The organism is Gluconobacter sp. GP1, from assembly GCF_032913585.1.
GTDB classification, from domain to species: domain Bacteria; phylum Pseudomonadota; class Alphaproteobacteria; order Acetobacterales; family Acetobacteraceae; genus Gluconobacter; species Gluconobacter cerinus.
The window spans coordinates 57,672-115,342 of the sequence record NZ_JASGXC010000002.1 but is presented as its reverse complement, the minus strand read 5'-3'; the positions used below and the strand labels follow the sequence as shown (position 1 = coordinate 115,342).

Annotated in this window: 47 protein-coding genes, 1 tRNA gene and 1 riboswitch (2 of these 49 cut by a window edge); of the genes, 22 read left to right on the top strand and 26 right to left on the bottom strand. The window is 56.6% G+C overall.

All coding sequences use genetic code 11. The features are described from left to right. Together R5H23_RS05060 and R5H23_RS05055 are read right to left on the bottom strand one after the other, a co-directional pair. Nucleotides 1–116, bottom strand: the 5' portion of a protein-coding gene (locus R5H23_RS05060) for a ferritin-like domain-containing protein (RefSeq protein ID WP_317214696.1). Its footprint begins 874 nt before the window's first position; 116 of the gene's 990 nt are visible here — the first part of the coding sequence; it begins with the start codon at nucleotides 114–116; its stop codon lies off the left edge, out of view. 54 nt (nucleotides 117–170) lie between these two features. Further along, entirely contained in the window at nucleotides 171–812 is a 642-nt protein-coding gene (locus tag R5H23_RS05055; protein ID WP_046900896.1) for an ATP-dependent Clp protease proteolytic subunit, read from the bottom strand. Between the two features lie 153 nt (nucleotides 813–965). Here R5H23_RS05055 and R5H23_RS05050 point away from each other — a divergent pair, with 153 nt between their 5' ends. The 7 genes from R5H23_RS05050 (at nucleotide 966) to R5H23_RS05020 (ending at nucleotide 9,756) form a co-directional block, all read left to right on the top strand. Continuing rightward, entirely contained in the window at nucleotides 966–1,988 is a 1,023-nt protein-coding gene (locus tag R5H23_RS05050; protein ID WP_317214695.1) for a hypothetical protein, read from the top strand. Between the two features lie 98 nt (nucleotides 1,989–2,086). Further along, on the top strand, nucleotides 2,087–3,313 hold the full coding sequence (locus tag R5H23_RS05045; RefSeq protein ID WP_046900077.1) for an LL-diaminopimelate aminotransferase: 1,227 nt from the start codon (nucleotides 2,087–2,089) through the stop codon (nucleotides 3,311–3,313). Continuing rightward, nucleotides 3,310–4,599: a homoserine dehydrogenase gene (locus tag R5H23_RS05040; RefSeq protein ID WP_317214694.1), complete on the top strand. Its 1,290-nt coding sequence runs from the start codon at nucleotides 3,310–3,312 to the stop codon at nucleotides 4,597–4,599. Before R5H23_RS05045 ends, R5H23_RS05040 begins: the two co-directional genes overlap by 4 nt. Beyond that, nucleotides 4,596–5,597 (top strand): class II fructose-bisphosphatase, encoded by a 1,002-nt coding sequence (gene glpX, locus R5H23_RS05035; RefSeq protein ID WP_317214693.1) that lies wholly within the window; start codon nucleotides 4,596–4,598, stop codon nucleotides 5,595–5,597. The genes R5H23_RS05040 and glpX overlap by 4 nt, the downstream gene beginning before the upstream one ends. A 10-nt stretch (nucleotides 5,598–5,607) precedes the next feature. Continuing rightward, complete coding sequence (recJ, locus tag R5H23_RS05030; protein ID WP_317214692.1) at nucleotides 5,608–7,407, top strand: single-stranded-DNA-specific exonuclease RecJ; 1,800 nt, start codon at nucleotides 5,608–5,610, stop codon at nucleotides 7,405–7,407. 41 nt (nucleotides 7,408–7,448) lie between these two features. Then, nucleotides 7,449–7,524: transfer RNA gene (locus R5H23_RS05025), tRNA-Glu, on the top strand. A gap of 327 nt (nucleotides 7,525–7,851) precedes the next feature. Then, on the top strand, nucleotides 7,852–9,756 hold the full coding sequence (locus tag R5H23_RS05020) for a hypothetical protein (RefSeq protein ID WP_317215073.1): 1,905 nt from the start codon (nucleotides 7,852–7,854) through the stop codon (nucleotides 9,754–9,756). A gap of 52 nt (nucleotides 9,757–9,808) precedes the next feature. Here R5H23_RS05020 and R5H23_RS05015 read toward each other — a convergent pair whose 3' ends face one another. The 4 genes from R5H23_RS05015 to exbB form a co-directional block, all read right to left on the bottom strand. Next, on the bottom strand, nucleotides 9,809–10,549 hold the full coding sequence (locus R5H23_RS05015; RefSeq protein WP_317214690.1) for a siderophore-interacting protein: 741 nt from the start codon (nucleotides 10,547–10,549) through the stop codon (nucleotides 9,809–9,811). A 194-nt stretch (nucleotides 10,550–10,743) separates the two neighbouring features. After that, a complete protein-coding gene (locus R5H23_RS05010; RefSeq protein ID WP_317214689.1) occupies nucleotides 10,744–11,580 on the bottom strand; it encodes a TonB family protein in 837 nt (278 codons plus the stop codon). Next, the gene (gene exbD, locus R5H23_RS05005; protein ID WP_317214688.1) at nucleotides 11,577–12,011 is read right to left on the bottom strand and encodes a TonB system transport protein ExbD; all 435 of its coding nucleotides are present in this window, start codon (nucleotides 12,009–12,011) and stop codon (nucleotides 11,577–11,579) included. The genes R5H23_RS05010 and exbD overlap by 4 nt, the downstream gene beginning before the upstream one ends. 8 nt (nucleotides 12,012–12,019) lie before the next feature. Next, nucleotides 12,020–12,733: a tonB-system energizer ExbB gene (gene exbB, locus R5H23_RS05000; protein WP_046900085.1), complete on the bottom strand. Its 714-nt coding sequence runs from the start codon at nucleotides 12,731–12,733 to the stop codon at nucleotides 12,020–12,022. 232 nt (nucleotides 12,734–12,965) lie between these two features. Between exbB and R5H23_RS04995 the strand changes: the two genes are divergently transcribed. After that, on the top strand, nucleotides 12,966–13,649 hold the full coding sequence (locus tag R5H23_RS04995) for a Fe2+-dependent dioxygenase (protein ID WP_317214687.1): 684 nt from the start codon (nucleotides 12,966–12,968) through the stop codon (nucleotides 13,647–13,649). Nucleotides 13,650–13,691: 42 nt separating this feature from the next. Here R5H23_RS04995 and R5H23_RS04990 read toward each other — a convergent pair whose 3' ends face one another. The 6 genes from R5H23_RS04990 to R5H23_RS04965 form a co-directional block, all read right to left on the bottom strand. Beyond that, entirely contained in the window at nucleotides 13,692–14,249 is a 558-nt protein-coding gene (locus tag R5H23_RS04990; RefSeq protein WP_317214685.1) for a hypothetical protein, read from the bottom strand. 48 nt (nucleotides 14,250–14,297) lie between these two features. Beyond that, nucleotides 14,298–14,903 carry a class I SAM-dependent methyltransferase gene (locus R5H23_RS04985; protein WP_317214683.1) on the bottom strand — a complete coding sequence of 202 codons (606 nt, stop codon included), beginning with the start codon at nucleotides 14,901–14,903 and terminating at the stop codon, nucleotides 14,298–14,300. Beyond that, nucleotides 14,896–16,707 (bottom strand): tannase/feruloyl esterase family alpha/beta hydrolase, encoded by a 1,812-nt coding sequence (locus R5H23_RS04980; protein ID WP_317214682.1) that lies wholly within the window; start codon nucleotides 16,705–16,707, stop codon nucleotides 14,896–14,898. The genes R5H23_RS04985 and R5H23_RS04980 overlap by 8 nt, the downstream gene beginning before the upstream one ends. 109 nt (nucleotides 16,708–16,816) lie before the next feature. Further along, complete coding sequence (locus R5H23_RS04975) at nucleotides 16,817–17,572, bottom strand: tetratricopeptide repeat protein (RefSeq protein WP_317214681.1); 756 nt, start codon at nucleotides 17,570–17,572, stop codon at nucleotides 16,817–16,819. Between the two features lie 81 nt (nucleotides 17,573–17,653). Continuing rightward, nucleotides 17,654–19,981, bottom strand: a complete 2,328-nt coding sequence (locus R5H23_RS04970; RefSeq protein ID WP_317214680.1) for a TonB-dependent receptor domain-containing protein — start codon at nucleotides 19,979–19,981, stop codon at nucleotides 17,654–17,656. 235 nt (nucleotides 19,982–20,216) lie between these two features. Beyond that, nucleotides 20,217–21,164, bottom strand: coding sequence for a LysR substrate-binding domain-containing protein (locus R5H23_RS04965; protein WP_317214679.1), 948 nt, complete (start codon nucleotides 21,162–21,164; stop codon nucleotides 20,217–20,219). Between the two features lie 190 nt (nucleotides 21,165–21,354). Here R5H23_RS04965 and R5H23_RS04960 point away from each other — a divergent pair, with 190 nt between their 5' ends. The 4 genes from R5H23_RS04960 to R5H23_RS04945 all read left to right on the top strand — a co-directional run bounded on the left by R5H23_RS04960 (nucleotide 21,355) and on the right by R5H23_RS04945 (nucleotide 27,743). After that, nucleotides 21,355–23,013, top strand: coding sequence for an MFS transporter (locus R5H23_RS04960; protein WP_317214678.1), 1,659 nt, complete (start codon nucleotides 21,355–21,357; stop codon nucleotides 23,011–23,013). A gap of 18 nt (nucleotides 23,014–23,031) precedes the next feature. After that, entirely contained in the window at nucleotides 23,032–24,108 is a 1,077-nt protein-coding gene (locus R5H23_RS04955; protein WP_317214677.1) for an HlyD family secretion protein, read from the top strand. Nucleotides 24,109–24,116: 8 nt separating this feature from the next. Next, entirely contained in the window at nucleotides 24,117–25,622 is a 1,506-nt protein-coding gene (locus R5H23_RS04950) for an efflux transporter outer membrane subunit (protein WP_317214676.1), read from the top strand. Between the two features lie 318 nt (nucleotides 25,623–25,940). Then, a complete protein-coding gene (locus tag R5H23_RS04945; RefSeq protein ID WP_211495879.1) occupies nucleotides 25,941–27,743 on the top strand; it encodes a GGDEF domain-containing phosphodiesterase in 1,803 nt (600 codons plus the stop codon). Nucleotides 27,744–27,828: 85 nt separating this feature from the next. Here R5H23_RS04945 and R5H23_RS04940 read toward each other — a convergent pair whose 3' ends face one another. Beyond that, entirely contained in the window at nucleotides 27,829–30,093 is a 2,265-nt protein-coding gene (locus R5H23_RS04940) for a TonB-dependent receptor domain-containing protein (RefSeq protein WP_317214675.1), read from the bottom strand. 169 nt (nucleotides 30,094–30,262) lie between these two features. Here R5H23_RS04940 and R5H23_RS04935 point away from each other — a divergent pair, with 169 nt between their 5' ends. Continuing rightward, nucleotides 30,263–32,530: a TonB-dependent receptor gene (locus R5H23_RS04935; protein ID WP_317214673.1), complete on the top strand. Its 2,268-nt coding sequence runs from the start codon at nucleotides 30,263–30,265 to the stop codon at nucleotides 32,528–32,530. A gap of 9 nt (nucleotides 32,531–32,539) precedes the next feature. Here the strand turns inward: R5H23_RS04935 and R5H23_RS04930 are convergent, their stop codons facing one another. After that, nucleotides 32,540–33,193 carry a TetR/AcrR family transcriptional regulator gene (locus tag R5H23_RS04930; protein ID WP_167386102.1) on the bottom strand — a complete coding sequence of 218 codons (654 nt, stop codon included), beginning with the start codon at nucleotides 33,191–33,193 and terminating at the stop codon, nucleotides 32,540–32,542. A 468-nt stretch (nucleotides 33,194–33,661) separates the two neighbouring features. Between R5H23_RS04930 and R5H23_RS04925 the strand changes: the two genes are divergently transcribed. After that, nucleotides 33,662–33,985 (top strand): hypothetical protein, encoded by a 324-nt coding sequence (locus R5H23_RS04925; protein ID WP_317214672.1) that lies wholly within the window; start codon nucleotides 33,662–33,664, stop codon nucleotides 33,983–33,985. A gap of 24 nt (nucleotides 33,986–34,009) precedes the next feature. Here the strand turns inward: R5H23_RS04925 and R5H23_RS04920 are convergent, their stop codons facing one another. The 4 genes from R5H23_RS04920 to R5H23_RS04905 form a co-directional block, all read right to left on the bottom strand. Beyond that, the gene (locus R5H23_RS04920; protein WP_064273653.1) at nucleotides 34,010–34,555 is read right to left on the bottom strand and encodes a cupin domain-containing protein; all 546 of its coding nucleotides are present in this window, start codon (nucleotides 34,553–34,555) and stop codon (nucleotides 34,010–34,012) included. Nucleotides 34,556–34,829: 274 nt separating this feature from the next. Next, nucleotides 34,830–35,597, bottom strand: coding sequence for a sulfite exporter TauE/SafE family protein (locus R5H23_RS04915; RefSeq protein WP_317214671.1), 768 nt, complete (start codon nucleotides 35,595–35,597; stop codon nucleotides 34,830–34,832). 15 nt (nucleotides 35,598–35,612) lie between these two features. Continuing rightward, the gene (locus R5H23_RS04910; protein ID WP_317214670.1) at nucleotides 35,613–37,298 is read right to left on the bottom strand and encodes a TIGR01244 family sulfur transferase; all 1,686 of its coding nucleotides are present in this window, start codon (nucleotides 37,296–37,298) and stop codon (nucleotides 35,613–35,615) included. Between the two features lie 41 nt (nucleotides 37,299–37,339). Beyond that, nucleotides 37,340–38,266 (bottom strand): MBL fold metallo-hydrolase, encoded by a 927-nt coding sequence (locus tag R5H23_RS04905; protein WP_317214669.1) that lies wholly within the window; start codon nucleotides 38,264–38,266, stop codon nucleotides 37,340–37,342. Nucleotides 38,267–38,371: 105 nt separating this feature from the next. On the opposite strand from R5H23_RS04905, the gene R5H23_RS04900 reads away from it, so the two are divergent. From R5H23_RS04900 to R5H23_RS04885, 4 genes are all read left to right on the top strand, one after another. Next, nucleotides 38,372–39,016: a peroxiredoxin gene (locus tag R5H23_RS04900; RefSeq protein WP_211510031.1), complete on the top strand. Its 645-nt coding sequence runs from the start codon at nucleotides 38,372–38,374 to the stop codon at nucleotides 39,014–39,016. Next, nucleotides 39,013–39,414, top strand: coding sequence for a helix-turn-helix transcriptional regulator (locus R5H23_RS04895; protein WP_046900104.1), 402 nt, complete (start codon nucleotides 39,013–39,015; stop codon nucleotides 39,412–39,414). The genes R5H23_RS04900 and R5H23_RS04895 overlap by 4 nt, the downstream gene beginning before the upstream one ends. A gap of 96 nt (nucleotides 39,415–39,510) precedes the next feature. Next, a complete protein-coding gene (locus R5H23_RS04890; RefSeq protein WP_408874334.1) occupies nucleotides 39,511–39,768 on the top strand; it encodes a hypothetical protein in 258 nt (85 codons plus the stop codon). 142 nt (nucleotides 39,769–39,910) lie between these two features. Next, complete coding sequence (locus R5H23_RS04885) at nucleotides 39,911–40,999, top strand: LacI family DNA-binding transcriptional regulator (RefSeq protein ID WP_046900105.1); 1,089 nt, start codon at nucleotides 39,911–39,913, stop codon at nucleotides 40,997–40,999. Between the two features lie 11 nt (nucleotides 41,000–41,010). Here R5H23_RS04885 and R5H23_RS04880 read toward each other — a convergent pair whose 3' ends face one another. Genes R5H23_RS04880 through R5H23_RS04870 form a run of 3 tightly spaced genes read right to left on the bottom strand, consistent with a single transcriptional unit; the run spans nucleotide 41,011 to nucleotide 43,542 of the window. Further along, nucleotides 41,011–41,673 (bottom strand): HAD family hydrolase, encoded by a 663-nt coding sequence (locus R5H23_RS04880; RefSeq protein WP_317214667.1) that lies wholly within the window; start codon nucleotides 41,671–41,673, stop codon nucleotides 41,011–41,013. Nucleotides 41,674–41,719: 46 nt separating this feature from the next. Further along, nucleotides 41,720–42,586, bottom strand: coding sequence for a methylenetetrahydrofolate reductase [NAD(P)H] (gene metF, locus R5H23_RS04875; RefSeq protein ID WP_317214665.1), 867 nt, complete (start codon nucleotides 42,584–42,586; stop codon nucleotides 41,720–41,722). 29 nt (nucleotides 42,587–42,615) lie between these two features. Further along, entirely contained in the window at nucleotides 42,616–43,542 is a 927-nt protein-coding gene (locus R5H23_RS04870) for a metalloregulator ArsR/SmtB family transcription factor (RefSeq protein WP_317214664.1), read from the bottom strand. A 67-nt stretch (nucleotides 43,543–43,609) separates the two neighbouring features. Continuing rightward, nucleotides 43,610–43,814: riboswitch (cobalamin riboswitch) on the top strand. Nucleotides 43,815–43,929: 115 nt separating this feature from the next. Here R5H23_RS04870 and metE point away from each other — a divergent pair. Continuing rightward, nucleotides 43,930–46,242 carry a 5-methyltetrahydropteroyltriglutamate--homocysteine S-methyltransferase gene (metE, locus tag R5H23_RS04865; protein ID WP_317214663.1) on the top strand — a complete coding sequence of 771 codons (2,313 nt, stop codon included), beginning with the start codon at nucleotides 43,930–43,932 and terminating at the stop codon, nucleotides 46,240–46,242. Nucleotides 46,243–46,285: 43 nt separating this feature from the next. Here metE and R5H23_RS04860 read toward each other — a convergent pair whose 3' ends face one another. From R5H23_RS04860 to R5H23_RS04840, 5 genes are all read right to left on the bottom strand, one after another. Then, the gene (locus R5H23_RS04860) at nucleotides 46,286–48,355 is read right to left on the bottom strand and encodes a M13 family metallopeptidase (protein ID WP_317214662.1); all 2,070 of its coding nucleotides are present in this window, start codon (nucleotides 48,353–48,355) and stop codon (nucleotides 46,286–46,288) included. Nucleotides 48,356–48,489: 134 nt separating this feature from the next. Further along, nucleotides 48,490–50,640: a family 20 glycosylhydrolase gene (locus R5H23_RS04855; protein WP_317214661.1), complete on the bottom strand. Its 2,151-nt coding sequence runs from the start codon at nucleotides 50,638–50,640 to the stop codon at nucleotides 48,490–48,492. A gap of 69 nt (nucleotides 50,641–50,709) precedes the next feature. Beyond that, on the bottom strand, nucleotides 50,710–51,666 hold the full coding sequence (locus R5H23_RS04850) for an ABC transporter substrate-binding protein (protein WP_317214659.1): 957 nt from the start codon (nucleotides 51,664–51,666) through the stop codon (nucleotides 50,710–50,712). After that, the gene (locus tag R5H23_RS04845; protein ID WP_317214658.1) at nucleotides 51,663–52,445 is read right to left on the bottom strand and encodes an ABC transporter ATP-binding protein; all 783 of its coding nucleotides are present in this window, start codon (nucleotides 52,443–52,445) and stop codon (nucleotides 51,663–51,665) included. The genes R5H23_RS04850 and R5H23_RS04845 overlap by 4 nt, the downstream gene beginning before the upstream one ends. After that, nucleotides 52,442–53,464, bottom strand: a complete 1,023-nt coding sequence (locus R5H23_RS04840; RefSeq protein ID WP_099210907.1) for an iron ABC transporter permease — start codon at nucleotides 53,462–53,464, stop codon at nucleotides 52,442–52,444. The genes R5H23_RS04845 and R5H23_RS04840 overlap by 4 nt, the downstream gene beginning before the upstream one ends. 430 nt (nucleotides 53,465–53,894) lie before the next feature. Between R5H23_RS04840 and R5H23_RS04835 the strand changes: the two genes are divergently transcribed. The 3 genes in view from R5H23_RS04835 to R5H23_RS04825 are tightly spaced (at most 26 nt apart) and all read left to right on the top strand, a layout consistent with a single transcriptional unit that may run on beyond the window. Further along, on the top strand, nucleotides 53,895–55,229 hold the full coding sequence (locus R5H23_RS04835) for a c-type cytochrome (protein WP_099210909.1): 1,335 nt from the start codon (nucleotides 53,895–53,897) through the stop codon (nucleotides 55,227–55,229). A 26-nt stretch (nucleotides 55,230–55,255) separates the two neighbouring features. Further along, nucleotides 55,256–55,732, top strand: a complete 477-nt coding sequence (locus R5H23_RS04830; protein WP_046900117.1) for a (2Fe-2S)-binding protein — start codon at nucleotides 55,256–55,258, stop codon at nucleotides 55,730–55,732. Next, nucleotides 55,725–57,671: the 5' portion of a molybdopterin cofactor-binding domain-containing protein gene (locus tag R5H23_RS04825; RefSeq protein WP_317214653.1), read on the top strand. The gene runs 366 nt beyond the window's last position; only the first 1,947 of its 2,313 coding nucleotides appear in the window; it begins with the start codon at nucleotides 55,725–55,727; its stop codon lies beyond the right edge, outside the window. Before R5H23_RS04830 ends, R5H23_RS04825 begins: the two co-directional genes overlap by 8 nt.

Genomic DNA, 57,671 nt, shown 5'->3' with positions numbered 1-57,671 from the left:
TTGAGAGGCCCCTTGATTGGGCTGCTCCAATGGCGCGCTTCATAATCGACGCGCTCAAGCGTCTTCTCCGACGGTGCGTCGGGAAGGTGGGAATAGATTTCGGCCAGGCTTTTCATGATAGTCTTCGCGGCGTGCCCTGCGGCACGCCGTGCCCCTTGGAGCTTGTAGTTTTACTTCAGGTCGGTCGCGGAGTGGATGATACGGTGAACAAGCCCGTAGTCGATCGCTTCCTTCGCGGACATCCAGTAGTTGCGGTCCGTATCCTTGGCGACCTTCTCGTAGGTCTGTCCCGTTTCCTTGGCGAAAATCCGGTTCAGACGCTCACGCATCTTGATGATCTCACGGGCTTCAATGTCGATATCCGTTGCCGGACCGCGCACACCGCCCATCGGCTGATGAAGCAGAAACCGCGTATTCGGCAGGCAAACGCGACGCTCCGGGCGGCCCGCTGCATAGATCAACGCACCTGCGGAGGCGACCCAGCCAGTACCAATCATATTGATGGGCGCAATCGAATCCACAAAGCGGATCATGTCATGGATGGTGTCACCACTCTCCACATGTCCACCCGGGGAATTCACATAGACGTCGATCGGCTTGTCGGACGAACCGGCCAGCGCCAGCAGGCGCCCCGTCACATCACGGGCGATCTTGTCGTTGATCCCACCAAAGATCAGAACCTTGCGCTGGTCGAACAGGCGGCTTTCGAGTTCGCTGATCGGGCTGTTCAGCGTCTTGTTGTCGTCTTCCGGGGCCTCAGGGGCATCGGGCTCGTCGTCCAGACGGGTAAGGGTCATTCTGGTGATGTCCATGTCGTTTCCAGATCCATCGTGCGTCTTCATCCCCCTATCCTGCTCTTCGTTTGCCTTCATGCCAAGTCCGGGAAAGACGAAGTCTCGCCATCCCGATCACGAACGGCTAGTCTCCGCCCTGTTCAGAGATTTGGCGAAGGCAGGAACGGCACAGTGGGTTCAGGGAACATGACGCATCCCGGGAAAGCGGTAACGCGCAGAAATGCGGGAAAGATCCCGTTCATGCTGCTGCTGGCCACTCCCCTCTTTGCCGGCTGCCAGCATCAGGACCCTGTCGATACGACCGCCGGGTGGTGGCATAGCTTCGAAGGCGGAGAAATTGCCAAGCTGCGTCCGCCTCCGCCAGGCCAGAACGAGCCCTACCCGCATGTAGGGCGCACCCCCACGAAACTCCCGGAAATGCCGTCCCCGGAAGCCCGCATTAACCTCACGATGCAGCTTGAGGCTCAGCGCAATCTTGCCCAGCGTGAAACCGCAGCACGCGGCACGTTGCCGGTAGCGCCACCACCACCTCCCCGGACAGCCGCTTCCGCCGTTAATCCAACGGGCACGGACTCAGACGAACAAAACAGCCTGACCATGGCCTCTGCCGGGCAGCCAGCTCAGGATGCTGCCGCAACAGATACAGCGACAAGCGCGCCCGTAATGCCCGCCAAGGCGCCCGCACCGGCGAAAACTGTAAAGTCTGACCAGCAGAAGCAGCCAGAAGCAGAGCTTCCTCCCGTCATCGCCAAATCGATCCCGCCAACACCTCCGGGAGAATATCCGCAGATTGGCGCATTACCGCCACCGCCACCCCAGTTCCCTGGCTTTGATATTCCAATGGACGCCAATCTGAGCGGCCCGCTTCGCCCGGATATTGATAGCTCCACGCCCGAAGGAACGCTGATCCGCTTTCAGCCTTCCACAGATCATGTGGTGGGCGACCCGTCTGGAGATTACCAGCGCCTGCTATCCCATCGCGGCAAGCAGAAGGTGACGATTCTGGGCTTTGGGGCAGCCATGAGTGCGGATGCGGGGCTCTCCGCCGCAGATCAGGCGAGAGAAATCTCTCTGGGCCTCCTGCGCGCCCGGACCGTAGCTGATGCTCTTGTCAAAAGAGGTGTTCCGGCATCTGACATCAGCATTCATGCGGAAGCCATTGGGGACGGTGTCCGCGTACGGATTGGGGGCTGACCCCTTCCCTGCGCCATGCCCCCGTAAAGGACTGTTCCTCTTACGGAAAAACCTGTCTATCGTGCCTCCTCCCTTAATCTTCTCACCCTGAGCTGGTCATGACCGAAGAGTTCCACCGCATCCGCCGCCTGCCGCCCTACGTGTTCGCTGAAGTGAACAAGGCCAAGGCTGCCGCGCGAGCGGCCGGTGAGGACATTATTGATCTTGGCATGGGCAATCCGGACAGTGCTCCGCCGGCTCATGTCGTGCAGAAACTGGTCGAAACCGTGGGTGATCCGCGCGCGCATGGCTATTCCGTGAGCCGCGGCATTCCCGGTCTGCGCCGCGCCATGGCGAACTATTATGAACGCCGCTTCAACGTCTCAGTTGATCCGGAAACGGAAGTCATCGCGACGCTGGGATCCAAGGAAGGTCTGGCCAATCTGGCCGCCGCCATCACCAGCCCCGGTGACACGATCCTTGTGCCGAACCCGTCCTACCCTATCCATCAGTTCGGGTTCATCATCGCAGGCGCGTCCGTCCGCTCCATTCCGGCCACACCGGATGAGGACATGCTGCGCGCACTGGACCGCGCCGTGCGTCACTCCGTTCCGAAGCCGACCGCGCTGATTGTCAACTTCCCGTCCAACCCAACGGCCTTTGTCGCCAATCTCGATTTCTACAAGGAAATCGTGGCCTTCGCGCGCCGGGAAAACATCTGGATACTGTCGGACCTCGCCTATAGCGAGATCTATTTCAACGCAGATGAGCCACCACCATCCCTGCTGGCCGTGCCAGGCGCAAAGGACGTGGCCGTGGAGTTCACCTCCATGTCCAAGACGTATTCCATGGCGGGCTGGCGCATGGGCTTTGCCGTTGGCAACCCAAAGCTGATTCAGGCCCTTACGCGTATCAAGTCCTATCTGGACTACGGTGCTTTCACGCCGATTCAGGTGGCCTCGGTTGCGGCTCTAAATGGCCCACAGGATTACGTATCGGACATCCGCGCCATGTATAAAGATCGCCGGGATGTTCTGCTGCGTGGCCTGAGCGCTGCGGGCTGGGACGTTCCTGCCCCCGCCGGATCCATGTTCGCATGGGCCCCTATTCCCCCCGCTTTCGCCGACATGGGAAGCGTGGAATTTTCCAAGCTCCTGTTGAAAGAAGCTGGCGTGGCCGTCGCACCCGGCCTGGGCTTTGGCGAATATGGCGAAGGGTTCGTCCGGATCGGACTTGTCGAAAATACTCAGCGGCTGCGTCAGGCGACGCGGGCCATCAAGAGCTTCATGAGCCGGCACGGTGCCGGCGCATCGACCGCTGACCTTCTTGGAGCTGCATCATCGTGAAACCACTGCGGATCGGACTGGCCGGACTTGGGACTGTCGGTGTCGGCGTCATTCGTCTCCTGCGGGAGAACGCTGAAACGATTACCGCCCGCGCTGGCCGCCCGATCGAAGTTGTGGCGGTGACAGCGCGCAGCAAGAACAAGGATCGCGGCGTCGATCTGTCTACCACCCGCTGGCATGACGACGCCGTATCCGTTGCTCAGGACCCGGAGATCGACGTTGTTGTTGAACTGATCGGCGGATCTGAAGGCGCGGCGCGTGACATGGTGGAAACGGCACTCACGCGTGGTTTGCCTGTTGTGACCGCCAACAAGGCTCTCGTCGCCCTGCATGGTTCCGCACTGACACGCCTTTCAGCCGAAAATAATGCGCCTCTCCTGTTCGAAGCCGCTGTTGCTGGAGGCATTCCCGCCATCAAACTTGTGCGTGAAGGTCTGGCTGCAGATCGTCTCCATAGCGTGGGTGGCATCCTGAACGGCACCTGCAACTATATCCTCACGGAAATGCGCACGACTGGCCGGGATTTCGGAGATGTTCTGACCGAAGCTCAGGCCAAAGGCTATGCAGAGGCTGAGCCTTCCACGGATGTGGACGGATGGGACACGGCTCACAAGCTGGCCATCCTCGCCGGCATCGCGTTTCAGCCCATCGCATTTGACACTCTTCCTGTCCACGGTATCCGAGATGTGACAGCGGCGGATCTGACGTTCGCCAACGAACTGGGATACCGTATCAAACTGCTCGGCATGGCTCGTGCCAGCAAAGACAGCGGGATCGAGGCGTGGGTTCGCCCATGTCTGGTCCCCGCCAAGGCAGCCATCGCCGCCGTGGAAGGGGTATTCAATGCCGTCACCACACAAGGCCCGTTCAGTGGTCCTATCACCATTTCCGGCCGGGGAGCGGGCGAAGGCCCGACAGCCAGCGCCGTGGTGGCAGACCTGATCGATCTGGCCCGTGGTGCAGACCTTCCGGTCTGGGGCGTCAGGAACACACCAGCCCCCGTTGCCTGCACCAGCCTCGGGGAACTGAAGAGCGCCTTCTATATTCGTCTGGATGTGGAAGATCGCTCGGGTGTCATGGCTGATCTGACATCGGTTCTCCGGGACCATGATGTTTCCGTGCACTTTGTCTCGCAACATGATGCTGCAGCGGGACGTGCATATCTGGCCCTGGTGACTCATCAGGCCCCAGAAAAGGCTATTTCTGCAGCTATCACAGCACTTTCCGCGCTCCCTGTTGTTAAGGGAGCTCCCCTGGTGCTCAAGATCGAGGATTCTCTCCAGTGATCGATCCTACAAATGTTCTTCCCTACCGCGTAACTGACCGCAACCTGGCGCTGGAGCTTGTCCGCGTCACGGAAGCGGCCGCTATTGCCTCTGACCGCTGGACAGGCCGCGGCCTGAAGAACGACGCCGATGGTGCGGCTGTTCAGGCCATGCGCGCCGCCTTTGATACGGTCGCCATTGATGGCGTCGTCACCATTGGCGAAGGCGAGATGGACGAAGCACCGATGCTTTACATCGGTGAGAAGGTCGGCTCCGGCGGCCCAGCCATGGACATCGCGGTCGATCCGCTTGAGGGCACGAACCTGTGCGCCAAGAGCCTGCCGAATGCCATTACGGTGGTCGCCCTCGCCGAGCGCGGCAAGTTCCTGCACGCCCCGGACATCTACATGGAAAAGATTGTCGTCGGCCCGGACCTGCCGGAAGATGTCGTCAATCTGGACTCTTCCATCGAAGAAAACCTGCGCAACCTTGCGAAGGCCAAAAACCGCGACGTGTCAGACCTCGTGCTCTGTACGCTGGACCGTGAACGCCACGAAGAACTGATTGCCCGTGCCCGTCAGGCTGGTGCCCGCGTTCAGCTTCTCAGCGATGGTGACGTTGCTGCGGCTATCGCAACCTGCATCGATGGCGGCGGCGTAGATCTTTACGCAGGTTCCGGCGGTGCTCCCGAGGGTGTTCTGGCAGCAGCCGCAATCCGCTGCATGAATGGTCAGATGCAGGGCCGCCTCCTGTTTGAAGACGATGCACAGCGTGAACGCGCCCGCGAAATGGCTGACGGAAAAGACCCAACGCGCCTTCTTGGTCTGCACGACATGGCCGCCGGTCACGTTTTGTTTAGCGCTACAGGCGTCACCACCGGCTCTCTGCTGAAGGGTGTGGAACGGATCAGCCCAACCCGCGCCAAGACGCATTCGATCGTTATGCGTTCAAAATCTGGCACAGTTCGCTATATTGAGAGCCATCACGACTTCAGCCTGAAGACAAATCGACCATCCTGAATGGAGTAGCATGTTAGAAGACGATACGGGCCTGGTACTCGGCGTATCCCGCAGCGCAGGCAACCGTCGGTGGATCTGGCGCGATCCACGTCTGGCAGAGGCGGATAACCGCCTTGCCCTTGGAATGGCTCAAAGAGCAGCCATTCCGGAACTTCTGGCCCGTATCCTGACTGCCCGTGGTGTCACAGCCACGGAAGCAGCCTCCTTTCTGGACCCGCGTCTGCGGGATCTCATGCCTGACCCTTCCTGCCTGCAGGATATGGACAAAGCTGCTGACAGACTTGCTCAAGCCGTCCGCACCCATGAACATATCGGCCTCTTTGGCGACTACGATGTGGATGGCGCCTGCGGCACAGCGCTCATCTGTGACACCCTCCGGGAATTTGGCTGTACCGTCAGCACACACATCCCAGACCGCATGACCGAGGGCTACGGCCCCAACACACCAGCACTCGAAAAACTGGTTTCCGAAGGTGCAACCCTGCTCGTCTGCATCGATTGCGGCACTGCTGCGATCGACATTCTGAACGGCTTTCACGGCCAAACGGACGTCATTGTCCTTGATCATCACAAGCCGGATGGCTCGATCCTGCCCAATGGCATTGTCGTTAACCCGAACCGCCTCGACTGCACCTCTGGTCTTGGCGCAATCTGCGCAACGGCCGTCGCTTTCCTGACCATGGTCGCCACCGTACGTCTTCTTCGGCGAGACGGCTGGTTTACGGATGGACGCGTTGCCCCTGACCTTCTTAAGCGTCTGGATCTCGCGGCTCTTGCCACGATCTGTGACGTCATGCCTCTTACCGGGCTGAACCGTGCACTCGTCATGCAGGGTTTGCGCGTCATGGCGCGCGGAGAGCGCCTGGGATTAGCCACACTGTCTTCTGTGGCAGGCGTGAAGGAAGAAGCCAGTGCGATGGCTTGTGGCTTCGCTCTGGGGCCACGCATTAACGCAGGAGGCCGTATTGCCAAGGCCAATCTTGGTTTGCGACTTCTGCTCTCCGAAGACGTCGTGGAAGCTCGTGCTCTTGCGGATGAGCTGGATAATGTGAACCGGCAACGTCAGAGCGTCGAAGCTGGCATTCTTGCTCAGGCTATGGAGCAGGCTGAACAGCAGATCGAAGCCAATCATGCGGTGATCTTTCTGCATGGTGAAACCTGGCACCCAGGTGTTGTGGGCATTGTTGCGGGGAGACTGAAGGAGCGATTCAATCGTCCGGCTTTGGTGGGCGCTCTCGCGGACGGAATTATCAAAGGATCTGCCCGCTCTGTTCCTGGACTGGATATCGGTGCTGCAATCATCGCGGCCAGACAGTCCGGGCTTCTTCTGACCGGTGGTGGCCATGCCATGGCTGCCGGCTTCTCGCTGGAAGCCGGCAATGCTGCCACATTCCATGAACTACTGGACAACACGCTTTCCGAAGCACGTGCTCTTCCGGTTCAGGACGCATTACGGATCGATGGCCTCACCACACTCAGAGGAGCCTCGCTTGAAGTCGCTGCTCAGCTTGCGCGGTTGGCTCCTTTCGGACCCGGCAATGAAGAGCCCGTTCTGGCAATCAGCAATGTGCGATGCGTCAAGACTGATCGCATTGGCAAGGACGGAAATACCCTGCGCGTGATGTTCCAGGGGGAAGACGGCGGGACACGCCTGAAGGCACTTGTCTTCCGTGCGGGAGACAAACCATTTGTCCCGTTGCTGGAAGATCGGACGATGCCGCTGTTGCATCTGGCAGGGCATTTGAGGGTGGAAACCTGGCAGGAACGACAAAATCTAACTTTTTTCATTTCTGACGTTTCAAGTGCTTGACGGCACAAATGAACCCCCTTATACACCCGCTCACGCCTCCAGTCCCGTTCGTCTAGAGGCCTAGGACACTGCCCTTTCACGGCGGCAACACGGGTTCGAATCCCGTACGGGACACCAAGCTTTTCAAAAGCTTACAGGCACATTTCTCAAAATGAAATGACGCAGATATCCAGCTTTGATCGTACTCTGTACGGTCTCAGAGCTGGAATTTTCTGTTTGTGCCCAGCGTTTTGAACGAAGCTGAATGTTCAGACATTGCAATCTTATACATCTCTCCAAATTTTGCTCTGGCTCTGGATTTTCCATGAGTCTGAAACCTTTTTTAACTCTTGAGATCACGATTCCGTGTCATAGATCAGACATCTTTTGACATGGAGAACGTAGTTGTCCCGTTTCCCTCTGCGCCTGGCCTGCAGCACTGTTTTTTCTATCCGCGGGCTCCTGATGATGAGCACAGCGTTTGGCCTGCTCGCAGTACATTCACAGGCGCACGCAGATGACGATGTGATGTCTCGCATGGAAAAGGAGATGCACCGCCTTCAGGAAGCGCAGGCACATGTTCAGCAGGAACAGGAAGAGATCAATCACGATCTTGTCATGCTGCGCTCAGAGATGGCCAAGCATCATCACACGGCTCAGCCAGCAGACAAGACAACGACGAACACGACAATGGTCGCTCGCGGCACGCCTTCGAGGTCTGCCATTCATGGAGTTGCGTCTCACGCGCCACAACTCCATTCGTCCCCGCACCCAACAGAACTTGCTTCAGAAGCAACATTCGCATCCAACGCCAACTCGCCTGAAGGACACGCTTCCCGCGCTCTCCCCTCATCAGACTCAAGAGACCGTGTTGCACGAGATCGTCGCGACCACGGAGTGACTGAATCTGGCACCGGATCTGAACTGGCCGTGGTCGGGAAGCGGACAGAAGATGTCATGGTGCGCTTCGCTGAAAATGGTGTCGGCCCACATCCGCGTGAAACAATCGGCGCGCAGGCTGCAGGCGCTGTGGGCGACCATGGCGTGTTTCACCTTGGGCCTGTCACGCTCATGCTCGGTGGCTTTGTGGACATGGCAGCCGTTCTTGAGAACCGCCATGTCGCATCTGGCACATTCAATTACTGGCAGGACATGCCGTATCCGAATGAACCGCGATATCACACCAATAATTTCGAAGGGAGCGCCCGCTATAGCCGCCTCTCCCTCCTGGCACGCGGCAACATTAATTCCGAAGCGACCATTTCAGGCTTCTTTGAATCCGATTTCGGTGCTGGTGCAGTTACGACGGATCCATATGAAAGCAACAGCTATGCGTTCCGGATGCGTCAGGCCTATCTGGCCTATGATGATAACAAAGCTGGCTGGCATTTCCTCGGCGGCCAGGCCTGGAGCCTTTTGACGCCCGGCCGTATTGGTATCGTGGCCCGTCAGGAGAGCCTTCCAGAAACCATTGAAGCCTCCATGCTGGCGGGTCAGACATGGGCTCGCCAATGGCAGGTGCGCGTCGTGAAGGATTTCATGGACCATCGCCTCTGGGCAGGTTTCTCCATCGAAAACCCGGCAACCCTGTATGACACCACAGGCTTCACGAACACCAACGGCACGGTGTCCCTTCCAAACGGCAACACAGCCACGATTGGTGAAAATGGCGTTGGCCTAACAAATGACACGGCGAATTTCTCAAACGAAATCGCACCAGACCTTATTGGCAAACTGGCTTACGATCCCAGTTGGGGCCATTACGAAGTCGAAGGGATTCTGCATTTCCCGCATGATCGCGTGACCATCAATCATACAGGCCACAACAACACCGCCATTGCGGGTGGCGCAGGGGGATCGCTGATCCTGCCAATCATTTCAGGCAAGCTGGAATTCCGCGCAGCCGGTCTCGCGGGATGGGGCATCAACCGCTACGGTTCCGTGCTGCTTCCGGATGCCACACTGAATGCCCAGGGCGACCCGGTGCCCCTCTTCGGTCTTCAGGCACAGGCAGGCCTGATTGCACATCCCAACCCGCATATTGATGTGTATGGATATTTTGGCACACAGCGCGTGGGACATGCTTATTTCAACAGTGAAGGGTCGTCTTACGGCTACGGCAACCCGCTGTACTCAAATGCTGGCTGCCTGCAGGAGCTTTCGTCCCTCACCTGCTCCGCCAATACACGCGGCGTTTCAGAGGCGACGATCGGTGCCTGGTGGAGGTTCTTCAAAGGCCGCTTTGGCACTGTTGAAGGTGGCACCCAGCTTGCTTATGCACGGCGGGACATCTGGAAAGGCATTGGCGGCGATCCGCATACCAGTATGAGCCAGATCTTCTTCGACTTCCGCTATCTGCCCTTCCAGTAACGCACTCTCGCACAAAAAGCCGCATGTTCAACACACGCGGCTTTTTCCATTTTCAGCCCTTCGTCCAGTACCCGGACGCCTTGATCCACTGCGGCGAAATTCCACGCTCGTTTTCCAGAACACTTCGGATAGAGCGTGCAACGGATGCTTCAGCCGCAACCCAGATGAATGTCTGCGGCGCGATCTGAATGGTTTGCAAGGCGCGTAAGAACGGCTCGGCCTGATGCGCCTGTTCGCTTGGACGATGAACCCAGACAGGTGTGTAGGACGCCTTCGTTTTGAAGGACTGTTCCTCTGAGGCATCTGTCACCGCAGCCAGTGTGGTGACAGGCGTTCCGGCATCCAGTTCCTCGACGCGCCTGCCAATAGCGGGAAGTGCGGTTTCATCCCCAATCAGAAGCCAGTTGCGAATATCTCCCGTAATGACGCGCGATCCTTTGGGGCCACCAATGGCCAGATGATCGCCAGGCTTGGCGCGCCGGGCCCAGTCCGCCGCCGGTCCGCCATCATGGTCCACAAAATCCAGAACCAGCGTCCCAGCAGCGCGGTCAAACACGCGCGGCGTGTAATCCCGACGGGCCATTTCACCATCACCCTGCGGAACAAATATCTTGATGTGATCATCCGGTGACAGGCTGGGAAAATCCCGAAGGCTCTCATCCTGAAGCGTGATGCGGATCATGTGTGGCGTCACACGCCCGACGTCCACAACAGTCAGGTCACGGCGTTTCAGCTCGTGCATGACGCGACGAATTTCCGGGGGAGCAATGGTTGTGGTGTCAGTAACGGTCATCTTCTCATCCTTGAATTAACCCTGAGCAACGGGTCTGAGGACTGCATGACGACAGACGCACAGGCCCGGCACAGCGCAGGGGCTGTTCGGTTCTGTGCGTTGATTGACGTTAACGCTTACGGAAACTGGAGACGTCCAGCCTCGATGTCATCTCCAGCCACGATCTGACTGGAGCATTCCTTCAGCTTTTCCCTTTACTGGTCCTCGACGGAAAATTCGATAGGAACAGTGAGAGAAACTGTCGTCCCTGCAATCTCTTCCGGCGGCGGCGGGAACGGTTCTGCACGCCGGACAACCGCCAGTGTTTCTTCGTCCAGCAATGCAAAACCACCACTTTTCCGGATTTTTGCAGACAAAACATGCCCACGCCGATCCATGACGAAAAACAGCACAGGAGTTCCTTCCTGATGCTGCGCCAGAGCTTCTGCGGGGTAACGCTTGAAACGTTCCAAACGCGCCAGAATATCGCCCTGCCAGGTCACGGGCGCGTTGCTGGAGTGACTCGCGTGAGAGGCAGACGCCGCGCTGCTGCTCTGAGATGGCGTACTGTCTGCAGCTGGCGGCGCTGTCATCTTGTCGGCAACAGGAGCCTGCATCGGGACCGGTTTCACGGGCTGAGGCGGGCTCTTTACTGTCTTCTTGTGAACCTTGACCTTCTCCACCTTTGGAACAGGCACGGGCGGATGTGGCGCCGGAGACGGCGGGGCATCCACCTGTTGAGGCGTATCCGGCTGCGGTTCCGGCGGCGTGACCATCTGCTGTGGGCCCGGATCAACATCCTGAGGAGGAGCCGGCGCAGGTGTCGGCATGGGGGACATGTCAATCGCGATAGCAGGCGGGGGGGCAGCACTTGGGGCCGCAACCTGTGGCGGCGCATGTGTCACGGCCCACCAGAGTGCGATGCCTGTCAGAACAGTCATCGCAGCACCAGACAAACCCCAGACACGGACACTCCGCTGGTCTTCGGTCTGCTGATACGACTGATACCAGTCCCGGAAGGTCGTGGGGAGAGACGCGTGTGAAGAACTCACGGTCCTTCCCCAGCCTCCTGCCCCTGAAGCGTGACAAGCGCGACCTTGAGGAAACCAGCCTTCCGAAGCTGCCCCATCACATCCATCAGTGTTCCATAATCGACGGTCTTGTCCGCCCGCAGAAAAATGCGCTCTTCCTTGTTGCCCTTACTGGCTTTGCCGAGTGCATCAACGAGCTGATCCGAACTGACGGCATCTTCGCCCAGAGCCAGCGTATGGTCAGCCTTGACGGTCAGGAACACCGGTTCATCCGGGCGGGGAGCAGGCGTTTCAGTAGAAGATGGCAGATCAACAGGGACGTTGACCGTCGTCAGAGGTGCAGCAACCATGAAGATCACGAGCAGAACGAGCATGACGTCGATAAACGGCGTCACGTTGATTTCATGCGCTTCCAGCACCGACTCATCGGCATGACGAATATGAATAGCCATGCCTGCGATTACTCCGCAGCAGCCATGAAGCGGACGACATTGCCGCTTGCTGCAAGCGCTGCGCGGGCCAGATCACGGGAGACCAGACGCATCACAAGTGACGTCAGATCCGCGACGCAGGCGCGACAGGCCGCCGTCTGACGGGCCAGATGATTGTAGATCACAACAGCAGGAATGGCCGCGACCAGACCAAGCGCCGTGGCCAGCAGGGCCTCTGCGATACCAGGAGCAACAACGGCAAGGCTGGTCGCATGAGCAGCGGCAATGCCCGTGAAGGAGGACATGATGCCCCACACCGTTCCGAACAGGCCAATGAAGGGAGACGTCGCACCAATTGTGGCGAGCACGCCAGTCCCTCTCATCAGACGGCGGCCTTCAGCAGCTTCCAGACGCTCAAGATGCAGAACTATCCGCTCCTTGATGCCGTCACGATCGGCAGGAATATCTTCCGAGCGGCGGCGCTCCGCTTCTGCGGCCAGCACCATGGCGTGAGCGATACCCGCACCGTCGCGCGTCCATTCTTCTCCCAGATGCAGTGTGTCTGCGTCTTCCAGAGCCGTTTCTGATTTTTTGAGCTGCGCCCGCAAACGGATCAGCTCAACAGTTTTGGCAATGAAGATCGTCCATGTGACGACGGATGCCGCCGCCAGAAGCGTCATGACGCAGCGGACAACCGGCCCGGCGCCAAGAAACATCTGCCAGGGGGAGAAGGTAAGAGACATTACTGTGCCTGTCGGGGCGACACGCTGCGCCCTCCTGTCTCGGGGTTGAAACACGATGTCCTTGCAACAAACCGACAGTCGCCGCGCACAATCCGGGCAACACGCGCCACATGGATTGCACTAGTCTGCAAAGAGCTTTAAAGAACGATAATGAGAGTCATTCTTAATTACAAGCAAGATTCTCTGCCGCTTTGAAAAAAGCCCCAAGACCCGTCTTAGAAAGACCACACCCATGCTGATCCACATTCCGAATGTCCTGTCTCCTGAAGAGGTACGCTATTGCCGTGACCACCTTGAGACGGCGCAGTGGACAGATGGGCGTGTTACAGCGGGAGAACAGTCTGCAAAGGCAAAGTTAAACCTTCAGATTCCACAGGATTCAGAGGTGTGCCGTGAGCTTGGAGAAATTGTTCTGAGAGCTTTAGGGCGCAATCCAACTTTTAATAGCGCGGCCCTGCCCCTGCGAGTTTATCCACCACTTTTCAACCGATACGATACCGGAATGCATTTCAACGCACATGTTGATAATGCCATCCGCCCTATTCCAGGCGCTGGTTTCCGCATCCGGACGGACGTTTCCTCCACACTATTTCTGTCTTCCCCAGAAGATTACGACGGTGGAGAACTCGTCATTCAGGACACGTACGGCAATCAGAACGTCAAACTCCCTGCGGGCGACATGGTGGTCTATCCGTCTACCAGCCTGCACAGCGTTAACCGCATTACGCGTGGGAGCCGATGGGCATCGTTCTTCTGGTCGCAATCCATGATCCGCGACGATACAAAGCGCGCTCTTATGTACGATTTTGATCGCTCCATCATCGAGACCCGCAAGGCGCTTCCCGATGATCACCCAGCGGTTCTGGGTCTGACCTCAACCTACCACAACCTTCTGCGGCAATGGGCTGAGCTTTAAGCTGGATTGCCCCGTTTCCTGGACGGGACAATCGGTCTCGCATCAATGCTCGTCGTGCTGATCGTGTTCTGATGGGCCATGCTGATGTCCATGGCCGCCACTCTGAAACGCCATGGCCAGAACGTCATTCGTATTCTTGCCATTCGCCTCAGCAATCTGCGCAATCGACTGGTCTTCAGATGTCACCGTCAGGCCATGCGCAGAGAGCTTATGGGCCAGCATTCCCCCATCCATATGCGCGAGCGGAGCGACCTGAGACAGGGGCGCCTGCGTCACCAACGGTACCAGCATGAAGGCAACCTGCTTGTTGCCAGCATGGCCTGAGGACGATTGCGGCAGGAAGAAATAGGCTGTTGAAGCCAGTGCCACCAGAAGCGGAACATAAAGTGTTCCGCGCCGGGTATAATTGACGAGTGACGTCCAGTTCTTGATCAGATGCAGCGCAAACGGCACGAGCAGGACCATGCTCAGCCATTCATGCATCGGATGGAAAGCGCCGGGGCCCCAGTGGAAGAAAAGTGCCACCCCGGTAATGGCCGAGATCAGGAAAAATCCTGTCGTCAGTGGGGTTCCGTAACGGTTCATGAAAGTTCTGAACATTGAGCTTTCCAGAAAAGGACGCAAACGCCCTGTTAGAGAATGAAAAATTCAGCCGGGCAGAAAACGGCTGACTTCCAGCCCGGTCCCGACGGAGAGCGGAACACTCAAAATACCCGGCTGTGAGCGAACGAATTCCTGGTAGCGCCGAGCGTCTTCACCGCCCGGAATAACCATATTATCCGCGACCAGAACGGCGCCTGGCCGCAGATGCGGCATCAGGGCTTCAAGGCAAGGCACATAGAGATCCTTCCAGAGATCTAGGAGGACGAAATCAATGCTATCCTTCAGCTCTGAAATCATCTCAACCGCATCCCCGATACGATACTCAATGTGTTCTTCCACACCGGCACGCGCAGCCATATCTCTGGCGAAAGCAACCTTCTCCCGTTCCAGCTCCATGGTGATGACACGACCACCCGTCCGACGTGCCGCTTCCGCAAGCCACAGGGTGGAATAGCCAAAGGACGTGCCCAGTTCGAGGATCGTCGGAGCCTTGAGGTTGCGCGCCAGAATGTTGATCAGTTGCCCGGTCTGCGGGCCTACAGCCATGAAACGGTCGGACGCAGGGCGGGAAATCCCGTCTGCATGCTCCTCCCGTTCTTTCAGGATCCGCTCATAATAAAGATCCAGAACGGCATTCAGTTTGTCATCCATGAGTATGCTCCAGTACGGCCAGCTTCCCGTCGCGCACCGTGTAATCCTTCTGATTATCCGGCCCGATCAGGGAGTTGGAGTAACTGTCAAACGTCATTGGCAGGGCGACAGATGTCTTCACAGGATGGTAATTCGCAGCGGAATTCACATCGCCATGCCCCGTATAGCGGGCGGTAAACGGGTAAGGATAAACCGGTCGACTGGCGATGGCTGCACCGTTGGGACTGGCATAAGGCTGACTGGGCATGACCGCTGCATGGATCTGACCGCCCCCGACTTTCCCGGCGCTTCCTGCTTTTCCCATGGACATATCGGACTGTGCGATTTTTTCCGTCAGGATCGCGTTTGGTGTAGTTCCGGTTTCCGTCCACGCCATCAGCGGCGATAGGAAGTCCACCTGCGGGAAGCCGTCACCATTTCCGCAATGGCCGACACCCGGCAGCAGATAGAAACGCAGGAAACGGTCCGTCAGGGTACGTCCCATTTCCTTCTGTACGCCTTGGTAATAGGCAATCGTATTGACGGGGGAAATCGACTGATCGGCCAGTCCATGCCAGAGGATCAGATGGCCGCCCCGGCGTTGAAACGGATGAAGGTTCGTATTCTCGGCATTATAGAGCGGTGCCAATTCGTTCATGACGTCGAACGTCGCATGATCGAACTGGAACTGCGTCAAATCCGTGGCCTTTTCGTTCACCTCTGGTGAAATGACATAGGCAATGGCAGACGCGGCAATTCCATTGCTCATACTCTCGCCCGTTGGGGACGAAGGCAGCGCCCACTGCGTTTCAGAACCGGGGAATGGCCCGTGCAGAATATAGGACCGGCCGGACGCATCAGTTGCCCCGCTATAGATCCGAAGTGCTGCCTGTGTTTCCTCCGCTGTCAGGCAATGGGACGTGTTGGCCTGACCGGCCGGACACCGCACCCAAGCAGGATCGAAATGACAGGCTCTCGGCTCTTCCAGAATACCGTCCGCAGTTCCCGACAATGTGGAGCAGTGCTTAACAACCGCGTCATGCAGGACTGAAACGCGATCCTGTAGCAGGATGCTCGTGCCATCAGCGCGCTGGTTCCCGCGGACATTCCACGCATGATAGAATGAGTTCTGCACGGTGAAGAGTGCGGCTGGAGCGCCTGCGGAAATGCCGTCAAAATCATCTGGGAAACGCTGCGCCTCCATAAGCGCTTCGCGTCCACCATCCGAACAACCTACAAAATAGGAATATTTCGGAGCCTGCCCGTAAAACGCTTTCGTTAGTGCTTTGGCTGCGACCGTCGTCAGATGATTGGCGCGATATGCAAAATCAATTCGCTTCTGCGGGTCTTTGCCGAAGAAGCCCTGTTGTAATCCCATCATGGGACCAGTGTGACCCAGATCATCACCGGCCATGACAAATTCACCATTCAAAGCAGGAGCGCAGGCACCAGCATTGCTGACACCAACGCGCGTCATGCCACACAGGCCACCGCAACCGCCCAGCAGAAACCGCTGCGTCCAGTGTTCCATGGGTAGGTCAACTTCAAAGGAAATGCTTGGCGCGATCTGCCCGGTAACCTTGCAGAATTTGCCTTTTGGCGTTTCCAGAACGACCGCAACCTGATGATCAACAGACGCACCGACAAACGGTGCCAGATCCGTTTTCCCAAGCATTTCACACGATATGACAGGAGCGACCGAAGGCAGGCCTGCAATGGACGCGGCCTTCGCAGACTGCACGATCCCCAGAGCCAGCATGATCGGAAATATCGCGGCCAGCAGGCTCCATACCGGACGTCGACAGTATTGGAAAACAGACCTCAAGACGCACGTCTCCATGAACAAGGTTTCAGTAGCTCGATCATATGACATCGCTTGCCCGTCATGCGCTGCGACAGAAGTGTATGCATTTGTAAGCCCAATGCAGACGTCGCTACTCCGCACATAATCTTTCGCCGGACGAAAGCTGATCGAATGTGGTGGAGACAATGCGGGGCGGCTCTTTCTGTGCAAGCTGCCGGATGGCCTGTGCTTTCACGGCATGCAAAGCAGAATTTTCACTAAGCCCAATCAGACCAATAATAGCCTGGGAAACATCCGGGAAACCGGATTGCAAAGCCCTCTGGAAACAGGATACCGCAACAGGGACATCCTGCTGTGCCAGCGCAAGACGTGCGAGATTAAGGTCTGCCCAGCAGTCCCCTCCTTCCGATGCTGCCTGAAAGAAAACTTTCGCACCTTCCGGATCAGGCACCCCGCTGATGCCGTCTTCGTGCAGAAGCCCCAACATATTGAGGGCTTTCACATTGCCTTTTTCGGCAGACGATACATAGAGCCGGTAGGCGCGCGCGCGGTTCTTTGGAACCCCATCTCCCAGCAACAGAAGATCCGCCAGATTGAACATGGCCCACGTTTCTCCGCGGGCGGCGGCTGTCTCAAAATATGCGGCGGCCTGAACGGGGTTACGCGGGACGCCCCACCCTCTCTCATACGCGCGACCAAGCATATTCACGGCGACCGGATGACCACTCCGTGCAGCCGCTTCAAAATATGGAAAAGCCTCAGCCAGCCACCCCCTATCCACATGCATTTGGCCCAAAAGCAATTGGGCCTGTACCTGCGGAGGGCAACTCACCACTGGCATTTCGTTTTCAAAATCTGGACCAACGGGCTGTCCGCACGACGCCATGATATTTCACCGATACTCACCATAAAAACCCTCCCGGCCAATGACCGGAAGGGCTGCAAACAGTTTTGTCTGAAGCTCGCTTCAGAAATTGAGGCCAAAGCTTCCCATGAACGTCCGCCCTGACATCGGAACAGCGCGGCTAGAGCTGAACGCTGAACCATAATTCAGATGGTTGGTCAGATTATTGGCATTAAACTGCACATGATAACGGCCGTAGTCGTAGGACACGATGCCGTTCAGCGAGAAGTTGTAAGGCATGCGCGCCGTATTGGCCTCGTTAGCCCAGTAGCCGGAGCTGTACTGTGCACCGCCGCCAGCCTTCAGCGTACCCTGCCCTGCTCTCAGCACCATATGCGACAGGTTGTAGGTGCTCCAGACCGAGAACGTATTGTGCGGAAGCTGAGGCGCCTGATTACCATACATCGTAGCGCTGTTCGTCACTTTGCCGCCCATATATGCGTAGGTGGCATAGATATCCCAGGCCTGCGTGATCTTGCCAGTCGCACTCAGCTCAACACCGCGGATCCGGCGGCCTGTTCCAGCATCCTGGAAACCCGTGATGATGCTGCCATCGTCATCATACGTGTAAGAGTTGTTCTGGTTGATCTGGAACAGTGCTCCCGTCACACCGAGGCGCTTGTTGAAGAAATCCAGCTTGCTTCCAACTTCAAACAGATCACTGCGCTGCGGTTTCAGATCACGACCATTGACCGCAACGTCGCCGACGCTGGCCTGATTGGTGATCTGGGAAGACACATCCGTTCCGACAGGCTTGTAAGAGCGAGCAAACGTGAAATAGACGGTCGCATCTTTGGTGATGTCATACATGATGCTGGCAGACGGACTGAACTTGTTGGAGCTCTGCGCCTGTGTACCAGAAGAGGCAGCCGCAGCACTCCAGTACGTGCTCTTATAGCTATCCCAGCGGAACGTTCCGAAAATGGACAGTTTCTTGGTGAGGTGAATTTTATCAGCCAGGAACAGGCCCAGATCACGGAAATCTGCGGTCCGATGCCCGCTGGATGGCCAGGTGATATATGTGCCCGGCGAAGAGTAGTACGGGTTGCGGATGGTCTGATTGTTCGTCCGGTTCACATACGTGCCCATGATCCGATCGTCCTTGGTGTAGTTGATATCCACACCAGCCCGCAGATCATGCTTCAGGAACCACGTGTCAAATTTCGAACGCGTCATCATAACGTTCTGAATGCCCCAGCCATCCTGCTGGTAAGCAGCACCACCGCCTGCGCCGTAGGCCAGAGACGGATTTCCCCCGGCAAGAAAACTGGAAGCACAGGTGCCAGAACAGGCACTGGGGTTAGTCGCTGCGTAATCACGATGATAATGGCTGAAACGCGTGTCGTTGCTGAGTGTCAGCCACTTCGCAATTTCAGTTGCGAATTTCGACGTGACCATGTGGATATTGGAATTATCCCGGTCAAAGCTACGCGTATATGTCGTGTTTCGGTTCAATCCGTGTTCGGTAATTGGCGTGTACGTATTGCCAATCTGGATCATCGGCACACCGTAATCTGGCGTTCCGCGGCTTCCGAGCCACTGATAGTTCAGGTGATAAGTCGTTTTCGTTCCCAAACCAAAACCAAGATCAGCCGCCACGCCATAACGGTCTGACCGAACATTATTCCGGTCTGTCACGTCCTGCTTGTTGTACATGCCGTTCACGCGAAGAGCAGTATGTTTGCCAAGCTGGTAATTGACGTCTGCGGAACCGCGATACTGCATCCCGCTTCCGATGGACTGATCCAGGGCGTAATGATTTCCAAGATGCGCCTTTTTCAGCGTCTGGTTGATCACACCGCCCACGTTACCCGCACCGAAATACTCGCCGCTCGGGCCTTTGACCACTTCAACACTTTCGGTGTTGAATGTGTCACGCACATAGGTGCCGAAATCCCGCAAACCATCTTCGTAAATGTCACCGCGGGCCTGCTGGCCACGAATACGGAACTGATCGCCATTCAGGCCGCCGTTCCCCTCACCGGTAGACATGGTGATGCCCGGAACATTCGCCAGAGCTTGATCCAGCGTGAACAGACGCTGCTGTTCGATCAACGCCTTGGGAACAACGCTGATGATCTGAGGCGTTTCCCGAACGGTATCCGGCATACGCCCGATATCGAGTGTGGTGTTGTTCGTATTGGTCTGTTCCGGCGCAGCCGTGTCGGTCTGTCCGTGAACTTTAACAGCAGGAAGACTGACGGAAGCCGCATCGTTGGCAGCCCCGGCATCCTGAGCGTCTGCCTCTCCGGTTTCCGTCACGCCCAGCCCGGCCCCCAGAGCCAGAAGCGCCAGTTTCTGCCATTTGACGGTGGAGGATTGACCTGCCTCGGTGGAAATCAGGCTATCTGTCAGAGATCGCGGGCTGAGATGTTCGTTTTTCGAAGGCATGAAACCACCTGAACTGATTGGCCGACAGCACACAGACGAAACAGTCGCCAGCCTTGATCATCCGGAACGATCCCGCCGCCATCACCGCATTCAAGCAGACGGCTTATTCGGGAAATGCATTCCTCCAAGACCATGCACATCACATCTGCATGCCGAAACTGGCGCTATCTTCCTCAGAACGAGTGCGAATGCAAATGATTCTCAACAATAATATAAAATATTCTTCAAACACATCTCACTCAGTGCGAATTCGCCACAGTTCCTGCCGCACGGCATGGTGCACGGTTTCACGCAGCCAGCGGTGCAACTGGTCCATATCAACGCGTGGATGCCAGGCCTGAAAAGGCCGAACGGGCGGCAGTTCGAACGGAAATTCGAAGCTGTCCAACCCCATGCGTTCAAGCGGAAAACGCTCAATAACAGTTCTGGGCAAAGGCAGAATCAGATCAGTTTCGCCAATGGCCGCGATCAGAGAATGATAGGTCGGCACAACCATCGCAATCCGGCGTGACAACCCATAGCGTTCCTTCAAGATCGCATCGATCGGTCCGTTCGAGCGGCCTTTTCTGGACACACTCACATGGTCGTACGCGGCCAGAGACTGAGGCGTTATCTTATCCTTCAGGATAGGATGGCCTTTCCGGACCAGCGCACTAAACGACGTTTCAAACAGGGTTTGTCGCATGATTTCAGGACTCAGTTCATCCGTCGCGCCAATATAAAGATCAATCTTGTTCCCCCGCAGAGCTTCGCTGGCCGTGCCTTCGGATTCCGGTGAGAACACGATCCGGCAGTCAGGGCACTCCTTTTGCAGCGCCTGAAGAATGGGGCGCCCGAACGCTCCCACCACAATATCATTCGCCCGGATGGTGAACTTCGGGGACATGGCTTTCAGGTTCAGCGTGGCGCCATCGTTGAGCAGGTCATCCGCTTCCCGAACGAGCGTCTGCACACGATCCCGAATACGGTTCGCAAAGGCCGTCGCCACCATACGTCGCCCTGACATGACAAGAATCGGATCCCCGAACACGGTTCTCAAACGCGCAAGATGCCGGCTCATGGCGGGCTCACTCACCTTGAGACGGCGCGCTGCGAGGGAGACGCTCTGCTCCTCCACCAGCACCTGAAGGTAACGCAGAAGATCCAGATCATAACGGCGTCCGAGAGGCTGCTTGTCTGACATGCGACATCCTTCCTGCGAGTAACGGCAAACGTTCCTGTGAGCATAAACAGGAACGATGCGGTCCAACATACAGAAATGAAAGACTTCTCGCTCACCCTTCCGAAAAATGGAATCCTCACTTACCCGAAGTGAGGGTTTTCTGCGGCCACCATGCCTCGATAGATGCGCTCAGACACCAAGAGAGCAGCTGATGGCATTACCTTCACAAACCGCAGCGCCACCCGCGCAACCGTCTTACATGCCCCCCTTCGGGATGCGCACCCTGATCGGGTGCGTTGGCATGTTGCTGGCCGTTCATGTTGCGGGGTTCAACGAACACATCACCGAAATCGGCCTGTCGGACATTCGTGGCGCCATGCATATCGGCCATGATGAAGGCACCTGGTTCATCTCGACCTACGAAGCCTTCAACATTGCCGCCATGGCCTTCACGCCATGGTTTTACATGACGTTCTCGATCTACCGGTTTTCGATCTTCATGACGGCAGTGCTTGCCCTGCTGTCCATTCCGCTGCCGTTCATGCCGGACATGATTTCCCTGTGTTTTCTGCGCGCAGCACAAGGTCTGAGCGCGGGATGTCTGCCGCCTGTCCTGATGACGGTCATGCTCAAATACCTTCCGCCCCCCATCAAGGTGTTTGGTATTGGGGGTTACGCCATGAGTGCGACCTTTGGCCCTAATCTGGGCGGCCCACTGGAAGCCTTATGGTTCGAGCATTTCGGCTGGCACTGGCTGTACTGGGAAGTCATCCCTCTCAGTGCGATAGCCATTGCCATGATGGCTTATGGCCTTCCCAAAGACCCCGTACATCTCGAACGTTTCATGAAGTTCAACTGGCGCGGGTTCTTCATTGGTGTGCCGTCCATTCTCTGTGTCGTGACGGTTCTCTATCAGGGAGACCGGCTGGACTGGTTCCGCTCTCCCATTATTTCCCATCTGACATTCTGGGGAGGCGCCCTGTTTCTGGGCTTCCTGTTCCACGAATGGCACCATCACACACCATTTTTCCGGCTCCAGTACTGGAAGAACCGTAACATCGCCATGTCGATGCTCACGCTTGTGGGGGTCCTGGTGATCTGTGGCCTCATGATGGAGGTTCCATCCACCTATCTGGCAGAAGTCCGGGGGTATCGCCCATCGCAGACGGCACCTATTGCGCTCATGGTTGCCCTGCCACAGCTCATCATGCTGCCGCTGACGGCGGCTCTTTGCAATATGCGTTCAGTGGACTGCCGCTATCTGCTCGGCATTGGCATGAGTTGCCTCGGACTGGCTGCATTCCTTGGAACGTGGCTCACACCGGACTGGGTACGGGATAATTTCTATCTTCTGCAGGGCCTCCAGATCGTGGGGCAGCCCATGGTGGTCATTCCCGTCCTGATGCTGGCCACGATGTCTCTCGGACCGGCAGATGGACCATTCATTTCCGGCATGGTGAATATGCTCAAAGGCATGGCGAACGCTGTTGCTGCGGCCTTGTTCGAAATCCTGCTCAGACGGCGTGAACAATACCATTCCAACATGCTGCTCGACCGTTCCGGCAACAATGCGACGGCATTGTCAGGCATGGGAAATCCGATCGAGAACGCCATCCAGAACAGCTCACCTGACAGTGCACATGTCTCACGCAATGCGCTGCAGATCTTCCACACCTACGTGCATGAACAGTCCGTCGTGCTTGCTCTGGCAGACATATACCTCGTGATTGCAGTGCTGTGCGCAGCTTACGTCGTTCTGGCCATTATCCTGCCCAAACGCGTTTATCCGCCCGGTAAAGGCCCGGCGCCCAAACCTGCACCCGCTCCCACCTCTGTTCCGGCGGCTCCCCTCTCCGCCCCCGCCCATTAAGATCCGGATCTCTTAGACATGATTTATGGAAAGCCTCTTCTTCTCGCCGGGTGTGCCGTCGTGGTGCTGGCCGGACTGGCCTGGAGCGCCGATCGCTTCTTCGTGGGTGACGGCGTGCACCAGAAGACCAATGATGCTTACGTCACGGCCGACTTCACAGCCGTCGCCCCGAAGGTGTCCGGCCGTATCGACCGCGTTCTGGCGGAAGACAACGAATACGTTCACGCGGGGGAAGAACTTGCCCACATCGAAGACGATGACTATCGCGCAGCGCTTGCGGCAGCCAAGGGCGATGTAGCCGCAGCCGAAGGCGAAGTTGGTAATTTACAGGCAGCCCTCGCACGGCAGGACAGCCTGATCGCCGCCGCATCCGATACCGTCAAAGCTGACGAAGCCAGCTTTGTCTTCGCCCAGCAAAATGCAACGCGCTACCACAATCTGTCTGCCGGGGGTGCCAGCACTCTGGAGCAGCAACAGGGCGCGGATGCCCGTCTTCGTGAAGCCATGGCGGCCATCGCGCGCGACAAAGCAGGTGTGGACAGCGCGAAACAACAAATTCCCGTTCTTCAGGCTCAGATTCAGCGTGCTCAAGGCGCTCTGCTCAAGACACAGAGCACAGAACATCAGGCCGAACTCAATCTGTCTTATTGCACCATTCCTGCCCCGGTTGATGGCATTATCGGTGAGCGTGGCGTCCGCGTGGGTGCGTATGTGCACCCCGGCACAGGTCTGCTGGCTGTCGTGCCGGTACAGAAAGCTTATGTCCTCGCTAACTTTCAAGAAACCCAACTGACCAAAATGCAAACAGGTCAGCGGGCAACCATCTGGGTCGATACCTTCCCCGGTCATCCTCTCCATGCCCACGTGGACAGTCTGGCTCCTGCGACTGGCGTGGCCTTTGCAGCAATCCAGCCCGATAATGCAACGGGCAACTTTACGAAGGTGGTCCAGCGCGTCCCGGTCAAACTCACATTCGATGCAGGACAGCCTTTGGCGGCCAAGGTCCGTGTCGGCATGTCTGTTGAAGCGGAAGTTGATACAGCCTCACAGCCTGAAGGCCCCCACGCCCGCGACAACCGTTACGCCTGGCAGTGAGACACCCCATGCGCCTTTCTTTTTTCTCCCGGGTTACGGCCCTGCTGTCCGTCACGGCCCTGACTGCGTGTACGGTCGGTCCGGACTATCACGCCCCACCAGATCACGCGCCCGCGCAATACCACCAGAGCGTTACACCGGCCGCAGATCATCCGACGCAGGCTGCACTCGATCCACAATGGTGGCGTCTCTACAACGACCCGGTGCTGACACAGCTTGAAGCTGACGTGGCCCGCAACAACCTTGATCTGCGAACAGCAGCCCTGAATCTGGCTGAAAGCACCGCAGAACGACGGATTGCCAGTGCCGCGCAAATGCCCCGCCTGGATGGAGCAGCGTCCTACGCACGGGAGCGCGCCAGCACCAACGGTATCCTTGGACTTCTGGGAACAACCGAGCAGGCCAGTCCCGGCGATATTGCCAGTGGTGCGCAGGGATTTGGCCCAGCCGCCGCTGATGGCGCGAAGGGCAATCCCTCTTTCAACCTTCCCCAATACGGCTTGAGTGCGTCTTGGGAAGTTGATTTCTGGGGGCATGTCCGGCGGCAGGTTGAAGCCGCCACAGCGGCCATGCATGCAACGGAAGACATGCAGCGCAATGTGCTTGTCTCCCTCATGGCGGAGACCGCACAGGACTATATTGCACTCCGTAATGTGCAGGCACAGATCGCCATTACCCAGCAGAGCATCGACATTGCCCATCACAGCGTGGCCCTGACAACGCTGCGCTTTACACAGGGAACTGCCACAAAACTGGATGTCGCCTATTCCCGTGGACAGATGCACAGCTTCGAAGCCCGTCTGCCTCCTCTGAAAAGCCAGAGTGTGCATCTGATCAATGCCCTCAGTTTCCTTGTGGCACGTGAACCCGGTGCCTTGGCCAGCACACTGAACAAACCGGGCATTATTCCGCCCGTCCCAACCAACATTCCAACAGGCCTGCCCTCTCAACTCGCGGACCGGAGACCGGATATTCGCGCGGCCAAAGAACGCCTGCATGCTGCAACGGCAAGTATCGGTGTGGCGATTGCAGACTTCTACCCACGCATCACATTGTCTGGCAGCCTGGATATTCAGGCACTCCAGTTCAGCGGACTTGGATCATGGGCTTCGCGTCAGTACGGCTTTGGCCCAACCATGACATTGCCCCTTTTTGAGGGCGGACGTCTGACAGGACAATTGCACCTTCGCAAGGCCCAGCAGAAGGAAGCCGCCATTGCTCTGCAGCGCACAATCCTCCATGCATGGGAAGAAATAGATGATGCCATGACGGACCTTAGTACAGCTCAGGACCGCCAGAAACGGCTTGAAGAAAGCGTTACCGAGAACGAAACGGCCGTTCACATTGCCCAGCTACAATACAGTCAGGGTGCGGGCGACTTCCTGAACGTTCTCACTGCACAAAATGCGCTTCTCGCAACACGCAGCGCCCTTTCCGAGGCCAGAGCAGGCGTTTCCGTTTCAATGACACATCTTTACCGCGCTCTAGGGGGCGGTTGGGAAGGCTCTCTTTAAGCACTCCGGATATTCCCAATCCGACATTCTGTCGTTCGGTGCCCCACCAGCCGGACGACAGATCTGACACCTTTTCGGTGCATCCTCTGCTGAGGATAAATTCAGCAAATCCATGAAATACCGTGCGCTAAAGCCCTTCTGTATTTCCCAGAAAGCTATTTCTGGCGAACAGAACGCTTTTGCCTTAACGCTTATGACCTGAAAAAAGGTCTTTTTGTGATATTATCTTTCAGATATACCCACACAAAAGAACGTTGTTAGTATTTTTTTAGTGTTTTCTCGCGACACTCGGATTTATGGTCAAGCGGGACAGGCTTAGTGAACACTTTTCAGGAACAGAATTTCGGAACTTATCTTGAATCACTTCAGGCATGGTCCGAAAGTTCTCACGATTCCTTTGTTCTCCATGCTCTTGATTGCTCGGCTATTGTTGCCGTAACGAATACTAAAGGAAAAATTCTTTCCGTTAATGAAAAATTCGTTGAAATCAGTGGCTATTCCAGGGCTGAACTGATTGGGCAAGATCATCGAATGCTTCATTCAGGCGTTCATGATTCTAATTTTTTCCAGAAGATGTACCGCACCATCGCGCAAGGTGGCGTTTGGCACGGTGAGATCTGCAATAAAAAGAAGAACGGAAAATTATACTGGGTCGATACGACTATTGTTCCCCGATGCAATGAAAAAGGGAAAGTCATCAACTATGTGGCCATCCGCTTTGACATCACCGCCCGTAAACGTGCCGAACAACGCCTGACAGCAAACCGGCTGAAACTGCAGGAAGCCGTCAACACTGACTTCCTGACCAATATCTCCAACCGCACATCATTTTCACAGTATCTGAAGGTCCTTTTCGCACAGGAACATCCGGACAACCGGCATTTCTGCCTGTGCCTGCTCGATATCGATACGTTCAAGATCATCAATGATACATCGGGCCATGAGTCCGGTGATCGCCTGCTGAAAAAAATTGCAGGTCGCCTGAAGACCTTTCAGTCGACCGACTGTTTCATCGCACGCATTGGTGGCGACGAATTTGCCATCATCATGGTGTCAAACGATCCACAGATCTTTGAAATCAAGCTTCAGAAAATTCTTGAAGCCATGCGATTTCGGTTTCGCAGCGGCAGTTTGACGCATCTGTGCAGCGCCAGTCTGGGATATGCCGTCTCAAAACTGAATGACAGTCGGAAACGCGAAATTCTACGCTGTGCAGACCTTGCACTTTACGAAGCCAAAGCAGACGGCCGTAATAGAATCAAAAAATATGCTCCTTTCATGAAAGAAAAAACGGAGCGTCGTTCCCGGCTACGGACAGCCATGCAAGCCGCGTTGAAAAAGAAGCAGTTCAAACTTTTCTATCAGCTTGTTCTCCCTTTAAATCAGGAACGCCCTCCCTCCTTCGAGGCTCTCTTACGGTGGGATCATCCAGAGCGCGGTCTTCTCAGCCCGCAATATTTTTATGATGCTTTCGACGATGCCGAGCTCAGTATTGCAATTGGAAATTTCGTGCTGCGACAGGCTCTCACGGACATCCGGTATCTGCTGCAACACAAGATTCCTTTTGACCGCATTTCCATCAACGTAACGTCAGATGATTTTCGGGATCATAATTTTACGGAACGGCTTTTCCGTGAAATGAAGAAATATGCTGTCCCGGCTGAAAAACTAACAATCGAGATTACGGAAAAAATTCTCTTCGGCCAGCACAACCAGCATATTCTGGACGAACTCAAGAAACTCAATCGCGCCGGCGTCCAGATTTCACTGGATGACTTCGGAACCGGCTTTGCGTCTCTCACCCATCTCCGAACCGTGACATTCGATCATATCAAGATCGACCGCGTCTTTACCTCAGGCGTTACGGAACGCGGCATCGATACGGCCATTATCCAAGGTGTTATCGATATTGTTCACAGCATGAACCGTGTTGTTGTCGCGGAAGGCGTAGAAACAGCTGAGCAAGCGGAAGAACTGCGCCTGATGGGATGTGACTTCCTGCAAGGCTGGCATTTTTCAAAAGCCGTTCCCTTGTCTCAAATCCCACACGTTCTGAACATGGACGGCCCACCCTGGATCAGAAGTGAATCGATCGTCCCTGAAATGGATGTTGCAGAATAGGCCTTTTCAGCCGCGTTCCATACAAAAACGGAGGCAGACTGCTTTCGCAGCTGCCCCCGCTCTTAACTACGGATAGTTCAGACGATCAGAACCGCTGATCAATACCGGTCAGGATTGTACGGCGCAGACCATATTGTGGCGCACCGACACCAATTCCACTGCCATCACGCAGAAGATACGTCTTGTCGAACAGATTGGTGACGTCGAGACGAACCTGCGTCTGCTTCAGGAACGGAACGTGGAACAGATCCTTGAAGGACTGAACCAGCGACAGGTTGAACGTCGCATACTGCGGAACGGACGCACTATTCGGCGTCGCCCCATCTGCTCTCAGACCACTTCCATAAACCATCGTTGCTGATAGACGCAGCGGATGACCAGTTCTGTAGAACGCCGTGTAGCTCGTCCCCGCAGAAGCCGTCCAACGCTGATCATGATCAAGATGGACCCAGTGCTTCTTGATATACGACAGATCTTCCGGATCGAAGTTCCATTCACCAGACACCACATCCTTGCCGATAGCGCGCGACCAGGAAAAGTTGCCGTAAACACTGAAGGCACCCCGTGTGTAGTCTGTGGAGAACTCGTACCCGTGGACCTGGCCACGACGATAGTTGAACACAGACAGGATGACTGGGGAGCCAAACTGCCCTTCGTCGATCATGTTCTTCGCCAGCTTGACGTAAGCATCAAACGACGCATGCCAGCCCGGCAGAATCGTCTGGGAGAAACCTGCGTCAAAGTAATGGTCGCGCTCAGCCTTGACCGTGCTGTTTTTGTAGTTGGCGGGCTGAGCGGAGGTGCCAGTGTATTTGTACAGGGCCGTTCCGGTCACGAGTTCGAACGGCGGTGGCGTGAAGTAACGGGAATAGCCTGCGTGGAAGGTTCCACCATGCCAGGGCTTATAAACGATATTGATGCGTGGGCTGACCTGCTTTGAATGGGTGTATTCATCCACACCGTCAAAGCGCAGACCGTAATTGATGGTCAGGTTCTTGATAGGGCGCCATTCATCCTGAGCGTACAGACCGTACATCCAGCCAGTCCGGCCAGAACCATCATGAATATTGGTCGTATCGCCAGAGTAAACGGCATTGCCGTCATCATCTTCACCCGTCTGCGTATAAACGGTTGAATCAGACTTGGACGTATTACGCTCAACATAGACCTGATAGCCGAAACGGACGGTATGGTTCTTCGCGGCCTGCCAGGTCGCATCCGTCTGGTTGCCGGTTGAGAAAACCGAGCGCGCTGCGCGCTGTGCAATACCGTTATAAACCAGATCGCCCAGCGGATCAGGCGAGTAACGCAGGGAGCTGTATCGCAGCACGGCAGACGTCTGGAAGCTCAGGCGGCCCATGTCCTTCTGAAGGGACAACATGCCGAAATCCGTGATTTCCTTCTGGTGCTCGCTCAGGCTGTTACTATCGCCGTTTCCATACTGGTTCTGGGACAGGGTGCTGCCCGTATAGGACGGATTGGCAAACTGGCGCTGCTGACCCGGATTATTCGGGAGCTGATATTCGGCATTGGAAACACCGGCAGTCAGGCTGATCCGGGTATTTTCATCAACCGTGTAACGGGCGTGACCGAGGAAGTGATACTGATTGGTCAGATCGTGAATCGCATTGAAGCTGGGGGTGGTATTTTCAATGCCAACACGGTTGTGGACATAATCAGCCGTAGCGAACCAGTCCCACTTCCCCTTGTGACCACCATATTGCAGAGACGGGAAGAAATAGTCGCGCGCGCCACCGTAGATGGAGATGCTGCCGCCGGGATCGGAATAGCCGTTCTTGGTGTTGATATCGATCACACCAGCCTGAAGAAATCCGTACTCGCTAGGGAGCGCGCCCGTCGTCAGGGACATGGAATGTGCGAAGCGGGTCATCAGCGCCTGACCGAAGACACTCATGCCTTCAGGCAGAGCTACACCATCCAGACGGAACTGAACTTCGTTATGGTCGCCACGAACATGGATCTGGCCATAACTATCCTGCGCAACACCCGGAGCCTGAAGCAGAACAGACGTAAGGGGAGCATTATCACCGCCCGGATTAGTCTCAATATCCTGACGGCTGAAATGATAGGTCGTGGCACCCGTGGAAGACTGAAGCGCATCTCGGGCACGTTCCAGATGGGCATTGACGACAATATTGTCTTCCCCTTGACGGCTCGTTTCCGTCACGGTTGTGCCGTGCTGGTCGTCAGAATGACCGAAGCTGGAACGGGACGTTTCCGTATCGGTTGTCGTGCCTGTCGTTGCGTCCTGAGCATATGCCGTACCACACAGGGCAGTCGTGCACCCAAGCAGCAGAATAAAAGATCGAGCAGACACAAAAGGCAGCATGTTGTCCTCAGAAGGCGAAGAAGGTTCTAAGTGCGACTCCTTATTATGTTATATCATAACAAATCAAGCAGAACTGGACCTTTTCCCTCCTGATTGTTGGCTCTGCAGTTCACGTGCGGTATAAAAGCCACAATTTCCCGTTCTTCCGCTCCCGGAGACCAGTGTCCCCATGTCGTTCCGCAGGGTTCTTCTTCTCGGAGCCAGTCTTGCTGGCCTCCCATCAGCTCTGTGGGCAGCGCCTGCCGTACAACAGCATGACAAGACACCCCGGCACACACACCCGAAATCAGTTAATGCGCAGGCTGATGAGACGATCAAAGTCAGTGTCAAACGAACGGATTTTGCCTTCCAGGCCGCACAAGAACAGCCGGATGCAGACACGCGTCTGACTGCCGAGCGACTGATCGAACGTGGCGTTGTCACGTTACGGGATGTCGAACGCGTGGCCCCCAATCTGACGATCCAGTCCATTAACGGAACGGCTTCCACAAACTTCTACCTTCGCGGGGTCGGCTTCAACGATTTCACGCAAAACAACATTCCGACCGTTCTGACCTATTTCGATGACGTGCCTTTTGCGTTTTCAACCATGGCCAGTGGCCTGATGTTCGATCTGGCAGATGCAACTATCACTCCTGGCCCAGTCGGCACCATGCACGGACAGTCTGACACAGGCGGTGAGGTCCGTTTTCGGACAGCGGACCCAACAAGCACCTGGCACTATGGCGCGAGCGAAGACATAGCATCCTACGCCCGTAGCCGGAGCGAAGCCTATGTGTCCGGCCCCTTGGCGAAAGGACTGGATTTCCGTCTTGCCGGTCAGACGCGACAGGGTGGTGGCTGGCAGACCAATCCTCTCACGGGGGCACATCTTGGGGATGCGGATTCCTGGGCCCTACGCGGCAAGCTCCGCTGGCGCCCCGATAGTCGCACGACCATCATGTTATCTGGTCATTTCGTGCAGGATAACAGCGAAGTCGTCACAGGCGTTCCGGTCTATCGCCTGATCGGCTCACAGGGCCTGCCCTCACTGGGACGACAGCAAGCTGAATGGTCTCTTAAGCCTCAGTTCGCCGATCTGATCGGCCGACCTCGCAGCCTCAAGCCAAGCGAGCACAACCAGTTCTGGGGTTTCGACCTGCATATGGACCGTGATCTCGGCTTTGCCAAAATCACCTCCATCAGCGCTTTTGAGACGGAACGCCAGGGAGAGTATACGGATCAGGACGGCACATCTGCGTCACAGGCGGATACGTACCGGACGATCAGTGCGAACGCATTTACGCAGGAGTTGCGCCTGTCTTCAAACGACCCGAACAGTCGTTTGCAATGGGTTGTCGGAGCATTTTATCAGCGCAGCCGTATGAAACAGCGCTTCCTGTTCGATTACACAGACTACTCGGCCCGTGGTTATATGATGTCCACCAATTTCGGAATGAACCAGGAAAGTACGTCCGAGTTCGGTCACATCAGCTATCGTCTGCCGCACAACGTCACGCTGTTTGGTGGCCTACTGCATGAAATCGACGACCGCTCTCTGACAGGTCTGAAATCAGAAATTTTTGGCGGCTCGACACATGTTTTTCAGCCTGAAAGCACTGCCTCGGCTCAGTTCGCAGGACAAGTCGGCGTGTCTTGGCAGATGTTGCAGAGCACGATGGTGTATTACAAGCTGAGCAAAGGTTTCAAACCTGGCGGGTTCAGCGCTAACAATACCCAGATTCAGGCGCAGCTCGATCCGTTTGGCCCGGAAACAGTTCTAACCCACGAAGTCGGCTTCAAAAGTGATCCAATCCCGGGAAAGCTCCGCCTGAATGGCGCGGCCTTCTATAATGATTTCCATGGACAGCAGGTTGTCGGGACCGTGATGATCCCGAATTACGGCCCACTCAGCGAAATCACCAATGTCCCAAAGTCCGAAAGCTGGGGCTTTGAGGGTACGGTGGAAATGCACCCGGTTCGGCATGTCTTTGTCACGCAGAACATTGGCTGGCAGCGTGGCAATTATCAGGATTTTCCGAACGTCAATCGTGCTGCGACAAACGCCTATTATGCCAAGACAGGTGTCTGGAAGGCCATTAACAATAACTTCGCTGGTGTTGATAACGGCCAGCCAAAACTCACCCTGAACGGACAGGCAGAGTGGCGGCAGGCACTGACTGACCATCTGGGACTGGATATTGGCCCGGATTGGTCTTATCGCGGCAGCCAGGCCATTGCCGTAGGAGGCACCGGCTTTTATCGCCTGCCTCCCTACTTCCTACTCGGCGCCCATGCGACCCTTCGCCCCTCATCCGGGCACTGGGAAGCAACGATTTACGCTTCGAACATCCTGAACCGCCAGTATTTCGAAAGCGGAGGAATGGCGACAACAACGTATTTCTACATTCCCGGCACACCACGTTTCATCGGCGGCCGCGTCTCCTGTGGCTTCTGAAACACGCCCCTATTGGCGCGTCCCAATCAGGCAGCGGGTCAAAGCCTTGAGGTCACGGATATTGACTTCCGTGTCGATGCTCTTGTTCCACAGCGTATCCATGGCACGGAAGTGGATGGTGCTGAGAATGACATCCAGAACCGTATCCGCCGGATAGCAGAAAGCCTCTTCGTCTCGCTTTTTTGCGCGCTCAAGAAAGCGATGCATCTGCTGTCGGGCTGGCTCAATACTGACTTCGCGAAGCACAGTGCCGAATTCCGGGTTATGCACGGCTTCACCCAGGAGCGTACCATATGTGCGGCCCAGCGGAGTTGCCAGGAACCGAATACGCGCTTCGATCAACTGGTCGACGTCTCCCAGAAAACTGCCCGTATCGATTTCAGGCGTGAGGCTGAACTTCCACTGACGGATGGCATCAAAGAACATGGCCTGCTTGGTAGGCCACCGGCGATAGACCGTCGCGGTAGACACACCTGCCTGTTTGGCAACTTTTCCGATCGTGAGGCCCTGATAGCCCTCTTCCGTCAGGACCGTGGCAATCGCTGAAAGAATCGTATCCTTCAGCAGAAGATTGATAGGCCTGCCCGGTGAGCGACTGACCCTCATATCTGCCAGATGCGGCGGAAAAGCTTCCTTTACCGCTAAAGATGATGACTGGGACATGCCCTGCCTCCCTGATTGAATAAGGTCTTGCATCTAGCCTTAACGAAACCGAGAGGCTTTCCACAAGCCTTAAGATTGGTGCGTTTCTCCTAAAAAACACCCCTCATGAAATTGTGAGCAGTGAACGGTAAAGTTCAGGACCAATCATTTCTGCCCATTTTGGACGGGATAGCGAAGTGAGGCCGATCTCTTTATATATTTCTGTGAACACGAGCCGGACCCTGCGTTCAGACGCGTGCCCTGTCTGCACTGGCGCGATGGATCACGCATTACGCCTGGCTCTTCGGGTTCGAAAACCTCACCATTCTCGATAACGACTCAGTCGATCCACAGACAATATCCATCTGTGATGACGGGCAACATGAGCCGCGCTCAGCGATCCGCGATGAGTTCAAGAGTACTGTTTTCACTTATCTGCATGACCATCACCTTCCCTATGCGGCCTGGAGGGATCGCCTGAAAAACAAAGTGACAGGGCTTGTCGATGCTGATGATGAGGCTGCTCTCCGCGCATACCTGACCAAACCTCATGCAGAAGGTGCTCATGCTGTTCAGGCTCTTCTGGTAACAGCCGAAGAATACACGCATCTGTATGATGACAGCGTGCGCGTTTTCATAGGGATTGGCTCAACAGAGCTCGCTTTCATTGAGGGGCCGGGACTAGCCACGACATTGTGGAACAGTGAGGCCTATCTTGCTGCCCATCGTGATGTAAGGCGCCACTACACAATCGGCCCGCTACAACATTATCTACGCGACGGCTTCAGGGAAAAGCGCGCACTGACGGCATAGAGCCATTAGCGCTTGCGGCGTTTTTTAAAACGTCGGAGGTGTACACGAACTGATCACTTCGCAGGCTTCGTCACTGATACAGCGAAAGCGGTGAGGCTTGCGACTGTCAAAGTAATAGGCGTCTCCCGGCCCAAGAATATGGGACTGGTTCTCCACCGTCACCTCCACCTGACCGCGAATGACAACGCCAGCCTCTTCACCGTCATGCGCATACGCGACACCCGTATCAGCCCCAGGATCATAACGCTCGTGCAGGACCTGGAGCGCGCGACCAAACAGGTTGCCGCCGATCTGACGCAGAGAAATACCGCTCTGCCCAATTTCAGTTAAATCATCAGCCAGATAGAAGTATTTTTCCTGTCCTTCTGTCTCGAAACTGAAGAAATCGCCAAGTGTGACGGGAATACCGTCCAGAACACGTTTCAAAGTGCCGATTGAGGGGTTCATATCCCCCGACTCAATCAGGGAAATTGTGGAATTGGTGACACCGGTACGCTTGGCCAACTCACGCTGGGAAAGATTTTTTGCAACACGAACGAGCCGCAACCGCTGACCAACATCCGTCACCATTCATTCTCCCAATCGTCTGACCATTACATCTCAGTATGTCATAACGATTGAGGAATGGAACACGAAAAAAGACCGATACACCAATGAGATGCTGGCAAATTACCCTTTCGGTGTCCTCGTTTTGATAGACGCGTTCAAAAACCCCTCACAGGTTTCTTTCAGCTCTTCCTGAAGCTTAGTATTTCCTGCCTGAAACAGGATAATTAATTTAATTATGAATGCACCAACACCACATCACAGATGATGGACGTAGCCAGAAATCCAATATGCAAGTTTAGATGATAGTAAGACTCCGCCAGATCATATACGTAGCCACCACAAAGATCACACATGCAAAGAACGTAGTCAGAGTACCACCGGCTCCCGCCAGGCGTCGGGCTGCTGAGGTCCCCAGCGTACTACCCACCACACCGCCAAGAACAAAAAGCGCGCCCATCGTCCAGTCAACGTACCCGGACAGCATGTAGCTGAGAGCAGTACTGGCCCCAAAAGCAGCAACGGCGACCAGAGACGTCCCTATCGCATTCAGAATGGGCATTCTCGTGCAGGCAACCAGCGAGGGCACAATAAGAAACCCACCACCAATGCCAAAGAAGCCCGACAGGAGCCCTGTAGCCGTTCCGCTGGCCATGACCTTGGGCATATTGTCGCGATTACAGGCAGCGCCCGCGATGCCAGGGTTCCGACGTCCCCTAAGCATCAGAATACCGACAACAATCATCAGGACTGCAAAGCAAAGCAGCAGTTTTTGCCCGTCAACAGCCTTACCTAGCGCAGCACCCACCAGCGCCCCGACAACACCAAAAGGCGCAAAAACTGCTGCGCACCGCCATTTGACGGTTTTCTGTCGCGCATGACTGACAAGCCCCGCCAGTGCGTTGACGGCAACAGCCATGGCGCTTGTCCCGATCGCGACATGGGGATTTTTCACCCCCACGACATAGACCATCAGCGGAACGGCCAAGATTGATCCGCCACCGCCAATCAGCCCCAGCGTAAAACCGATAATGACACCACAGAACAGCTCAAGCGCGATTTGCATCAGTCTGACCGATACTTATTTCTTACCGGACTTCAGGGACTTAGGCGCAACGAAGAGCTCATGCCCCTTGAGCATTCCTTTCCAGTACAGAGCCGGCATGACGTATTTTTTGAGCCACCAAGCGAGGCGGGTCGCCTTCTGGCCATTGAGCAGCCACTTCGGCAACGTGGGCGCCAGCTTCCCGCCATAAGCGAACTCAGCAAGAACAATCTTGCCGTTCTCAACGGTCAAGGGACATGCGCCATATCCGTCATATCCAGACACCGGATCTTTGCGCTGCAGGAAGGCCAGAACATTCGTTGCAACCACAGGGGCCTGGACCCGCACAGCAGCTGCCGTCTTGGCGCAGGACGTTCCAATCACGTCACCAAGAGCAAAGATCTGCGGATACCGGACATGCTGGAGCGTCTCCGGATTCACTTCAACAAAACCGTCCGACCCGGCAATGGCACTTTCCCTGACAACCTTGGGAGAAACCTGAGGCGGCACAACATGCAGCATGTCAAACGTGCTCTCCACACGCTCCACGCCTGCGTCCGTCTTCCGCTCAAAAACAGCCGTCCGGGCAGGACCATTTACCTCGACCAGCTTTGATCCCAGATGGAGGGCGATACCGTAATCCCGCACATAATCCATCAAAGGGGGAACAAACTCTTTCACCCCAAACAGACCCGGCGTGGCCGTGTTGAATTCGACGGAAATATTCTTCAGAACGCTCCGACGACGCCAGGCGTCACTGGCCAGATACATGGCTTTTTGTGGAGCCCCGGCGCATTTGATGGGCATAGGCGGCTGCGTAAAAATAGCCTTGCCGCCCTTAAGCTTCTCAACCAGTTGCCACGTGTAAGGCGCCAGATCAAAGCGATAGTTGGACGTCACCCCGTTTTTGCCCAGCGTTTCACTCAGGCCAGGAATAGCGTCCCAGTTCAGGGAGATGCCTGTCGCTACAATCAGCGCATCATAGGACAGAACCGTGCCGTCCTTCAGGACAACCTCACGCGCCTCGGGGCGGAAAAGTTCAACAGACGTTTTCAGCCAGACAGCACCCTTGGGAATCAGGTCCTGTTCCCGACGACGTGTCTGGGATGCCTTGAAAACGCCGCCCCCTACGAGGGTCCAGCCCGGCTGATAGAAATGCTCTTCTGAGGGTTCAACAATTCCCAAAGCCAGAGCAGGATTGCGCTTGAGCAGACTGGCGGAGGCAGAAAGGCCGCCCGCACCGCCGCCGATAACCAGCACCTGAAAATGCCGCGCGCCTTCACGTGCAGCCATGGTCGGAGCAGGCACAGCATCCAAGCGCGACTTCAACCCACCCAGATCAATACCGGCACGCGCGGCATCTGCAAGAATTTCCGAAGCAGGACGTGTACCAGCTTCTGCGAGCGCCCATATCTGGGCAGCCCGTGTTCCTGACCGACAATAACCCACAACCGGAGCCGGAAGAGACGCCAGTGCCTCTCTGGCCTGCAACACCTGAGCATCGCTTGGCACCGTTCCCGCCTTCACAGGAATTGCGATAAACGCCAGCCCTTCCGCCTTTGCAACCGCTTCTACGGCCGCCGCATCCGGCTGATCCGGCGCTTCACCATCCGGGCGAAACGAAACGATGCTCCGGAAACCTTCGGCCTTAAGATCCGCAACATCCTGCGGCGTGACCTGAGGGGAAACAGCGTAGCGATCCGTTAAAGACGTGGTTGGCATGACGTGCTCTCCGACAAAAATATCTGAATCGGTCAACCGGCTCAGAGGCGATTGACGGGTATCTTGATGTAGCTGATGCCGTCAGCCTCTGGTTCTGGCATATGACCGCCACGCATATTGACCTGCACTGACGGCATCAGAAGCTTCGGCATCGCCAAGGTGGCGTCACGCGTTGTGCGCATCGCCACGAAATCTTCCTCGCTCACACCATCATGAACGTGAATATTATGAGCACGTTCCAGGGCCACAGTGGTCAGCCATGCGTAGTCATCGCGTTCCGGCGCTTTATAGTCATGGCAAAGAAAGAGGCGGGTTTCTTCCGGAAGAGAGAGAAGCCGACGGATGGACTGGAAAAGCTGACGGGCATCCCCACCCGGAAAATCGGCGCGTGCGGTCCCGAAGTCCGGCATGAAGATCGTATCGCCCACAAAGGCGCAGTTTCCGATCACGAACGCCATATCTGCTGGCGTATGGCCTGGCACGTGCAAGACCGTGACGGGCAGATCGCCAATGGAAAACGTCTCCCCATCCTGGAAAAGATGATCGAACTGAGATCCGTCCCGTGCAAAACGCGTACCCGCGTTAAAGATTTTCCCAAATACATTCTGGACGCGCACGATGTTCGCGCCAATTCCCAGTTTTCCGCCGAGCTGCTCCTGAAGCCAGGGCGCTGCAGACAGATGGTCGGCATGCGCATGGGTTTCCAGCTGCCAGTCAACAGACAACCCTTCCCGGCGCACATAATCTACAATCGCCTGCGCAGAGCCATTGGATGTCCGACCCGCAGCAGCATCATAGTCCAGCACGCTATCGAGGATCGCAGCGCGTTTGGTAATCGGGCAGTGAACAACGTGACTGGCTGTATTTGTCGCTTCATCAAAGAACGTGCAAACTACAGGGGATGGAACCTCACCACTCTGCACACGTCCAATCTGGGCAGTTGCAGCGTCAATGGCAGCATCAGGCATGGCGTTTTCACCTCTGGAGTTACACATTTCCAAGAAAACAATTATGTGTTTAATAAAGTAATAAACTATCAACAGTCAAGACCCGGACAGGCTGGATACAGCATCATGACAGGCCCACTCACTGAAGACTCCGCCTTTTTCCCCCTTCGCATAGGCGACGAGGCCCCCGATTTTACGGCACGCACAACCCACGGTGAATTCGTACTGAGTTCGCTGAGAGGCCGCTGGGTCATGCTGTTCGCACACCCGGCGGACTTCACACCCGTTTGCACGAGCGAGTTCATTGCCTTTGCCAAAGTGGAGACCTTTTTCCGCGAACGGAACTGCGTTCTCCTTGGGCTTTCTGCGGACAGTCTTCCCGCTCATCTGGCGTGGATTACGGCCATTGAAGAACGCTTCAATGTCCGCATTCCTTTCCCGATCGTTGAAGACCCCTCCATGGAGGTCGCCCGCGCCTACGGAATGATGGATCTGGAAGCACAGGACAGCGCCACGGTACGGTCCGTCTTTTTCATTGATCCGACGGGAATTATTCGCGCCATCCTGAGCTATCCTGCCAGCGTTGGCCGGTCAGTGGCCGAGTTGCAGCGTATGCTTTCCGCCTTGCAGGAAGTAGATCGCTCCAACGTGCTAACACCGGAAGGCTGGCAGCCTGGACAGGCCGCTATTGCTCCCCCTCTTCAGACCCAGGAAGCAGTTCAGAAAGCAGGTCCGAGCTGGTTCCTTCAGCCGAAGAAGCCGCGCCCATGACTCTTCTCGCCCTCGAAGAAAGCCGAAATCTTGCCGAATGGCTGCGCCTGCTCGCGCAGCCTCAACGCCTCATGATCCTGTCGGCCCTGCTCGATGGCTCACATGCTGTCAGTGAAATTGAGACCATGACAGGTATTGGCCAACCAACACTGAGCCAGCATCTCGGCACCCTCCGCCGCAGTGGACTGATTGAGTCTCAGCGAGAGTCCCGCGCCATCAGTTACTGCATGGCTGATACGCCTGATGCCGCTCGCGCCAGAATGCTCATCATGACACTCCGCCCTGACGGACTGGCAGTCTCACCAACAGCTACAGCCCCTTCACGCAAACCCGGTGCCCAACGTTCTTCCCTGGAAGGCGCAAGGTTTGCACGCATCGTCCGTCCGCTCTCCCGATAACCAGAACCCGGCTTGCACCACACCCTGTTTCACCGTGCGAGCCAACGGAAACTGTCCTGCTTATCAAACGCTTTTAGATGGAAAAGGAGAAGGTCCATGACCCGCTATCTGATGCTTCTGGCCTGCCTGACCGGTTTTGGCGCCCTGTCTGGCACGGCGTCAGCCGCGACACGCGACGAGCAGAAACAGGCCTGCCAAGGTGACGCCATCCGCCTGTGCACGTTTGCCATTCCTAACGAAGCCAAGATTACAGCCTGCATGAGAAAGAAGATGGATCAGCTCAGCCCGAAATGCCGGGCGATGTTTGAACCTGCTCCGCAGAAAAATACTGCGACAACAAAGCCAAAAAACTGAGACGTTTACCCTCTTGTCGTAATCGTGAAGATGGGCAGACGACGTTCAGACCAGCATTTACCTAAGGCACCTGCATATTAGGTGCCTTCTCGTTCTTCCGTCAGGATTGCACGAAGGCAGCGTTTTCATTATTGGATAACATATGAAAACAACCCGTCAGTACGGTCGTCGCAAGGTTACGCTCAAGGATGTAGCGGCACAGGTCGGGGTGTCCCACACGACAGTCTCGAATGCCTATATCCGGCCGGGCCAACTCTCGGCTGCGCTGAGGGAAAAGATCTTCGCAGCGGCCCAGGAGCTTGGATATACAGGCCCTGATCCAGCAGCGAAACAGCTTGCAACCGGGCATTCCGGGGCACTGGGCTTTCTCTTCAGTGAAGATCTCCCATACGCATTTTCTGATCCTGCCGTTCTCGCCGTCCTGAACGGCGTCGCGAAAAGCTGCGACGAAATGGAAACGGATCTGGCCCTGATTTCAGCAGGCAGCAGCCTCCGCAACATGAACACACCTGTTTCGCTCGGTAATGCTGCGGTCGACGGGTACATCCTTTATTCCGTGGCCCCCGATAGCCGGTGCGTTTTGATGGCGCAGCAGCGGAACGTTCCGCTCGTTGTGGTGGATCAGCCTCGTCTGGACAACGTGCCATATGTCGGCATTGATGACCGTGGAGCCGCCTACAACGCGGCAAAGACCCTGCTTGAGCTAGGACACCGTCGCTTCGGTATCCTGTCTCTCAAAACTGCCCATGACGACTATTTTGGCATCCTGACAGCCAAGCGTCGCGCCAATATTGCACACAGCACGATTGCCATGCGTCTTGAGGGGTACTTAACAGCCCTCCAGGAAGCCGGTATTGCCCCCGAAAACGTGCCGGCTTGGGAAATTCCGATCAACTCTGAAGAGTCCGGGGCTGAAGGCGCGCGCTTTCTGCTGAACCGGCAAAATGCACCGACAGCAATTCTGGCAATGAGCGACCGCGTTGCAATTGGCGCCATGCAGACAATTCGTGCGGCGGGTCTCAGCATTCCTGAAGACGTGTCGATTTTTGGATTTGATGACATTCCTGCCGCTGCCCTGTCGGACCTCAGCACAATCCGGCAGCCTCATGAACGCAAAGGCATGGAGGCAGTCCGTCTTCTAACCCAGCAGGACGGCCGCCAGAACAAGAACGTCATTCTGGAAACAGAACTCGTCGCTCGCGGCAGCATTGGTCCAGCCCCCAAGGGCTGAACCACACTGTATTAGCGGGCGACGTTCAGAAGCCCGGCAATACTGTCGATCTGGAAATCCGGCTTCAGGTCAATGCACTGCGTTGCAGACCCGTGCCCATAACTCGCCCAGCAGGATGCAATGCCACTATTGCGGGCAAATCCAAGATCTGCCGCCGTGTCGCCAACCATCAGAAAATCCGATGCGGGAACTTCCGGGAACAACGGCCGCACACGGTCCGTCATGACGCGGGGATCCGGCTTGTGCGGATAGTCTGGTTCGGACGCGATCACATTGCTGATCCACCCACCAAGCCCGAAGCGCTCGATACTGGCATGAACAGTTGGAGCATGTTTGTTGCTGAGAATTACCAGCGTTGCCCCGTCAGCCTTAAGATCGTCGAGCACTGACTTCACCCCGTCAAACAGGACGGTCTCTTCCTGATCGGCTTTAGGGTAATAAGCCCGATAATGACGAACAAAAGCCTTCGCATCATCAACATCACTGTCGGGAATGATCGCCTGAAACAGCGTCTGAAGCGTCCCACCCTTTGACAGTTGATGCTTCAGGGCGTCTGATGAAGGGCCCTTGTAGCCGCTGGCTTCAAAGGCTTCCTTCAGGCTGCGAAGAATGGCCGGCTGCGTTTCCGCCAGAGTACCATCGTAGTCGAGAAGAACGATCGGGAATCTTGTCATTCCCTTTTGTCACCCCGTTTACGCAGGAAATCCAGCCCTCTCCGCTTCAGATCGGACGTCGCCCAAGAAGGCGGCAAAGGGCTAATGCTGTATCTGCATGATTCAACGTATAGAAATGGAATTGCTCCACCCCTTCAGCTTTCAGTGTCTGACACAGCCGGTCGGCAATCGTGGCCGCGACAAACGCGCGTGCCTGGGGCGTTTCATCCAGCCCCTCAAACAGGTCGCGCATCCACTTCGGCACGTTCGCACCACACATATCGGCAAACTTCCAGGCCTGCGCAGCACTTCCAACCGGAAGAATACCCGGCACGATCGGCCGCTCGATTCCAATGGCCGCAGCGCGGTCCCGGAAGCGTAGAAATGTGTCCGCTTCAAAGAAGAACTGCGTTAAGGCCCGGTCCGCACCCGCATCAATCTTCGCTCGCAGATGCTCCAGATCCGATCGCGGGCTAAGCGCGGCAGGATGCGTTTCCGGATATGCCGCAACGGAGATTTCGAACGGCGCAATCTCCTTCAGCCCGCGCACCAGATCCACTGCCCCCGCGTAGCCTTCCGGGTGAGGCTCATAGACGCCCCCGGCTGACGGCGGCGGATCACCACGCAGAGCCACAATGTGCTTCACACCAGCGTCCCAGTACGCCTGCGCCACGGCATTGACGTCTTCTTTGGAGGCTCCCACGCAGGTCAGATGCCCAGCCATTGGCGCGCCAGTTTCCCGAACCATGTCTTTCAGGGTGGCCAGGGTGCGGTCCCGTGTTGACCCACCTGCCCCATACGTCACGGACATAAACAGCGGACCAAAAGCAGCTAGCGTTTTTGCGTTTTCCAGCAGCGTGGCGGCTGCCTTTTCCGACTTTGCGGGGAAAAACTCGAACGAAATTGCGGGCAGAGGCCCTGTCTGTGCGGGCATCACGCCAGCTCCTTATTCAATAATTCGGATCAGTTGGGGCGTTGGCCAAGCCAGAGTTTCACGGTCAGTTCGCCTTCAAGAGCCACCGGCTCTGCGGGAACCAGACCGGCTGCGCGAAACCACGTCGCCATCTGCGCATCGGTAAATCCAAGCCGGACATGCGCATCCCGTGTGCGAAGTTCTTCCCGGTTATGGGAGGCAAAATCGATAATTAGTAAGCGACCGTTGGCATCCAGAATACGCGCGGCTTCCGCAATTACAGCAGCCGGATGCTGTGCGTAGTGCAGAACCTGATGCATGACTGCGACATCGGCTGAATGCTCTGGCAACGGAAGGGCCTGAAAGTCCCCCTGCCGCAGATCAGCCTGCTCCAGACCAGCTTCCGCAAGCTTGGTCCGCGCCAATCGCAGCATGGCAGGACTGCGATCAAACCCGATGACTGTTTGAGCGCCGGCCCCCAGCAGCTCCATCATGCGACCTGTTCCGGTGCCTATATCCACGAGCCGGCCGATCGGAGATGCTGAAAGCGTCTTTACGATCGCTGCTTCGACCTCCTGTTCGGACACATGCAAGGAACGCAATGCGTCCCATTCTGCTGCGTGGGTTTCAAACCAGTCTTCCGCCGCGAGCGCACGAACATCCCGAATGGCCTGCAAGCGAATACGATCCGCACGGATTTCCGCCGGTTCCCGCGCAGTCCATCGATCCAGCGCCATAAAGACAGGCTCCAGACGTTCCGGAACACCCAAAGTCAAAAAGACCCAGCTTCCTTCCTTGCGGCGCTCAATCAATCCCGCATCTGCCAGGATCTTCACATGCCGTGACACGCGGGGCTGGCTTTGCCCGAGCACCTGCGCCACCTCGCCGATGGACAGTTCCATCTCGCGCAGAAGGGCCAGAATCCGCAGACGGGTCATGTCTGCCAGTGCTTGGAAAATGATGAGGGCCTGTTCCATGCGGATTTACATATAAGGAGTTCTTTATATGAGCAAGAGCTATTGACTCTTTTTTAGAACATGCGGCAGTCATAAGGCTTGTCATGGTTCCATGCCGGATGTTCACGCATCCGGCGTGGCTAAGAGGGAAGCCGGTGCAAAGCCGGCGCTGCCCCCGCAACTGTCAGCGGCGAGTGCCGATTCCATACAGGCCACTGGGCGAAAGTCCGGGAAGGCGGAATCAGCGCGGAGACCCGTAAGCCAGGAGACCTGCCACGGCACATAACATCCTCCGGCGGGGCGTTCCGGACGGGTCACGCATGTCTCCACGCCGCACATTTCCTGTTCGGGGCGTGAACGATCCTGCATGCCCTGCGAGCGCACTGCCACGAACCTGTCGAGGCTTTCATGACCGTCCGCGTCGCAACTCTGGGCTTTCCGCGTATCGGCACCCGCCGTGAACTGAAAACCGCTCTTGAACAGTACTGGGCGGGAAATTCCTCCGCCGATGATCTGCTTTCCACCGCCGCGTCCCTTCGGGCGTCAGCCTGGCAGCGCCAGAAAGACCTCGGCGCAGAGATCATCCCTTCCAACGATTTTTCGCTTTACGATCATGTGCTGGATACATCCGCAATGGTCGATGCTGTTCCCGCCATTTACGGCAACGTGCAGGGCAAGGTGGACTTGGGAACCTACTTCGCCATGGCGCGCGGCTCCCAGACGACATCCGAAGAGTGTGGCTGCGGTCATGCTCATGACACCCCTCAGGATGTCCCTGCCGCCGAAATGACCAAGTGGTTTGACACGAACTACCATTACCTTGTCCCGCAATTCGCAGCAGACCAGACGTTCCGCCTCGCCTCCACAAAAGCGGTGGATGAATATCGTGAAGCCAAGGCGCTTGGGATTGAGACACGCCCTGTTCTGCTCGGCCCTGTCAGTTTCCTGCTTCTGGGAAAATGTGACGGCCCGGCGTTTGATTGCCTTGATCTGCTCCCTACCTTGCTGCCCGTTTATGAACGGGTTCTAAACGCCCTCCGAGCAGAAGGCGCAGATTGGGTTCAGATTGACGAGCCGTGTCTTGTTCTGGATCTGCCGGGAAATGCTGCCGCAGCGTTCAAGACAGCATACAAAACTCTGACAACCACAGTTCCAGACCTGAAACTGATGCTCGCCACTTATTTCGGTGCGCTCGGAAACAATCAGGACATCGCCCTAAGCCTGCCAGTTCACGGCCTGCATGTGGATCTTGTCCGCGCTCCCGAGCAGCTTGCATCCATTCTGGAAAAAGCACGACCTGATCTGCTGCTGTCTCTCGGCGTAGTGGATGGGCGGAATATCTGGAAGGCCGACCTGAACGCGCTTCTGGACCATCTTGAACCGCTGGTGGGCCAGCGTGACCTGATCCTCGCGCCGTCCTGCTCTCTCCTCCACACACCCATTGACCTGGAACGGGAGACAGATCTGGACGCGGATGTAAAATCCTGGCTCGCATTCGCCGTTCAAAAAATCGAGGAGTTGCACACACTGGCGCGCGCCCTGAATGAAGGCCGGGGCGTTGTGCAAACCATTTTAGCCGAAAACGCTGCGGCTCTTCAGGCACGTCGCTCTTCCACGAAAATCAACGATCCTGCCGTTCAGGCACGCTCTGCAGATCGCAACCCAGCTCTCACCCAGCGCCTTTCCCCTTTCCCCGCGCGCCGTCCGTTGCAACAGGCCAAACTCAGGCTGCCGCTTTACCCAACGACAACAATCGGGTCCTTCCCCCAGACGCCGGAAGTCCGCAAAGCCCGTGCGGATCATGCACGAGGAGAGCTCTCTTCCGAGGCTTACGAAACCTTCCTGCGGGAAGAAACCGCCCGGACCATCCGCTGGCAGGAAGAGATTGATCTTGATGTGCTGGTGCATGGCGAGTTTGAGCGCAATGACATGGTGCAATATTTCGGGGAGCAGCTTTCCGGCTTTGCGTTCACGAAGCACGCCTGGGTGCAGTCCTACGGGTCTCGCTATGTCCGGCCGCCCATCATTTTCGGGGATGTGTCACGCCCAAAAGCCATGACGGTTGAATGGTGGGAATATGCCCAGTCCATCACCAGCCGCCCGATGAAAGGTATGCTGACGGGACCTGTCACGATCCTGAACTGGTCTTTCGTACGAGACGATCAGCCGCGTTCGGAAACGTGCCGACAGATCGCTTTCGCGATCCGGGATGAAGTGTGCGATCTGGAGAAAGCTGGATGCGGCATTATCCAGATTGACGAAGCCGCCTTGCGTGAAGGCCTGCCGCTCCGTCGCGCAGACTGGCAATCCTATCTGGACTGGGCCGTAGAAAGTTTCCGTATTTCAGCCTCAGGTGTGCAGGACGCCACGCAGATCCATACCCATATGTGCTACTCGGAATTCAACGATATCATTGCCGCCATTGGCGCAATGGATGCGGATGTGATTTCGATTGAAACCGCCCGCTCCCGCATGGAACTACTCGATGCGTTCGCAGCCTATCGCTACCCTGCGGAAATCGGGCCGGGCGTTTACGATATCCATTCCCCACGCGTGCCGTCTGTCGAGGAAATGGTGGACCTGCTTCGGGCTGCCAGCAAAACCCTCAGCCCGGATGCCCTCTGGGTCAATCCGGATTGCGGACTAAAAACCCGCAAATGGCCGGAGACGAAAGCTGCACTCATCAACATGGTTGCGGCAGCCCATTATATGCGTCCGTAAACCAGCGAGTAGATGGGGTGGTTTTCCACCCCATCATACGCAATTACCAGATTTTGACGCGCTGATCCGGGGTCAGATAGAGCTTGTCACCCGGCTGTACATTCCAGGCCTTGTACCAGAGATCCACGTTGTGCATCGGGATGTTTACGCGAGCTTTTGGTGGCGAGTGCGGGTCAATAACGACCATCTGCTTCTCCGTATCCGGACGAACCTTCTCACGCCAGACCTGTGCCCACCCCATGAACACGCGCTGATCGCCCGTCAGACCATCAATGACGGGAGCTGGCTTCCCATTCAGGGACGCATGATAAGCATCCAGCGCCAGTGTCAGCCCACCAAGATCGGCAATATTTTCGCCCATCGTAAGCTTACCGTTCACATGCACGCCCGGCTGAACCTCGAACGCGTCATACTGCGCACCAAACCGATCTGCGAGCTTCTGGAAGCGCGCTTCGTCTTCCTTTGTCCACCAGTTCCGCAGACGCCCCTTGTCGTCGTACTTACGGCCCTTGTCGTCGAAAGAATGGGTCATTTCATGCCCGATGACACCACCGATCGCCCCGTAATTCACAGCCGGATCAGCCTTCGGGTTGAAGAACGGCGGCTGAAGGATTGCGGCCGGGAACACGACTTCCACAAAACGCGGATTGTTGTAGGCGTTCACCGTTGCGGGCGACATCAGCCACTCGTTGCGGTCAACAACCTTGTCGAGATGGCTTAACTGATAGTGCCAGTCGAAAGCGAAAGCGCGCTCGGCATTGCCGTACACATCGCCCTTCTTCACAACCAGCTCGGAATAATCCCGCCACTCATTCGGGTAACCCACCTGAATTTCAAAGCTGGCCAGCTTCTTCAGCGCGGCTTCACGCGTCTGTGCGCTCATCCATGTGTTGTGTTCGAGGCGGTTGTGGAAAGCTGCTTTCAGGTTTCCCGTCAGCGTCTGCATGGCCGCACGATCCGAAGCCGGGAAATATCGCTCCACGTAGATTTTGCCGAGCGCCATTTCCATGGCGGAACTCGTGAAATCCACACCACGCTTCCAACGCGCTGCCAGAGCAGGCTGGCCTGACATGGCCTTCACATAGGCGAAACGCGTTTGCACAAAAGCATCCGGCAAGAACGATGCAGCATTGCTCGCCGTATGGAACGCCTGCCAGGCGCGCAGAGTGTTCAGATCCGTCTTTGCAATCAGGTCTGCTTCCGCCTTGATGGCGGAAGGTTCACCAACAATAACAACCCGCTGCGCCAGCCCGGCCTCAGGCACACCTGACGCCCGCAACCATGTCATCCAGTCAAAAGAAGGAACACTTTTGACCAGCGCTTCTACCGTCATCGGGTTGTAGGTCTTGTCCGGATCGCGGAGTTCCGTGCGCGCCCAATGAACTTTGGCAATCTCGGTTTCAAAAGCCACAATGTCTGCCGCTGACTTGGCGGGATCAGCCCAGTGAACAAGCGTCAGAAGCTTCGTGACATATGCCTGATAGGCCGCTTTCTTGGATGCAAATTCCGGCTTCAGGTAATTGTCCCGATCCGGCATCCCGAGCCCGGCGTGATCGACACTGAGCGCATATTTCGTCGGATCTTTCGCATCCACATCCACGTCCAGCGCGAACGGCGATGATCCGAACGTATCGGACGACGCCCCGCTAAACTGCGCAAATGCCTTCAGATCCGTAATTGTGTGGATGCTTGCGATTTCAGCATCCAGCGGCTTGGAACCCAATGCTTCGACAGCCTTCTCATCCATGAAAGACGCATAATAGGTGCCCAGCTTCTCATCGATCGTCTGAGGCTGAGCGACCGGATGCGCGGACAGGTCTTTCAGAATGGACTGAATGCGCTGACGGGAGGCTTCAGCCAGCGCGTTAAACGGCCCGTAGCTGCTCATATCCGACGGAATTTCGAGCGCTTTCAGGAAGCTGCCATTGGCATAATCGAAGAAACTATCTCCCGGCTTGACGCTCACATCCCGCCCGGCCAGATCCAGACCATACTGGTCATAAGTAATCTGAGGCGCTGCGGGCTTGGCAGACGCAATCGAAGGCAGCGCTGCCAGGCCAAAACTGGCGGACAGCAGCAAAGCGACCTTGGGGGAGAGTTTCTTCTGATGCATATGAGAGGCCTAAATGTGAAAAACAGGCAGGCCTTTTGGTCCGTCCGCGGGCCTGTAACTTAAGTTTACAGTCGAAACGACCTGGACGCCAAGAGCCATACCTCGCGCAGAAAAGCGAGGTATGGAACAAGGCATTAATTCTGGCTGGAAATAAGGGCTTTAATGCCAGGCAGAACGGCAATCAGCAGCCCCCCGGGAGGCTGCTCGCGCCTCAGGGACAGCAGATGGTTGGATGAGTTGTGAAACAGCTCTTCCTGTGCAGCGATCAGATGCTGCGCATCCAGCCGCCAAGCTGTTCCTGAAGCTCCGTTCAGAACGTTCAAGCCAGCATTGGAGAGGGCCGCAACCGTATGAGATACGGGCGTAACCTCCTCCAGAGCAGGCACATCTGCGGCAATTGCGACAAAAGCTTCATCATTGGCAGCCCAGCTTGCCAGCATGGCCTTCAAGGGAACCTTCAGGCTCTTTTCACCCGCGACATACCGTTTAGCCATATCGTTGAAGCGGATAGCCTCAAAAGCATCCGGATCAGCAATCGCGACCGGAGCCGACAGCATGGCATCGCCACTTTTGGACGCCAGACGATTCAAGGCGTAATTGCGCACCGGAACCGTAACGCTCAAAAGCGTGGAGAGAGGGCCGGTATGCGCAGGTGCCAAAGCCTCCTTCAACGCATTTTCATGCTGCACGGCTTGCAACCCTGTTGATTGGAGTTCTGCCATGACCACAGGCAAGCGGCGCTCCAGATCATCCACATCCCGCACGTTTTCAGAAGACCAGAACCGCTCGGCCAGAGCTGCGGTACGGGGCCACAGACGGGCATCCAACATGTTTTCGGAGACAACCTCCGTCCAGAGCGCGGCTTCTGCACCCAGAACCATTTTCTTCTGGTCATCGGTCAAAGGCGCTGCATTCGGGTCCTGGATGAAAGCCTGAAGCAGCGGGGTGATCTTCGGATGTGTCTCCGTCAGTTCTTCTGGCGTGATGCCATTCGCCTTGGTGTCATACGGATCAATGGCGTAATGCGTCCGGGACGGCGTCAACATATCCAGATAATAGCCCGAAGACACGACAACCGGATGCCCGGCCTGTGTAGCAGAACCCGTCCACTTTGAGCCGCGCCACCCTTCCACAACAACATTTTTGGGAATTGGCGCTTCGCTGACTTCGTCCCACCCCATCATGACGCGGCCCTGGCTGGACAGGATTTTTTCCACCTGCGCCGTGAAGGCTGCCTGAAGGGCTGGTGCATCCTTGTATCCGTGCACCTTCATATAGGCCGCAATTTTTGGATTGCTGGTCCACTGAGTGCCCAGAACCTCGTCACCACCCGAATGAAAATAATGATCCGGAAAGAGTGTTTCCATTTCCGCATACAGCGCACGAATGAATGTCAGCGTCTTGGGATTGGTCGGGTCCATCGCCGGGTTGTTCAGGTTTTCACCAACGGCGTTGACCTCTGGCAGTGGCTGGGCGGCCAGTTCCGGATAGGCCTGCAACACCGCAAGCGCGTGACCCGGCACGTCAAATTCAGGCACAACGCGGATACTGCGATCCGCAGCATACGCCACAATGTCTCGAACCTCAGCCTGCGTATAATACTGCCCGTGCGATCCAACGCTCGTCAGCTTTGGGAAAACACGGCTCTCCACACGGAAGCCGGTCCCGTCATTCAGATGCCAGTGCAGCACGTTAAGCTTCAGAAGCTCCATGGCATCAAGCTGACGTTTGACGGTCTCTACAGAAGCGAAATGCCGGGACACATCCAACAACAGGCCACGCCACGCAAAGCGTGGAGCATCATCAATATGCAGCCGTTCTACCACAACTCCATCTGATGTTTTCTGAACAAGCTGCAGGAATGTAGCCAGCCCATGCACAACGCCTGCCGGTCCGTCAGCTTCCAGATGGGCGCCATCCGCTGATGTCGTGAGAGCATAATGCTCTTTGGCACCAACCGTGAGATAGGCCGGATCATAGGCTGCACTGATATGCAGAACGTACGGGCCACCATGCGCAGAAGATGAGCCTGTCAGAGCACCGACGCGTTGAGAAAACCGGGCTGCGGTTCTTTGTAAAAGGGGGGACGGCGGGGTGGCCCAGACAATCCGGACACCTCCCGCAAGGGATGCAACACCATTGGACGCCGAGACGGATTGCGGCACAGGCATCAGAGCAGGTGCTGCGTGGGCCATGCCTCCAAAAACCGTGCCAGCCAGCAAAGCACTCCCCAGACACACTTTTTTCCAGAAAGAACCATAAGGGAAAGGCGTGGTCCGGGTCATTCAAGGCTTCCTTGCAGTTACGGATCAGTCTCTGAAACGATTTTCACCGTATCACTCTGCCTTATCGTGTCACTCCGGCGGCAGAGCTGCAAGCATGCGACGCGCATCCTCAGTCCGGAGCGTAATTCCGTAAAACTGACGATAGAACTGCTGCATCTTTGTAATCATTCCGGCTTCATCCACATGACCCGTCTGAACAATCTGACGGGCCCAGTCGACCTGCAAAAGCAATTCAGGGCTATACCGATCCCACGGGAAAATTCCCGCCGGATTGCGGTAAACACGGCCAGCTTTGACAGCGGCGAGCTGAGACCAGACGCCATCGCTGGCAAGCTGGGCAGGATTCCCTGCAGTGGCGCCCACAATAATAATGTCCGGGTTCCAGGAAAGCACCTGCTCGACAGAGACAGGCTGCTTGTTCCCATGCACGCCCACAGCCGCATTGCGTCCACCAGCAGAACGGATCCACTGGTCGATAATGCTCTGATCTCCATCCACCCGCAAAGGCTTCAAAGATTCAACGTGAAGCACTTTGGGCCCTTGCGGGTTGGTTGCGGCCTGAGAAATTTCCTTAAGGAAAGCGACACGATAAGCCTGCGCACGCTGCGTCGCCAGGGGCGTCTGAAGAAGGGTGGCCGTGCTATCCACACATTCCAGAAGCCCTATAAAACGATCAAAGCCCTCAGGGACAACATGCAGACCAACCTTGGAGAGCGCCGCGACGGAATGGCTCGACGCGGTGACAAACACCAGATCCGGTGCGAGACGTAAAAGCTCTTCTCCGTTCAGATTTCCCGGGTCCAGAGGTTGAGCTTTGGAAAGCGACGGCACCAGACGGAACATCCACGGCATGATTGATGGCTTGGCGACCGTCGCGATGATCTTGTCCTGCGCGCCCAGCATAATGAGCGTGGCGTTATGGGCATACCATCCCTCCACCAGACGTGTGGGAGGAGCAGCAAATGCTGTGGTGGCCATGAGCGAAAGACCCAGAAGCCCTCCAGCCAGTCGAGACAGTCTCATCATTCACTCTCCTCACGATGGAAAAAACGTTTCCCGGCATGATCAATCTGCGCCAGAGGAACGCCATAAAGACGGGACATGCGTTCAGCCGTCACAATAAGCTCGGGTGGGCCGTCCGCCACAATTTGCGCTTCCTCTAAAATAAGCGCGCGATGGCCGGCGGAAAAGAATTCTTCGGGCCGGTGGGACGTCAGAAGAATGAGATGTCCTTCAGCGGCCAGTTCTACAAGCAGACTCATCAAACGAAGCTGATGACCATAGTCCAGACCGCTCATTGGCTCATCAAGAAGAAGCCCGACTGCTTCCTGCGCCAGGGCCCGCGCCAACACGACACGCTGCTTTTCGCCGCCAGACAGCTCCGTCACCGGACGCTCTGCCAAGGCGAGAAGTCCCAGACGATCCATGGCCTGATCAACGCGGAGCCGGTCTTCCGCTCCGAGGCGCCCTGCCACGCCATGATGGGGAATACGCCCCAGTTCGACCATCCGCCGGACCGTGTAAGGAAACGTCATCGCGTGTGCCTGGGGCACATACGCCAGACGCCGCGCCACGTCTAAAGGCCGCAGAGACGATAACAACGTACCTTCAAGATACACCTCACCAGACGTCGGTTTGAGCAACCCCAGCAGAATGCGCAAAAGGGTGCTTTTGCCCGCACCATTAAGGCCAAGAAGCCCAATCAGTTCACCACGCTGGAACGTCAGGCTGACATCATTCAGCACCACCGATCGAGGCGATCGTTTCAGCGTAATACCTTGGCAGGACAGAAAAACCCCACTCATGTCGCGTCCCCGCGGAGACGCCGAAGCACGAGAATAAAGGCAAGGGCACCGAAAAGCTCGGTCATGATCCCGAGTGGCACTTCTCCGGAGGTCAGGCTGCGCGACACGGTATCTGCCAGCAGAACACCGGCGGCTCCCAGCAAGGCACAGACCGGCATCATCCGCCGATGCTCTGCGCCCGCCAGCATTCTGGAAATGTGAGGCACCAGAAGACCGACCCAGCCAATAATACCCGCCATGGAAATCGTCATGGCACAGGCCAGCGTCGCAAGCAGAATGACGAAAGGCCGCATAATCTGAATAGGAACCCCAAGGCTCCGCGCTTCATCGTCTCCGAGAGAAAGCACATCCAGTAAAGGCGCAAGTAAAACCAGTACAGCGACCAGAACAAGCACTGGAACAGTCAACCAGGAAAGCTCTTTCCATCCCGTCTGGGACAGTGTCCCCAGTAGCCAGTTCACAACAGCGGGCAACTGATCCATCGGATCGGCAGTGTATTTCACAAGAGACAGAAGCGCTGTGAAAACGGCATTGGCCACAAGGCCACCCATCAGCAATGTCAGGAGGCCGCCCTGTGGCAACAGACGGGAAATGGAAATTCCAGACCCCACGGCCACGACACCACCAGCAAACGCACCGATCTGAATCCATGCAGGTGACGCACCCAGAACAATCATGAGTGCCGCCCCAAAAGCGGAGCCACTCAGAACACCCAGAAGGTCAGGCGAAACAAGGGGATTCCGAAGGACGGCCTGATAGGTTGCGCCACCGCAGGATAGCGCACTTCCCACCAGAATTCCGGCCACAACCCGCGGCAACCGAACCTGCTGGACCACAGCATCGGCAACAGGATCCTGCCCTCCCCAGAGGTGAAGTAACCGCCCAAGCACCATCACCACACGATGCGGAGACAGCGGGTAACGGCCGCAGCACAGAGCCAACACAATGGACAGCACCAGAGCCCCTCCAGCGAGGCTCCGGACGTAAGTCGGACGAATGATAATGAGCCGCCCTTTCACACAACGATCTGCCCCACTCTACTCCGGCTCAGATGCGCTCGGAAACAGGGCGGCTCTTCTTTTCATGCGACAGGATTGCGAACAGCCCCAGAAGAACGAATTCATTTTGGCACCGAGTGACAAAATATTCAATCGCTCCGAATCGTTTTTTCAAGAGTGAACAGACAATGACACGCCGATATAGGACTAATAAAATCCCTATTTTGAAATATGAATATTGGCGCATCATCTCGTAAATTTGAGTGAACACCCTCCCCATTTGTGTGACATTGAAACCCGCCCCCGATGAAAACTGCACTTTGACCTCGATCAGACCGAATTTTGAGTTATCTCAATCTTCCCTTTCTGGTGCCCGTGCCATATTGAGGGGAACAATCATCCGTCACGTTGTGGACGGCAGTTTTTCAAACAGTGCCGGGACAGTACAAGAATGCTCAAACGGATAGCCGCCAGTATTGTGGGCCTCGGTGCAGTGGGCGGCCTCGGTTTCCTCGCCTATGCGTGGTACCCCGCAATCGCCCCCATCTCCCCTCCCGCTGCGGCCTCTTTTTCCGCAGACGCCATCAAGCGTGGCGAAATCGTTGCCGCCGGTGGATACTGTGCCGAATGTCACACCCGCGTGGATGGCAGCCCCGGCCCCGAACTGGCCGGTGACTTCAAGATGGCCACCCCATTCGGTGACATCTTCTCTTCCAACATCACGCCTGACCCGGAATGGGGTCTCGGCAACTGGTCGTTGGAAGCCTTCAAGCGCGCCATGAACAAGGGCATTGCCCGTGATGGTTCACAGCTTTATCCGGCGTTCCCGTTCGACCACTTCACGAAGGTCAACGATCAGGACGTCTCGGACCTGTATGCGTATCTGATGACGCGTCCGGCCGTGCACCTGAAGCCGCGTGACAACACGGTCCCCTTCCCGATCAACATCCGTCTGATAGGTCAGGGTTTCTGGAAGCTCCTGTTCTTTACGCCGGGCCGCTACCAGAACGACCCGAAGCATGATGCGCAATGGAACCGCGGGGCCTATCTGGCCGAAGGTAACGCCCATTGTGGTGCCTGCCATACGCCGCGTAACCTTCTGGGTGCAGAGAAGCTGAGCCATGCTTATGATGGTGCTGTCATTGATGGCTGGATTGCTCCACCGCTGAACGACCACAACCCAACGCCGGTTGTCTGGACGGAAGACGAGTTCTTCCAGTATCTGCGCTTCGGCGTCGCTCCGCTGCATGGTTCTGCTGCTGGCCCAATGTCTCCGGTGCCGCATCGCTTCCTGTCCAAGATTCCGGAAGACGATGTGCATGCCATTGCTCATTATTATGCAGACGTCGCGAAGGCTGCCCAGCGTTCTCAGGGCGATCAGGCTGCCATTGCTCGCGCCATGCAGATGTCCGGCAAGGATCTGACTGGCCCGCAGACACTGGATGCGGATGCGCGCCTGTATCAGGGGGCCTGTGGCGCCTGCCATTACAATTCCGGCCCGATGCCGGTCTCTGGCCGCCCGGAACTGGCTCTGAACAACGCGCTTTGGCTGGATGAGCCGAACAATCTGTTCCAGGTCATGCTGCATGGCATCGGCGCTGCCGAAGGTCAGGACAATATCGCCATGCCAAGCTTCTACACGGCCCTTTCGGACCATGACATGGCCCGCATTGCCGCGTATCTCCGCCGCACCCGCACCACCCTCCCCCCCTGGACGGATCTGGAAAAGAAGGCCGCGGCTGCCCGCGCCACGCTGTCCGCACCGCCCGTTAACGCCTCGCACTGATCCGGGCAGGACAGGGAAAACGAAATATGACCACGAAATTTGAACTCAACGGACAGCCCGTTTCGGTCGATGCACCGGATGATACCCCTCTGCTGTGGGTCTTGCGGGATGAACTGAACCTGACCGGCACCAAGTTTGGCTGCGGCATCGGCGAATGTGGTGCCTGCACCGTGCATGTCGGTGGGCGCGCCACACGCTCCTGCATCACGCCGCTGTCTTCCATCGAAGGCGCCTCGATCACCACGATCGAAGGTCTCGATCCGGAAGGCAATCACGTCGTGCAGGTCGCCTGGCGTGACCAGCAGGTGCCGCAGTGCGGCTACTGCCAGTCCGGCCAGATCATGCAGGCCGCAAGCCTTCTGAAAGATTATCCGAAGCCAACGGATGAAGAGATTGACGGCGTCATGGGCGGCAGTCTCTGCCGTTGCATGACGTATGTCCGCATCCGCAAGGCCATCAAGGAAGCAGCTGCCGCGCAGCAGGGAGGCGCCACCAATGGCTAAGATCGAACAGATCGCCAAGAGATCCGACGCAGGCCGCCTGTCTCGCCGCAGTTTTCTGATGACGGCAGCAGGCGCAGGTCTGATGTTCGGCTTCGCCCGCAAGGCCGAAGCTGCGCAGACCTATCCGTCTGCCATGCCGCCGGAAGCCGCGTTCGAGCCAAACATGTGGTGCGCCATCGCACCGGACGGCTCCATCAACGTCAATGTTGTCCGTGCCGAAATGGGTCAGCACGTCGGAACCGCCCTCGCCCGCATTATTGCGGACGAAATGGAAGCCGACTGGGATCACATCAAGATCACGGAAGTGGACACCGCCCCGAAATGGGCTGGCAAGTTCGTGACCGGCGGCTCCTGGTCCGTTTGGGATACGTGGGACACGTTCCGTCAGGCGGGTGCCGCAGCCCGCACGATCATGCTGGAGGAAGGCGCAAAGCTGCTCGGCACAACGCCGGACAAATGCGTTGCCCGCAACAGCACGGTCACGGCTGGCAGCAAGAGCGTCTCCTACGGTGAGATCGTCTCGAAAGCCAAGCCGACGCGCAGCTTCACGGCTGACGAAATGGCCAAGTTGCCGCTCAAGCCCGCCAGTGAGCGCCGCCTGATCAGCAAGCCGGTTCCTGCTCTGGATATTCCGGACAAAACGACCGGCAAAGCGATCTACGGCATCGACGTGAAGCTCGAAGGGATGGTCTATGGCCGCCCCAAGATGCCGCCGACACGTTATGCTGCGAAGGTGCAGTCCGTCGATGACAGCGAAGCCAAGAAGATCCCCGGATACATTCGCTATGTTGTTCTGGATGATCCATCTGGCATCGTTCCAGGCTGGGTCGTGGCTCTGGCCAAGACCTATCCCGCCGCTATCAAAGCTGCGGACGTTCTAAAGGTTCAGTGGAATCCCGGTCCGACGATCAATGTCTCGGAAGCAGACATCATCGAGCATGGCCGCAAGCTGATTGCAGATCAGAGCACTGGCGCTCGCGTCTTCAACGATAAGGGTGTGGACGAGGCATTTGCCCATCCGGCACACTCCTTCGAACGCAGCTACACCTGTGCCTCTGTCGCGCATTACCAGCTTGAGCCGGTCAATGCGGTGGCCCGTCATATTGATGGCATGTGGGAAATCCATACCGGCAATCAGTGGCAGTCCCTCGTTCTGCCGCAGCTCTCCAAGGCGCTTCAGGTGCCTGAAGAGCAGGTTGTCATGCGCACTTACCTGCTGGGCGGCGGGTTTGGTCGTCGCCTGAACGGTGACTATTCCATCCCGGCGGCTCTGGCGTCCAAGGCCATCGGTGGCGCACCGGTCAAGCTGATCCTGACACGTTCGGACGATATGGCGTTTGACTCCATTCGTTCCCCCTCTCTTCAGACGGTTCGCGTTGCCCTCGATGCAGACCAGAAAAAGATTGTGGCGATGGATTACGCTGCAACAGCAGGCTGGCCCACACTCGTTATGGCACCAGCCTTTCTGGCCAAGGGCGAAGACGGCAAGTCCTACGATCCGTTTGCCATTGCGGGCGCTGATCACTGGTACGAAACCGGGCCAACCCGCGTCCGTGCCATCACGAACGATCTGGCCAACAAGACTTTCCGTCCGGGCTGGCTCCGTTCCGTGTCCGCAGGCTGGACGCCCTGGGCGCTTGAGTCCTTCCTCGACGAACTGGCACACCAGACGAAGCAGGACCCGCTGGCATTCCGCCTGTCCATGTTCACAGCGACAGGACGGAACGAAGGCTCCGCTCCCAATGCTGTAGGCGGTGCCAAGCGTCAGGCCGCAGCCCTTCAGCGCCTTGCCAACAAGATCAACTACGGCAAGACGCAGCTTCCGGCAGACACTGGCATTGGTATTGCCACAAGCTTCGGACAGGAACGCGGTATGCCGACCTGGACGGCTGGAGCGGCACAGGTCCACGTTGATCGCAAGACCGGCGTCATCACCTGT

Bases quoted from the DNA above. Each gene is read 5' to 3' on its own strand.
- R5H23_RS05055 (WP_046900896.1), bottom strand. From the start codon at position 812: ATGGACATCACCAGAATGACCCTTACCCGTCTGGACGACGAGCCCGAT.
- R5H23_RS05045 (WP_046900077.1), top strand. From the start codon at position 2,087: ATGACCGAAGAGTTCCACCGCATCCGCCGCCTGCCGCCCTACGTGTTC.
- recJ (WP_317214692.1), top strand. From the start codon at position 5,608: ATGTTAGAAGACGATACGGGCCTGGTACTCGGCGTATCCCGCAGCGCA.
- R5H23_RS05020 (WP_317215073.1), top strand. From the start codon at position 7,852: ATGATGAGCACAGCGTTTGGCCTGCTCGCAGTACATTCACAGGCGCAC.
- R5H23_RS05015 (WP_317214690.1), bottom strand. From the start codon at position 10,549: ATGACCGTTACTGACACCACAACCATTGCTCCCCCGGAAATTCGTCGC.
- exbD (WP_317214688.1), bottom strand. From the start codon at position 12,011: ATGGCTATTCATATTCGTCATGCCGATGAGTCGGTGCTGGAAGCGCAT.
- exbB (WP_046900085.1), bottom strand. From the start codon at position 12,733: ATGTCTCTTACCTTCTCCCCCTGGCAGATGTTTCTTGGCGCCGGGCCG.
- R5H23_RS04995 (WP_317214687.1), top strand. From the start codon at position 12,966: ATGCTGATCCACATTCCGAATGTCCTGTCTCCTGAAGAGGTACGCTAT.
- R5H23_RS04990 (WP_317214685.1), bottom strand. From the start codon at position 14,249: ATGTTCAGAACTTTCATGAACCGTTACGGAACCCCACTGACGACAGGA.
- R5H23_RS04985 (WP_317214683.1), bottom strand. From the start codon at position 14,903: ATGGATGACAAACTGAATGCCGTTCTGGATCTTTATTATGAGCGGATC.
- R5H23_RS04975 (WP_317214681.1), bottom strand. From the start codon at position 17,572: ATGGCGTCGTGCGGACAGCCCGTTGGTCCAGATTTTGAAAACGAAATG.
- R5H23_RS04970 (WP_317214680.1), bottom strand. From the start codon at position 19,981: ATGCCTTCGAAAAACGAACATCTCAGCCCGCGATCTCTGACAGATAGC.
- R5H23_RS04965 (WP_317214679.1), bottom strand. From the start codon at position 21,164: ATGTCAGACAAGCAGCCTCTCGGACGCCGTTATGATCTGGATCTTCTG.
- R5H23_RS04960 (WP_317214678.1), top strand. From the start codon at position 21,355: ATGGCATTACCTTCACAAACCGCAGCGCCACCCGCGCAACCGTCTTAC.
- R5H23_RS04955 (WP_317214677.1), top strand. From the start codon at position 23,032: ATGATTTATGGAAAGCCTCTTCTTCTCGCCGGGTGTGCCGTCGTGGTG.
- R5H23_RS04950 (WP_317214676.1), top strand. From the start codon at position 24,117: ATGCGCCTTTCTTTTTTCTCCCGGGTTACGGCCCTGCTGTCCGTCACG.
- R5H23_RS04940 (WP_317214675.1), bottom strand. From the start codon at position 30,093: ATGCTGCCTTTTGTGTCTGCTCGATCTTTTATTCTGCTGCTTGGGTGC.
- R5H23_RS04935 (WP_317214673.1), top strand. From the start codon at position 30,263: ATGTCGTTCCGCAGGGTTCTTCTTCTCGGAGCCAGTCTTGCTGGCCTC.
- R5H23_RS04930 (WP_167386102.1), bottom strand. From the start codon at position 33,193: ATGTCCCAGTCATCATCTTTAGCGGTAAAGGAAGCTTTTCCGCCGCAT.
- R5H23_RS04920 (WP_064273653.1), bottom strand. From the start codon at position 34,555: ATGGTGACGGATGTTGGTCAGCGGTTGCGGCTCGTTCGTGTTGCAAAA.
- R5H23_RS04915 (WP_317214671.1), bottom strand. From the start codon at position 35,597: ATGCAAATCGCGCTTGAGCTGTTCTGTGGTGTCATTATCGGTTTTACG.
- R5H23_RS04910 (WP_317214670.1), bottom strand. From the start codon at position 37,298: ATGCCAACCACGTCTTTAACGGATCGCTACGCTGTTTCCCCTCAGGTC.
- R5H23_RS04905 (WP_317214669.1), bottom strand. From the start codon at position 38,266: ATGCCTGATGCTGCCATTGACGCTGCAACTGCCCAGATTGGACGTGTG.
- R5H23_RS04900 (WP_211510031.1), top strand. From the start codon at position 38,372: ATGACAGGCCCACTCACTGAAGACTCCGCCTTTTTCCCCCTTCGCATA.
- R5H23_RS04895 (WP_046900104.1), top strand. From the start codon at position 39,013: ATGACTCTTCTCGCCCTCGAAGAAAGCCGAAATCTTGCCGAATGGCTG.
- R5H23_RS04890 (WP_408874334.1), top strand. From the start codon at position 39,511: ATGACCCGCTATCTGATGCTTCTGGCCTGCCTGACCGGTTTTGGCGCC.
- R5H23_RS04885 (WP_046900105.1), top strand. From the start codon at position 39,911: ATGAAAACAACCCGTCAGTACGGTCGTCGCAAGGTTACGCTCAAGGAT.
- R5H23_RS04880 (WP_317214667.1), bottom strand. From the start codon at position 41,673: ATGACAAGATTCCCGATCGTTCTTCTCGACTACGATGGTACTCTGGCG.
- metF (WP_317214665.1), bottom strand. From the start codon at position 42,586: ATGCCCGCACAGACAGGGCCTCTGCCCGCAATTTCGTTCGAGTTTTTC.
- R5H23_RS04870 (WP_317214664.1), bottom strand. From the start codon at position 43,542: ATGGAACAGGCCCTCATCATTTTCCAAGCACTGGCAGACATGACCCGT.
- metE (WP_317214663.1), top strand. From the start codon at position 43,930: ATGACCGTCCGCGTCGCAACTCTGGGCTTTCCGCGTATCGGCACCCGC.
- R5H23_RS04860 (WP_317214662.1), bottom strand. From the start codon at position 48,355: ATGCATCAGAAGAAACTCTCCCCCAAGGTCGCTTTGCTGCTGTCCGCC.
- R5H23_RS04855 (WP_317214661.1), bottom strand. From the start codon at position 50,640: ATGACCCGGACCACGCCTTTCCCTTATGGTTCTTTCTGGAAAAAAGTG.
- R5H23_RS04850 (WP_317214659.1), bottom strand. From the start codon at position 51,666: ATGATGAGACTGTCTCGACTGGCTGGAGGGCTTCTGGGTCTTTCGCTC.
- R5H23_RS04845 (WP_317214658.1), bottom strand. From the start codon at position 52,445: ATGAGTGGGGTTTTTCTGTCCTGCCAAGGTATTACGCTGAAACGATCG.
- R5H23_RS04835 (WP_099210909.1), top strand. From the start codon at position 53,895: ATGCTCAAACGGATAGCCGCCAGTATTGTGGGCCTCGGTGCAGTGGGC.
- R5H23_RS04830 (WP_046900117.1), top strand. From the start codon at position 55,256: ATGACCACGAAATTTGAACTCAACGGACAGCCCGTTTCGGTCGATGCA.